Here is a 57,671-nt window from a genome sequence, read left to right on the forward strand (position 1 = left end):
CGCGAGTGGCAGGCGTGGTTCGACTCGTGGCCGCTGCCGTTCGCGACGCTGGCCGCCGCGCGCCGGGGCGTCCCCCGAGCCCGCGCCCTCAGGGCTGCGCGCCATCGCCGAGCGGCTGCTCGACGAACTGGCCGCGCTGCCCGCGCCGTTGGCCGACCGCGAGCCCACGGCCCTGGCGGACATCCGGGCCGCCTGCCCGGACTGGCCCACGCCGCCAGGCACTTCGGCGCGGGCGGCGCGACGCCCCCGGCTGGCCGAGCGGTTGGAGGCCGCGTGGCTGGGGCGGGCCGCCGGGTGCGTGCTGGGCAAGCCCGTGGAGAAGATCCCCATCGAGGGCATCCGCGCGCTGGGCCGCGCCGCGGGGAACTGGCCGCTCGCGACGTGGTTCACCGAGGCGGGCGTGGCGCCCGAGGTGCTCGCGGCCCACCCCTGGAACCGCCGCTCGCGCGCCACGTCGCTGGCCGAGACCATCGACGGGGCGCCCGAGGACGACGACCTCAACTACCCGCTGCTCGGGCTGCTGTTACTGCGCCGCCACGGCCACCACTTCACCACGGCCGACGTCGCGCGGCTGTGGCTCGACGAGCTGCCCGCGGGCCGGACGTTCACCGCCGAACGCGTCGCCTACCGCAACCTGCTGGCCGGGATCGAGCCCCCGGGCACGGCCACCTTCCGCAACCCCTTCCGCGAGTGGATCGGGGCCCAGATCCGCGCCGACATCTTCGGCTGGACCCACCCGGGCGACCCCGCGACCGCCGCCGAACTCGCCCACCGGGACGCCACGTTGACCCACACCGGGGTGGGCGTGCACGGCGCGATGTTCATCGCGGCGGCCACCGCGGCGGCCATGGCGGGTGACACCGACGCGCACGGCTGCGTGCGCGCGGGGCTCTCCGTCGTCCCCCCGGGGTCGCGTTACGCGCGGGCGGTGCGCTTCGGCGTGGACGCCGCCCGCGCCGCGCCCGCCGCCGACGGCTGGGACGGCGTCGTCGACCGCCTGCACGAGCGGTACCGCGACCATCACTGGGTCCATGTCCTGCCCAACGCCGCCGTCGTCGCCGCCGCGCTCACCCACGCGGACGGCGACTTCTCGGCGACCATCTGCCGTGCGGTGTCGGGGGGTTGGGACACCGACTCCAACGGAGCGACGGCCGGGGCCCTGGCCGGTGCGCTCGCCGGGTCGCCGGGGGCGCTGCCCACCCGCTGGACCGGCCCGCTGAAGAACCGGCTCGCGACCACCGTCGCGGGCTTCGACGGCATCGGCTTCGACGCCCTCGCCACGCTCACCCTGGAGGCAACGGAGTGACCCTTCCCGTCAGCGGCGGCCCCGCCATCGCGGTCCTGGGATCCACCAACATGGACCTGGTCGCCTACACACGCACCGCCCCGCGCCGCGGCGAGACCGTGTCGGGGCGGGAGTTCCGCACGGTCCCCGGAGGCAAGGGCACCAACCAGGCGATAGCCGCCGCCCGCGCGGGCGGCGCCGTCACCATGATCGGCGCGGTCGGCGACGACGACTTCGGGCCCCGGCTGCGCGCCGCCCTCGACGGGGCTGGCGTGGACACGGCCGCGCTGCGCACCGTTCGGGGCCCCAGCGGCATCGCGCACATCCTCGTGGACGACGACGGAGGCAACTCGATCGTCGTCGTGCCGGGCGCCAACGGCACCGTCACCTCGCTCGCCCCGGGCGACGAGGAGCGCATCGCCGCCGCGGGCGCCCTGCTGATGCAGCTCGAACTGCCCATGGAGGGCGTGCTCGCGGGCGCGCGCGCCGCCCGCGCGCGGGGCGTGCGCACCATTCTGACCCCCGCGCCCGCCCAGCCGCTCCCCGACGAACTCCTCGCCCTCACCGACCTTTTGGTGCCCAACGAGCACGAGGCCGCCGCGCTCACCGGGCACCAGGTGCCGCGCCGCGCCGCCCTGGCGTTCCTCGACGTGGTGCCCGAGGTGGTCATCACCCTGGGCGAGGCGGGCAGCCTCCACGCCGCGCGCGGCGAGGAGCCGTTCACCGTCCCCGCGCTGCCGGTGCGCGCGGTGGACACGACGGCCGCGGGGGACACGTTCGTGGGCGCGCTCGCGGTGGCCGCCGGGGAGGGCCGCCCCATGGTGGACGGCCTTCGGTGGGCCGCGGCGGCCGCGGCCCACGCCGTTCAACGCCCCGGCGCCTCCTCGTCGATGCCGACGCGCGAGGAGATCGACACCCTGCACGCCACGCACCTCCAGGAAGCCCTATGAACGACGCACCAGGACACCGGGAAGCGACCGAGAGGGCGGCCCCCGTCTCCCCGGCCCCCGTCTCCCCCCTCGACGGGCTGCGCGTCCTCGACCTCGCCACCCTGTTCGCCGGGCCGCTCGCGGCCACGATGCTCGGCGACTTCGGCGCCGAGGTGATCAAGGTCGAGCACCCCAGGCGCCCCGACCCTTCGCGAGGCCATGGCCCGAGCAAGGACGGCGTGGGCCTGTGGTGGAAGCTGCTCGGCCGCAACAAGCGCGCCATCACCCTCGACCTGTCCACTCCTGGCGGCCGTGACGTGCTGCTGCGCATGGCCGCCGAGGCCGATGTGATCATCGAGAACTTCCGGCCTGGCACCCTGGAGAAGTGGGGCCTCGGCTGGGACGAGCTGTCCGCGGCCAACCCCCGTCTCATCCTCGCGCGGGTCACCGGGTTCGGCCAGTTCGGCCCGTACGCCCGGCGCCCGGGGTTCGGCACGCTGGCCGAGGCGATGAGCGGCTTCGCGGCGATCACCGGCGAGCCGGACGGGCCGCCGACGCTGCCGCCGTTCGGCCTCGCCGACTCGATCGCCGCGCTGACCACCGCGTATGCCGTGATGACGGCCCTGGCGGGCCTGGACCGCACGGGCCGGGGCCAGGTCGTGGACATGGCGATCATCGAGCCGATGCTCACGGTCCTCGGCCCCCAGCCGCTCTGGTACGACCAGCTCGGCCATGTGCAGCGGCGCACCGGGAACCGCTCGGCCAACAACGCCCCCCGCAACACCTACCGCACCGCCGACGGGCGCTGGGTCGCCGTCTCCACGTCGGCGCAGTCGATCGCCGAGCGCGTCATGCGCCTGGTGGGGCGGCCCGAGGTGGTCGAGGAGGACTGGTTCGCGACGGGCGCGGGCCGCGCCAGCCACGCCGACGAGCTCGACGAGGCCGTCGGCGCGTGGATCGCCCGGCATGAACGGGCCCAGGTCATCGAGGCGTTCGAACGCGCCGAGGCGGCCATCGCGCCCATCAACGACATCCGCGACGTCATGGCCGACGAGCAGTACAGGGCGCTCGGCTCGATCACCGAGGTCGAGGACGACGAGCTCGGCATGGTCCGCATGCAGAACGTCCTCTTCCGCCTCTCGGGGACGCCGGGCGCCATCCGCTGGGCGGGGCGCCCGCACGGCGCCGACACGGACGAGGTGCTCGGTGACCTCGGCCTGTCGCCCGAGGAGATCGCGTCGCTGCGCGCTGGCGGCGCCCTGTGACCGCGGCCGTGGCCCAGGCGCCCTATCTGACCTGGCTCTATGTCCCCGGCGACCGCCCCGATGTGGTGGCCAAGGCGCTGGGCTCGGGCGCCGACGTGGTGATCGTGGACCTGGAGGACGCGGTCGCCCCCGAGCGCAAGCGATACGCGCTCGACGCGACGGCCGAGCTGCTGAGCGAACGCCAACGGGTGCCGGTGCACGTCCGGGTCAACGCGCTCGAAGGCCCCCTCGCCGAGGGCGAGGTGCGGCGCCTGGCCCCGCTGCCGGGGCTCGACGCGCTGCGGCTGCCCAAGGTCACGGGCCCCGACGGCATCGCGCGGGTCGCCGGGTGGGCCGCCCCCGTGCCGCCCCTGTACGCGCTGCTCGAGAGCGCGCTCGGCGTGGAGAACGCCCACGCCGTCGCCACGGCCCACCCCGCGGTGGCGGGTCTCGCGCTCGGCGAGGCGGACCTGCGCGCGGACCTGGGCGTGTCCGACGCGGCGGGCCTGGCCTGGCCCCGCTCCCGCACGGTGGTGGCGGCGCGCGCGGCGGGCCTCGCGCCCCCGGCGCAGTCGGTGTACCCGGACGTCAGGGACACCGAGGGCCTGGCGCGCTCGTGCGCGGAGGGCCGCGCCCTGGGCTTCCTGGGCCGCACGGCGATCCACCCCCGTCAACTCCCGGTCATCGAGCGGGCGTTCCTGCCGACCGCGGCGGAGGTCGAGGCGGCCCACGAGGTGGTCGGCGCCGCGACGACGGAGGCGGGCGCCCTGTCACTGGCCGACGGAAGGTTCGTGGACGCGGCGGTGGTGGCGGTGGCGCACCGCACCCTCGCCCTCGCCGGGCGGGCACAGGAACGGCGCCCCCGCGCCCCCCGGTCGCCCTGAGGTGCCCCTCCGGGGGAACCGGCCGTGTGCGGGATCGGCTCGGAGGCCCCGAGCCGGGGGGGCGGGGCACAGCCCCGGCCCCCGGCCCGTGAACGCCAAGGAGCCGGACCGCCCGGCACCCGCGACACCCCGGGACCCGCGCCTCACCACCGGTCGTGCACCGCGACGTTCACCGCGCGACAGAGCATCGCCCTGCCGGACGGCGCCCACCCTCCGCGCCCACCGGACGGCGTTCACGCCCGCCCGCGAGGCGCCGCGGGAACGCCGAAGGCCCCGGGCTTCCGGCCCACGCGCCAGCGTGGGCCGGAAGCCCGGGGCCCTCAAAGAACCACCAACCCCCGCGGGAGGCGTCAGTCCTCCAAACGTGGGAACAGCGGCGCGCCCTTGGTGACCGGGGTGCCGGGGGGGAGCTGGCCCCAGCGGGCCGCCTCCCCCACGCGCTGGGCCGCCAGGTCGCCCAGCGCCTCGCCCGCGCCCAGGGAGTCCCACAGCGCGCGCGACGTCGTCGGCATCACGGGGTGCAGCAGCACCGCGATCGCGCGCAGCGACTCCGCGGCCGTGTACAGGATCGTCGCCAGCCGTGCCCGCGCGGGCTCGGAGGTGTCCTTGGCGACCTTCCACGGCTCCTGCGCCGTCAGATAGCCGTTGACCCGCTTGATGAAGTCGAAGACCGCCGCGATGCCGCCCTGGAAGTCGAGCTCGTCGCCGACGCGCCGGTCCGCCTCGGCGACCGCGGTGGCCAGCGCCTCGTGCAGCGAGCGCTCCGCCTCGCCCGCCCCGCCAGGGTCGGGCAGCGCGCCGCCGAAGTACTTGCCGATCATGGCGGCGACGCGGGAGGCCAGGTTCCCGTAGTCGTTGGCCAGCTCGGACGTGTACCTGACCTGGAAGTCCTCCCACGAGAACGACCCGTCCTGGCCGAACGCGATCGCGCGCAGGAAGTACCAGCGGTAGGCGTCCACCCCGAAGTGCGACGTGAGGTCCTGCGGCTTGATGCCCGTCAGGTTGGACTTGGACATCTTCTCGCCGCCCACGAGCAGCCACCCGTTGGCCGCGACCTTGCCCGGCAGCGGCAGCCCGTTGGCCATCAGCATCGCGGGCCAGATGACCGCGTGGAAGCGGAGGATGTCCTTGCCCACGAGGTGCACGTCGGCGGGAAAGATGGACTCGAAGCGCTCCTGGTCGGCGCCGAAGCCCACGGCCGTCGCGTAGTTGAGCAGCGCGTCGACCCACACGTAGATGACGTGCCGCGCGTCCCACGGCACGGGGATGCCCCAGTCGAACGTGGAGCGCGAGATGGAGAGGTCCGTGAGGCCCTGGCGCACAAAGTTGATCACTTCGTTGCGCGCGGACTCGGGCTGGATGAAGCCGGGGTTGGCCTCGTAGTGCTCGAGCAGCCGGGGGCCGTAGTCGGAGAGCCTGAAGAAGTAGTTCTCCTCCTTCAGCAGCTCCACGGGCCGCTTGTGGATCGGGCACAGCTTCGCGCCGCCCTCGCCGTCGAGCAGCTCGCCCGGGACCTTGTACTCCTCGCAGCCCACGCAGTAGGGGCCCTCGTACCCGCCGGGGTAGATCTCGCCCTTGTCGTAGAGCGCCTGGAAGAACTCCCGCACCCGGTCCGTGTGCCGCTTCTCCGTGGTGCGGATGAAGTCGTCGTTCGCGATGTCGAGGTGCCGCCAGAGGGGCTTCCAGGCGTCGGCCACCAGCGTGTCCGCCCACTCCTGTGGGGACACGCCGTTGGCCTCCGCCGTGCGCATGATCTTCTGGCCGTGCTCGTCCGTGCCGGTGAGGTACCACACCTTCTCGCCGCGCTGGCGGTGCCAGCGCGTGAGCACGTCGCCCGCGACGGTCGTATAGGCGTGGCCCAGATGGGGAGCGTCGTTCACGTAATAGATCGGGGTCGAGACGTAGTACGCCTTCGCCCCGGTCCCTGAATCTGATCCGGTGGCCGCCATGCCGGGGATCCTATCCGCGCGCCGCGGACAAGCGGAAACGGATAGCGGCCCGTTGGCCTGGCCGCGCGCCGGGGCCGCTCAGCCCTCGCCCGCGTCACCCGCTCGGCCGCCGCACGGTCGGCGCACGGTCGGCGCCGCCGACGGCGTCGGCGAAGAAGCGCGGCACGATCTGCCACGACAGGCCGTATCTGTCCTTGAGCCAGCCGCACTGGCTCTCCTCGGCCCGGTCGGCGCGGTCGACATAGAGCGAGACGGCCTCGGCAAAGGGGAAGTGCGGGCCGCCGTTGAGCGCGATGTACCGCTGGCCCGACTCATCAGTGGGGCGAGCGGCCCTCAACGCGCGGGCGGCGCGGTGGCGGCGAGCGGGAGGGCGCGCAGCAGCGACACGGAACGCGCGGGAACGGTGAGAGTGTCGCCGCCGCGGTGCACGGTGCCGGGCGGGGCGTGCTGGTCCTCGCGCGAGGTGTCGACAAGGAGGGTGTAGGCGTCGGCCCACGGCTGGGCGGGCAGCGGGAACCGAAGGGGCCCGGCGCCCGCGTGCAGGATCGCCAGGAAGCTGTCGTCGGTGACGGGCCGCCCCTTGGCGTCGCGCTGCGGGATGTCGCGGCCCGAGAGGAACATCCCGAGCGTCGCGCTGGGCGCGTACCAGTCCTTCTCGTTCATCTCCCGGCCCTCGGCGGTGAACCAGCCCAGATCCCTTATGCCCTCGGGCCCTTGGCGGCGGCCGGAGAAGAACGCGCGGCGGCGCAGCACCGGGTGCTCGCCGCGCATCCTGATCAGGCGGCGGGTCAGGTCGAGCAGCGGGCGCCAGGCGGGGTCGTCGCGCAGGGACCAGTCGATCCAGCTGATCTCGTTGTCCTGGCAGTAGGCGTTGTTGTTGCCGCCCTGGGTGCGGCCCATCTCGTCGCCCGCGACCAGCATGGGGACGCCGGTGGACAGCAGCAGGGTGGTCAGCATGTTGCGCAGCTGGCGGCGGCGCAGGGCGGCCACCTCGGGGTCGTCGGTCTCGCCCTCGGCACCGCAGTTCCACGAGCGGTTGTCGTCGCTGCCGTCGCGGTTGTCCTCGCCGTTGGCCTCGTTGTGCTTGTGCTCGTAGGAGACCAGGTCGCGCAGGGTGAAGCCGTCGTGCGCGGTGATGAAGTTGACGGAGGCGTAGGGGCGCCGGCCGCCCCAGGCGTAGAGGTCGCTTGAGCCCGAGAGCCGGTAGCCGAGGTCGCGGACGTCGGGCAGCGCGGAGCGCCAGTAGTCGCGGACGGTGTCGCGGTAGCGGTCGTTCCACTCGGTCCACAGCGGCGGGAACGCGCCCACCTGGTAGCCGCCCGAGCCGACGTCCCACGGCTCGGCGATCAGCTTGGCGCGGCGCAGCACGGGGTCCTGGGCGATGACGGCGAGGAAGGGCGAGAGCATGTCGACGTCGTGGAACGAGCGGGCGAGCGCGGCGGCGAGGTCGAAGCGGAAGCCGTCGACGCCCATCTCGGTCACCCAGTAGCGCAGCGAGTCGGTGATGAGGCGCAGCGCCTGGGGCTGGACGACGTGCAGGGTGTTGCCGCACCCGGTGTAGTCGGCGTAGCGCCTTTGGTCGTCGGCGAGCCGGTAGTAGCCGGGGTTGGCGATGCCGCGCAGGGAGAGGGTGGGGCCGAGCTCGCTCGCCTCGGCGGTGTGGTTGTAGACGACGTCGAGGATGACCTCGATGCCCGCGGCGTGCAGCGCGCGGACCATCCGCTTGAACTCGCCGACCTGCTGGCCGCGGGTGCCCGAGGCGCTGTAAGCGGCGTGCGGGGCGAAGTAGCCGATGGAGTTGTAGCCCCAGTAGTCGCGCAGGCCACGGCGCAGCAGGTGGTCCTCGTGCGCGAACTGATGCACGGGCAGCAGCTCGACGGCCGTGACGCCGAGCCCCGTCAGGTGCTCGATGGCGGCGGGGTGGCCCAACCCCGCGTAGGTGCCGCGCAGTTCGGGCGGGATGCCGGGGTGGCGCGTGGTGAAGCCGCGGACGTGCAGCTCGTAGATGATGGAGTCGGCCCAGGGCGTCTTGGGCCTGATGTCATCCACCCATGTCTCGGTGTCGTGGACGACGACGCCCTTGGGGACGAACGGCGCGGAGTCGCGGTCGTCGCGGACGGTGTCGGCGATGTCCTGCCGCGGATGGTCGCGCTGGTGCCCGTAGACCTCGGCGGGCAGCGCTCCGTAGTCGCCGTCGACGGCCTTGGCATAGGGGTCGAGCAGGAGCTTGGCGGGGTTCCAGCGGGCGCCTGAGGCGGGGTCCCAGCGGCCGTGGACCCGGTAGCCGTAGCGCTGTCCTGGCCGGATGCCGGGCACAAATCCGTGGAAGATCTCATGGGTGAGCTCATCGAGGGAGCACCGGGTCTCGCGTCCTTCGTCGTCGAAGAGGCACAGCTCCACGGCGTCGGCACCGCCGGCCCACAGGGCGAAGTTGGTGCCCTCGACGCCATCGGGACCCGTGCGGAAGCGAGCGCCGAGCGGCTGCGGGCGGCCGGGCCAGACATCGGTCTTCACGCGCTCGGTCGGCTGGGACACGTGTGCCCTCCCATGGTCGCTCGCCCTGATCCTGCCCGTCGGCGGGGCCGCCCTCACGCGCGGTCGGCCACCGGACTCTGGATCCCTAAGGCATTCAACCAGCTTCGCCGCGAATGAGGCGTTTTGTCGCCTCGCCCCTGGCGCGCCCGCCCTTCGGCGCGGCGCGAGGCCGCGAGGGAACGCCGAACTGCGAGGGAACGCCAAACTGCGACGGAACGCCGAACTGCGACGGAACGGTGACAATCGGCGGGCGGCCGGGGCCCGTTGCGATGTGATGATATTGCCGCGCGGGGGCCCATGGGGGTCCGGAGGGGGAGAGGGACGATCGTGAGAACGCGACCGGTCTCGGTGCTGGTGGGCACCCTGATGCTGCTCGCGACCGCGTGCGGCGGGAGCGGCGAGGCGGAGGAGCCCGAGGGCGGATCCCCCTCGGCCACCGAGGCCCCCGCGGTCGAGATAGCCATCGCGCCGGAGGACGGCGCCACCGGCGTGGCCACCTCGGGCGAGCTGCGGGTCAGCGCCGAGCACGGCACGCTCACCGGCGTCTCGGTCACCGACGCCGAGGGCGCCGAGGTGCCGGGCGAGCTGACCGAGGACGCGACCGGCTGGGAGCCGGACGAGCACCTGGCCAACGACACGGCCTACACCGTCACCGCGGTCGGCGAGAACGCCGAGGGCCGGGAGGCCACCGCCGAGTCGGGCTTCACCACCGTGGCCGCGGACGAGACGTTCACCACCAACTGGAACATCTCCGACGGCGCCACCGTCGGCGTCGGGATGGTCCTGTCGCTGACGTTCGACACCCCCATCGAGGACACGGCCGCGGTGCGCGACGCCGTGCGGATCACCGCGGGCTCGGGCGCCGAGGTGCGCGGGCACTGGTTCGGCACCCAGCGGCTCGACTTCAGGCCCGCGGAGTACTGGGAGGCGGGCACCGAGGTCGAGGTGAGCTTCCGCATCCGCGGCGTCGAGGGCGCGCCGGGCGTCTACGGCACCCTCCGCGAGGACCTGGCGTTCACCGTGGGCCGCTCCCAGGTCACCACCGTGGACGCGGCGGCCAAGGAGATGCGCGTCGTGCGCGATGGCGAGGAGCTGCGCACCGTGCCGGTCACCACGGGCGCCGCGGCCACGCCCACCTGGAACGGCAGGATGGTCATCACCGAGAAGCACCGCGAGACCCGCATGGACGGCGCCACGGTCGGCTTCGGCGGCGAGTACGACATCCCCGACGTGCCGCACGCGATGCGGCTGAGCACGTCGGGGACGTTCATCCACGGCAACTACTGGGCCAGCTCGGACACGTTCGGCCGCGACAACGTCAGCCACGGCTGCATCGGCCTGGACGACACCAGGGGCGCGGGCGACCCCGACACCCCCGCCGCGTGGTTCTACGAGAACTCGATCATCGGCGATGTCGTCGAGGTCATCAACTCCGATGACGACGTCATCGCCCCCGACAACGGCCTCAACGGCTGGAACATGCCCTGGGACGAGTGGGGCGCGGGCCAGTAGCCGCGGACGGACCGGCGATCGGACCGGCGAACGGACCGGCGAACGACCGGGCCCGCGCCGGGAGATGCATGAGGGCGCTGGCTAGCCTGACCGTCATGACGCCTGATCGCACGACGACCGTGCACCTGGAGGTGGCGGAGGACGGGGTCGGCACCATCCGCCTCGACCGCCCGCCGATGAACGCGCTCGACATCGCCACGCAGGACCGGCTGCGCGAGCTGTCCGCCGAGATCACGGCCCGCGACGACGTGCGGGCGGTGGTCCTCAGGGGCAGCGAGAAGGCGTTCGCGGCCGGCGCCGACATCAAGGAGATGCGCGCCATGGACCACCCGGCCATGGTCGCCCGCGCCCGAGGGCTCCAGGACGCGTTCAGCGCCGTGGCCGCCATCCCCAAGCCGGTCGTGGCGGCCGTCACGGGCTACGCGCTGGGCGGCGGCTGCGAGCTGGCCCTCTGCGCCGACGTGCGCTTCGCCGCCGCCGACGCCAAGCTGGGCCAGCCCGAGATCCTGCTCGGCCTGATCCCGGGCGCGGGCGGCACCCAGCGGCTGCCCCGGCTGATCGGGCCGAGCCGCGCCAAGGACCTGATCTTCACCGGGCGCGCGGTCGGCGCCGACGAGGCCCTTGCCATCGGCCTGGTGGACCGCGTGCTCCCGGCGGGCGAGGTCTTCGCCGAGGCGCACGCCTGGGCCGCCCGCCTCGCCGCCGGCCCCGCGACCGCGCTGCGCGCGGCGAAGGAGGCGGTCGACACCGGCGCCGAGACGGACCTGGCGACCGGCCTCGCCGTCGAACGCGCCTGGTTCGCCCAGCTGTTCGCGACCGAGGACCGCGCGTACGGCATGCGCAGCTTTGTGGAGGAGGGCCCGGGAAAGGCCCGCTTCTGGCCCAGGGACTGACATGGCCGTCGGCATATGTGGGCGACCACACCAGGAACAGTCACCCCACGAGGGGCAGTTACCCCGGAACCGACCACGCGCGGGGCATATGCACGCCATGATGGGGGGCATGTCAGCAGCGGCGGATGCCCCCCTTCGGGATCTCGTGGAAAGGGCGGAGGACGCGCTCTCCCGCGATCCCTCCGCCGGTGAGATCCGCCTCCCCTCCCAGCCCAGCTCGGCGCGCATCGCCAGGAGGCTGACCAGACGGCAGCTCCAGCAGCGGTGGATGCTGCCGCCCGAGCTGGCGGATGACGCGGTGCTCCTGGTCTCCGAGCTGGTGGGGAACGCCGTGCAGCACGCCGGCGCCCCGGTCTTCGGGCTGCGGATCCGGCGCCGCAGAGGGTGGATCCGCGTCGAGGTCCGCGACCCCTCGCGCGCCCTCCCGTGCCAGCTGCCCGTCCGCGAGATGGACGTCACCAGCGGCCGTGGCCTCTTCCTCGTGGACACCCTGGCCGACCGGTGGGGCGTGGACCTGCTGCCGCACGGCAAGTGCACATGGTTCGAGATGCGGATCGCCTGCCGCGCGCCCCACGCCTGAGCGCGCCGGGCTTCTGAGCGCGCGGCAGGCTACGGTCTGCGGCCCCTGGTCGCCCGGCGACGCCGGTCGTTGCACAGCAGGCAGCGGCCCCAGCCGGGCGGCAGCGGGTCCTCGGGGTCGCCGTGCAGCGGGTCGACCGCCCCGCGCGGGTGCTCGCGGCAGCCCGTCGCGCCAGGCCCGTCGCTCAGGGACTGCGCCGAGGCCAGCGCCCTGCGCAGCGCGTCCACCAGGACCTCGGCCTGCTCACCCGTGGGCGGCTCCTGGTCGAAGGCGATGTCGGTCGCGGTCCGCAGGGCCGCCTGCACGTCCCGCAACTCTGACTGCTGAGTCATGCGCGCCAGCGTAGAACGCCCCACTGACAGCGCCCGTGCCAGCGCCCATGCCAACGCCCGTGCCAGCGCCATCCGACAGCGGCATGGGTCGCTGGTCCTACGCCCAAAAACCCGTGGGAAGTGTCAGACGCGGATCGTACGCTCGACCTGATGTCTGCCTCAGCCGATCCCTCAGCGTCCCCTGCCCGAAAACGCTCCGTCGTCCGCTCCCTCCTCCGGCTGTGGCCCTATGTTCGCCCCGTCAGGGCCCGGGTCTTCGGCGCCGCTGGCGTGGCCATCGTCGCCGCGTCCATGAGCCTGGTCATGCCCCTGGTCCTCAAGTGGATCATCGACGGCCCCGTCGCCGACGGCGACACCGCGGGGGTGTGGCTCGGGGGCGGCGTCCTCCTCCTCGTCGGCGTCGTCGAGGCCCTGCTGTTCGGGCTGCGCCGCTGGCTGGTCGCCCGCCCGCTCGCCGGGGTCGAGGCGGGCATGCGCGCCGCGCTCTACCGCCATGTGCAGCGCCTCCCCGTCACCTTCCACGACCGCTGGCCCACCGGGCAGCTGCTCTCCCGCGGCACGGGCGACCTCCAGCTGCTGCGGATGTTCCTGGCGTTCGGCCTGACGTTCCTCATCGTCAACAGCGCCACGATCCTCATCGGCTTCGGCGTGCTCGTCGCCCAGGACTGGCTGCTCGGCCTGGTGCTGATCGTCCCCGTGGTCCCGCTGATCGCGATGTGCTGGCTCTTCGAGGTCAGGTTCTCGGTCGTGGCCCGCCGCGCCCAGGACCAGATGGGCGACCTCACCACGGTGGTCGAGGAGTCCATCCTCGGCATCCGCGTCATCAAGGGCTTCGGCAGGCACCGCAGCCAGGCGCGGGCGTTCCGGGCGCTCTCCGGCGAGCTGATGGACACCGAGATCCACAAGGCCAGGCTGCTCGCCGCGATCTGGCTGGTCATCCTGGCCCTGCCCGAGCTGTTCCTCGGCGTCGCGCTGGTCCTCGGCGTCGGCCAGGTCGCCGACGGCACGCTCACCGCGGGCACGCTCGTGGCGTTCATGACGACGGCCATGGCGCTGCGCTGGCCGGTGGAGTCGATCGGCTTCCTGCTGGCCCTGTGCAACGAGGCGGCCACCGCGACCGACCGCTTCTTCGAGGTCATGGACGGCGAGATCCCGCCCGAGACCACCCGCGAGAAGGGCAGGGACGACCCGGACGCCCCCCGGGGGCTCGTCTTCGAGAACGTCGTCTTCCGCTTCCCCGACGCCCCGCCCGGCTCCCCTCCCGTGCTCGACGGCGTCGACCTCCACATCCGGCCAGGCGAGACCCTGGCCCTCGTCGGCGGCACGGGCAGCGGCAAGACCACCCTGATCGGCCTGGTCCCCCGCCTCCACGAGGTCACATCGGGCCGCATCCTGCTCGACGGCACCGACATCGCCACCCTGCCACGCCACGAGGTCCGCGCCCGCGTGGCCCTCGCGTTCGAGGAGCCCACGCTGTTCTCGGCGTCCGTCGAGGAGAACGTCCTGATGGGCGCCGACGACGCGGGCCCTGGCGACCTGGACCGCGCGCTGCGCGTCGGCCAGGCCGACGGCTTCGTGGCCGCCCTGCCCCAGGGCGCGCTGACCGAGGTCGGCGAGCAGGGGCTCAGCCTCTCGGGCGGCCAGCGCCAGCGGCTCGCCCTGGCCCGCGCGGTCGTCGGCCGCCCCGGCTTCCTCGTCCTCGACGACCCGCTCTCCGCGCTCGACGTCCACACCGAGGCCCGCGTCGAGGCGGCGCTGCGCGAGGTGCTGGCCGACACGACGGCGCTGGTCATCGCGCACCGCCCGTCCACCGTGCAGCTGGCCGACCGGGTCGCGCTGCTCTCCGGCGGGCGCATCGCGGCCATCGGCACCCACGCCGAGCTGCTGCACTCCAACGACGAGTACCGGCACCTGATGACCGGGGAGACGGCCGGAAGGACGACCGGCGAGCGGACGGAGGTTTCCGCGTCATGACGACCACCGTTCCCGAGGAGCGCGAGCAGCCCGCGCCCGAGCCCGGCGACGAGCACATCCCCGGGGCCGCGCCCGACCCGTTCGCCCAGGACACCCTGCCCGCCCCGCGCAACGCCTCGCGCGCGCTGCTGTTCTCGCTGCTGCGCCCGCACCGCGCGCGGGTGGCGCTCGGCGCCGTGCTGCTGCTGACCCAGCAGGCGGCCGTGCAGGCGGTGCCGCTGCTCGTGGCGTACGCGATCGACAGCGGCGTCCCCGCCGTCCGCGACGACGACAACGGCCCGCTGATCGCGGTGGCCGTGGCCTATCTGGTGTGCGCGCTGGGCGCCGGGCTCCTCCAGTACACGTTCATCAGGGTCGCCGCCCGGATCAACCAGAGCGTCCTGCTGGAGCTGCGCGGCCGGATCTACCGTCACGCGCAGGCCCTCAGCCTCGACTTCCACGACCGGTACACCTCGGGCCGCCTGATCTCGCGCTCCACCAGCGACGTCCAGTCGCTGCGCGAGCTGCTGAACGAAGGGCTCCAGGAGATGCTGATCATCCTGGTCTCGATCGTGTACATCGGCGGGCTGCTCTTCTACCTGGACGTGGGCCTCGGCGGCGCCGCGCTGCTGTCGTTCATCCCGCTCTACGCCCTGGTGCGCAACTACCGGCGGCGCTCCGCCCAGCGCTTCAGCGAGCGGTCGTCGGCCATCGCCGCGGTCATCGTCAAGTTCTCCGAGACGCTGGGGGGCATCCGCCCGGTCAAGGCGTTCCGCAGGGAGCGGGCCAACGACGCGGCGTTCGCCCGGCTCAACGCCCGGCACGAGCGGGTCAACGGCGACACCATCCTGGAGATGGCCCGCTTTGTGACGATCTCCCGGCTGATCGCCAGCTTCGCCACCGCGGGCATCGTGCTGTGGGGCGCGCACCGCGTGACCTCGGGCGACCTGGAGCTCGGCGCGCTCGCGGCGGGCGCGCTCTACATCAGGCGCCTGTACGACCCGCTTGACCGCTTCGCGATGATCCTGAACAACTACCAGTCGGCCGTCGCCTCGCTCGACAAGATCTCGGGCCTGCTCTCCCAGCGGCCCGACGTGCCCGAGCCCGAGCGGCCCGTCGAGCTGCCGCCGCGCGCCGACGGGCGGCCGGGGCGCGAGGTGGTCTTCGAGCGGGTGCGGTTCGCGTACCGGACGGGCGGCGAGGTGCTGCCGACGTTCGACCTGACGATCCCCGCGGGTCAGACGACCGCGCTCGTGGGCGCCACGGGCGCGGGCAAGTCCACGCTGGCCAAGCTGCTCGCGCGCTTCTACGACCCGACCGAGGGCCGGGTGCTGCTCGACGGCACCGACCTGCGGGAGCTGAGCACCGCCGAGCTGCGGCGCGGCGTGGTGATGGTGACGCAGGAGGCGTTCCTCTTCTCCGGCACCGTCGCCGAGAACATCGCGATCGGCAAGCCCGACGCCACCCCCGACGAGATCGAACGGGCGGCCAAGGCGATCGGCGCGCACGACTTCATCGCGTCGCTCCCCGACGGGTACGAGACGGACGTCCGCAAGCGCGGCGGCCGGATCTCGGCGGGGCAGCGGCAGCTGGTGGCGTTCGCCCGCGTGCTGCTGGCCGACCCGGCGGTGGTGCTGCTCGACGAGGCCACAAGCTCGCTCGACATCCCGGGCGAGAAGGCGGTGCAGGAGGCGATGGAGACGGTGCTGCGCGGCAGGACGGCCGTGGTGATCGCGCACCGGCTCTCCACGGTCGAGATCGCCGACCGGGTGCTGGTGATGGAGTCGGGGCGGCTCGTCGAGGACGGCCCGCCCGCCGAGCTCATCGCGGGGACGGGGCGCTTCTCCGACCTGCACAGGGCCTGGCGCGACAGCCTCGCGTGAGACGCGCGCCCGCGGCATGCGCGAGCCCCCGCCACCCAAGGGGAACGGTGGCGGGGGCTCGTCGCGTCGGGTCAGCGGAAGAGCACGCCCGACGACTCGGCCAGCTCGCCGTCCGGCAGGGCCATGAGCCCCAGCTCGGCCCGGTGGGCCAGCAGCGGATGGGACGGCAGGACGCGCACGGTGTAGCCGAAGGGGCCAGGCCGGTGCAGCGTCAGATCGCCCGTGAACGTCCAGCGGCCCTCGAGGTCGGGCCCCCCGTCCGGCTTGAGCTGCGTGTAGCCGGGGTCGGCGAGCGTGTCGTCGCTGTCCACGCGCCCGGTGACCGCCTGCACCTCCACCGCGCCCGGGTCGAGATCACCCAGCGCGACGCGCACCTTGAGCGACACGGTGCCGCCGAGCGTCGGCGCCTCGGCGCCCGGCTCCACGTGCTCGACGGCGACCCGCGGCCACTCCTCCCGCACGCGCCGCGCGTACGCGGCGAGCTCGACCGCGGCCTCGCCCGCGGTCGCGCGGTGCGACGCGGCGGCGGGCGCGTAGTACCCGGTGACGTACTCGCGCAGCATCCGGTCGGCCAGCACCCGGGGGCCCAGCCGGTCGAGGGTGGCCCTGACCATCTCCAGCCAGCGGGTGGGCAGCCCGCCCCTGCCCACGCCCCGGTCGTAGAAGCAGGGCCCGACCTGCTCGTCGAGCAGCGTGTAGAGCGCGGCGGCCTCGATCGCGTCGCGGCGGTCGGGCTCCTCGGCGGCGAGCCCGTCGGCCGTGGGGATCTCCCAGCCGAAGTCGGGGTCGAACCACTCGTCCCACCAGCCGTCGCACACCGAGAGGTTGAGGCAGCCGTTGAGCGCGGCCTTCATGCCCGACGTGCCGCACGCCTCCAGGGGGCGCAGGGGATTGTTGAGCCAGACGTCGCAGCCCGCGTACAGGGAGCGGGCCATGGCCATGCCGTAGTCGGGCAGGAAGACGATGCGGCGGCGGATCGCGGGGTCGTCGGCGAAGCGGACCAGCTCCTGGATGAGCCGCTTCCCGCCGTCGTCGGCCGGGTGCGCCTTGCCCGCCACCACGATCTGCACGGGGCGTTCGGGGTGCAGCAGCAGGCCGCGCAGCCGCTCGCGGTCGTGCAGCATGAGCGTGAGCCGCTTGTAGGAGGGGACGCGACGCGCGAAGCCGATGGTGAGCACGTCGGGGTCGAGGACGTCGTCCACCCAGCCGAGCTCGGCCTGGCCCGCGCCGCGCTGCCGCCACGCCGCGCGCAGCCGGGCGCGCACCTCGTGCACCAGCTGCTCGCGCAGGGTGCGCCGCAGGTCCCACAGCTCGGCGTCGGTCAGGGTGGCGGCGCGGGCGCGGAGCATGGCGTCGGCCGTCCAGGTGGGCGCGTGAACGCCGTTGGTGACGGCGCCGATGGGCGCCTCCTCGGCGTCGAACCCCGGCCAGAGCCACGCGAACATCCCGCGGCTGACTTGGCCGTGCAGCACCGAGACGCCGTTGGCGCGCTGGGCGGTGCGCAGGCCGAGGACCGCCATGTTGAACTGCGCGGGCGCGCCATCCTCGGTGGTCTCCCTGCCGAGGGCAAGCAGCGCCTCGGTGCCGAGCGCGGCGAGCTCGGCGCCCTCGCCAAAGTGGCGGGCCACCAGCTCCTCGGGGAAACGGTCGATGCCCGCGGGCACGGGCGTGTGCGTCGTGAAGACGGTCCCGGCGCGCACGGACCGCAGGGCGGCGTCGAAGTCCACGCCGCGCTCCCCCAGCTCCCTGATGCGCTCGGGCCCGAGGAACCCGGCGTGTCCCTCGTTCATGTGGCAGACCTCGGGCTCGGCGTGCCCGGTGATGCGGCAGTAGGCGCGGACGGCGCGCATGCCGCCGATGCCCAGCAGCATCTCCTGGAGCAGCCGGTGCTCGCTGCCGCCGCCGTAGAGGCGGTCGGTGACATCCCGTTCGGCGGGGCCGTTCTCGGGGTGGTCGGAGTCGAGCAGCAGCAGCGGGACGCGGCCCACCCGCACCTGCCAGATCTGCGCGGTCAGCGCGCGCCCGCCGGGCAGCGCGAGCTGCACCAGCGTGCGCGAGCCGTCGGCCTCGGCGAGCGGGGCGAGCGGCAGCTCGTGGGGGTCGAGGACGGGGTAGTGCTCCTGCTGCCAGCCGTCGGCTGACAGGCTCTGCCTGAAGTAGCCGTGGCGGTAGAGGAGGCCGACGCCGATGAGCGGCACCCCCAGGTCGCTGGCCGCCTTGAGGTGGTCACCCGCCAGGATGCCCAGGCCCCCCGAGTACTGGGGAAGGGCCGCGGTGATGCCGAACTCGGGCGAGAAGTACGCGATGCAGCGCGGCAGTTCGCCGCCCGCCCTGGAGTCGGCCTGCTGATACCAGCGGGGCTCGGTCAGGTAGTCGCGCAGGTCGCCGATCGCCACGCCGAGGCGGCGCAGAAAGCCGCGGTCGGCCGCCAGGGTGGCCAGCCGGTCGGCGGAGACGGAGCCGAGCAGCCGCACGGGGTCCTCACGCGCGGCCGCCCAGTCGTCGGGGGCCACGGAGCGCAGCAGCTCACGGGTCTCGGGGTGCCAGGACCAGCGGAGGTTGAACGCCAGCTCCTGAAGGGGACGGAGGGGGTCGGGAAGGACGGGGCGCACGGAGAAACGACGGATGGCCTTCACGTTCCCGACCGTAGCCGTGCCCCGGGGGCGGCACCGGTGGATCCCGGCCGATTCGGCTGGAATGCCACCGCGAAACCACCCCCGGGGACTATGCCCTTGCCCGGCCCTTGCCCGGCCCTTGCCGGGCTCGACCGGCCGGGCCCTGGTTGCGCTCGGCTCGGTCTCCCGGACTGCGTCCGGGTACCCCGTCCGGGCTTCGCCCGGAGCGGACGAGGCCAAGGGCCCGGGGGGGCACACCGTGTGCCGGTGCGGTCGAGCCGCTCTCCGGGACCGCCCGGTCAGGGCGCCGTGCTCTCCCGCTGGGCCGCCGCGTCGGCGGGGACGTCGGGCTGGTCGGGCTCGTCGGCGGCCGGGGCTTCGGCGCCGAGCAGCTTGGGGGCCAGCTCCCGCACCGGTTCGAGGGTGCCGTCGGCGATCTCGGCGGCGAAGTGGCAGGCCACCCGGTGGCCGCCGCCGATGTCGGTCAGCGCGGGGCGCTCGGTGTCGCAGCGCTCCGGCTGCCGCCAGGGGCAGCGGGTGTGGAAGCGGCAGCCCGTCGGCGGGCTGGCCGGGGACGGCAGGTCGCCGCGGAGCAGGATGCGCTCGCGGCTGTCCTCCAGGTCCGGGTCGGGCACGGGAACGGCCGACATCAGCGCGCGGGTGTACGGGTGGCGCGGCTCGGCGTAGAGGAGGTCGCTCGGCGCCTCCTCGACGAGCTGCCCCAGGTACATCACGCCGATGACGTCCGAGATGTGCCGGACCACGGCCAGGTCGTGGGCGATGACCACATAGGTCAGGCCGAGCGAGTCCTGGAGCTCCTCTAGGAGGTTGAGCACCTGGGCCTGGATGGAGACGTCGAGCGCGGAGACCGGCTCGTCGCAGATGATCAGGTCGGGTTCGAGAACCAGCGCGCGGGCGATGCCGATGCGCTGGCGCTGGCCGCCGGAGAACTCGTGGGGGTAACGGGACAGGGCCGTCGCGGGCAGGCCAACGCGCTCCAGGATCTGAAGGATGCGGGTGCGGCGCTCCTCGCGGTTGGCGCCGATGCCGTGCGCGGCCATGCCCTCGGCGAGGATCGACTCGATGTTCTGCCGGGGGTTGAGGCTGCCCAGCGGGTCCTGGAAGACCATCTGGAGGCGGCGGCGGGCCCGGCGCATCTCCTCGTCTGGCAGGGCGGCCAGGTCCGTGCCGTCGAAGACGACATGGCCCGCGGTGATGTCGTTGAGCCGCAGGATGGCCCGGCCGAGCGTCGTCTTGCCGCAGCCCGACTCGCCGACCAGGCCATAGGTCTGGCCCGCCGTCACGGAGAGCGAGACGCCGTCGACGGCGTAGACGTGGCCGACCGTGCGGTCGAACAGCACGCCGCGCTTGACGGGGAAGTGGACCTTGACGTCGTCCAGTTCGAGCAGGCTCACGCGGACGCCTCCTTCGTGGTGTCGGACTCCGTTTCGGACTCCGTGTCGGCCCCCGCGTCACCGGCGCCGTCGGCGTCACCGTCGTCACCGGCGCCAAGGGCCCCGTTCAGCACGGGGTTGACGCAGCGGACCAGGTGGGCGGCGGGCTCGGCGCCGGGGAGGTCGGCGAGCGCCGGGGCGCCTTCGAGGCACCGAAGGGTGTAGAAGTCGCAGCGGGGCGCGAACGCGCAGCCGTCGCCCCACGCGATCGTGTCGTTGATCGAGCCGCGGATGGGGTTGAGCGGCTCGCCCCGGGGCGCGTCGAGCCGCGGGATCGAGCCGAGCAGGCCGTGCGCGTACGGGTGGGCGGGCGCGGCGAACAACGGGCGCCGCCCCGCGGCCTCGACGACCTTGCCCGCGTAGAGCACGTTGACGTCGTCGCACAGCCCGGCGACCACGCCGAGGTCATGGGTGATCATCAGCAGGGCGGTGCCCTGGTCGTCCACCAGCTCCTTGAGCAGCTCGAGGATCTGCGCCTGGATGGTGACGTCGAGGGCCGTGGTGGGCTCGTCGGCGATCAGCAGCCTGGGGGCGCACGCGACGGCCATCGCGATCAGCGCGCGCTGGCGCATGCCGCCGGAGAGCTGGTGCGGATACTCGCGAAGGCGCCGCGCCGGGTCGGGTATGCCGACGCGCTCCAGCAGGTGCGCGGCCTGGTCGCGGGCGGCCTTGCCGCGCATCCCGCGGTGCCGGGCAAGGATCTCGGTGACCTGGACGCCGATGGGGACGACCGGGTTCAACGAGGACAGCGGGTCCTGGAAGATCATCGCGAGCTGGGGCCCGCGCAGGTCGCGCAGCGCGGAGCGGCCGAGGGTGAGCAGGTCGGTCGACTCGCCGCCCTTGGTGCGGAAGAGCGCGCGCCCGCCCACGCGCACGCCCCGCTTGGGCAGCAGGCCCATGAGCGCGAGCGACGTGACGCTCTTGCCGCAGCCCGACTCGCCGACCAGGCCGACGACCTGGCCCTCGTCCACGGAGAACGAGACCCCGGAGACGGCGTTGACATCGCGCGTGCCACGCCCGGTGAAGGTGACCGTCAATTCGTCAACGGACAGCAGGGACATGGCGCATCAGCTCCGCAGTTTCGGGTCGAGTGCTTCCCGCATGGCCTCGCCGAGCAGGGTGAAGCCGAGGGCGGTGATGATGATGCCGAGCGCCGGGTAGACGGCCATCATGGGCGCCTGGTCGAAGAAGCGCTGCGCCTGCGCGAGCATCACGCCCCACTCGGGCTGGGCGGCGTCGGGGTTGCCGAGGCCCAGGTAGGACAGGGCCGCGGCCTCGATGATGGCGGTGGCCAGGGCCAGGGTGGTCTGGACGATCACCGGGCCGAGGGAGTTGGGCAGCACATGGCCGAGCACGATGCGCCGTCGGCGCACGCCGAGCGCGCGGGCGGCCAGGACGTAGTCGGCGCTCGCCTGGGCCAGCATGGAGCCGCGCAGCAGCCGGGCGAAGATGGGGATCTGCACCACCCCCACCGCGATCATGACGGTGGTGAGGCTCTGCCCGAGAACGGCGGCGATGCTCACGGCGAGCAGCAGCGAGGGCAGCGCGAGCGCCATGTCGATGACGCGCATCAGCACGGTGTCGACGCGGCGGCCCGCCTTGCCGCCGAAGGCGAGGGCGGCGCCCGAAAGGCCGCCGATCAGGACGCCGACGACAAAGCCGAGCAGGGTGGCGACGACGCCGACGAGCAGGGTCTGCCGGGCGCCGACGAGCATGCGGGAGAGCTGGTCGCGGCCGAGGTGGTCGAGGCCGAGCCAGTTGTCGCCGCGGGGCCCGACGAAGATCGACTGATTGACGCGCACCTCGTCGCGCCAGATCTGGGCGGTGGGGTCGTGGGGCGCGATCCAGGGGCCGATGACGGCCAGCACGATGAAGACGGCCATCACGCCGCCGCCGATGAGCGCCATCTTGCTGGAGCGCAGGCGGCGCAGCGCCTCCACCCACAGGCTGCCGCCGCTCGCGGTCTCCCTGCGGGCGGTCAGCTCGGCGAGGCGGTCGATCTTGTCCGCCTTGGACGTGGTCAGGTTGGTGGTCATCAGTTCACCCGCACCCTCGGGTCGATGAGGCTGTAGGCGAGGTCGACGAGCAGGTTGATGACGACATAGATGACCGCGATGAAGAGGATGAAGCCCATCAGCACCGGGTAGTCGCGGATGTCGATGGCCGTGCGGATGAACGAGCCGATCCCGTTGAACGAGAACACCGACTCGGTGAGCACCGCGCCCGAGAGCAGGCTGCCGGTGAGGAGGCCCACGGTGGTGATGACGGGCAGCAGGGCGTTGCGCATCACGTGCCGCCCGCGTACCACCCGCTGCTTGAGGCCCTTGGACTCGGCGGTGCGGACATAGTCCTCGCCGAGCACGTCGAGGACGCTGGCCCTGGTGATGCGGACGACGACGGCCAGCGGGATGGACGCCAGGGCGACGCCGGGCAGGATCAGGTGCTCGATGGCGTCCCACGAGGCGTCGAACTCGCCGGTGAGGATGCCGTCGAGCACGAAGAAGCCGGTGACCTCGGTGGCGTCGATGCCGGTGGACTGCCTGCCGACGCTGGGCAGCCAGCCGAGGTTGACCGCGAAGACCGCGCGGAGCAGGAAGGCGAGGAAGAAGACGGGGATGCACACGCCGACGAGGGAGGCGGAGACGGCGGTGACATCGAGCCAGCCGCCTCGTCTGCGGGCGGCGAAGTAGCCCAGCGGGATGCCGACGACGACGGCGATGAGGATGCCGGTCATCGCCAGCTCGACGGTGGCGGGGAAGCGGAGGGTGAACTCCTCCCACACGGGCTGGCCGGTGCGCACGGAGTTGCCGAGGTCCAGCTGGGCCAGCCGCTCCATCCAGCGGCCGTACTGCACCCACATCGGCTGGTCGAGGCCGAGGGCCTCCTCCATCTGCCGGCGGTCGGCCTCGGTGGCGCGCTCGCCGAGCAGCGCCGAGGCGGGACCACCGGGGAGCCTGTGGATCCAGAGGAACAGAAGCACCGTCAGGCCCAGCAGCGTTGGTATCAGCTGGAGCAGCCGGCGCACGATGAGACGGAGCACCGAAGGGCTCCCCTTTCTCTCTTACCCTGGGCGTTTCCTCGCGGTGCACGACCGCCCGGCCACGGGGTGCCGTGGCCGGGCGGATCGATCCAGGGCCTGCTCTTTCGCGGTTACTTGAAGGAGACCTCGGCGAAGTTCTCCTGCGTGAGCGGGGAGACCGTCGGCGGGTTCACATCGGCGGAGAAGGCGATGGACGGCGGCGAGCTGGAGATCGGCACGCCGGGCAGGAAGTCCATGACCGCCTCGTTGGCCTGCTCGTAGAGGCCGACGCGGGTGGCCTCGTCGGGCTCCGTCTCGGCCTGCGACAGCAGGTCGAACAGCTCCTCGTTCTCGAAGCCCCACTCCTTCTGGTACCCGGCGAACCAGGTGCCCAGGAAGTTGAAGCCGTCGTTGAAGTCGCCGGTCCAGCCGAGCAGGTAGATGTTGCAGCCGCCGTCGCGGGTGGTCTCGGTGTAGTCAGGGTTCCACTTGAGCGGGACGGGGTTGACCGTGATGCCCACCTCTTCGAGGTCGGCGCGCAGCAGCTCGTAGATGTCGGCGGGGGCCGGCATGTAGGGCCGCGTGACCTCGGTCGGGTAGCAGAAGTCGAGCGTCAGGTCCTCCTGGCCCGCCTCGGCCAGCAGCTCACGGGCGCGGTCGGGGTCGTGGTCGTACGTCGTGACGTTCTCCGAGTACCCGGCCACCGTGTCCGGCATGAACTGCGTGGCCACGACGCCGCCTTCGGGCAGCTGGGCGTCCACGATGTTCTGGCGGTCGAGCGCGTGGGCGAGCGCCTGGCGGACCTCGAGGGTTTCGAGTGCGGGGTTGCTCTCCTGGGTGATGCCGAGGTAGAGGAGGTTGAAGACGCCGCGGACCGGGACCTGGAAGCCCTCGCCCTCCAGCGTGACGACGTCGGCGGGCGCGACGAGGTCGTAGCCCTGGATGTCACCTGCCTGGAGCGCCTGGCGGCGGGCGCTCTCCTCGGGGATGGTCCTGAAGACCAGCTCGTCGACGCCCGCCTTGGTGTCACCCCAGTAGTCGTCGAACGCGGTGAGGGTGACCTCGCCGTTGCCCTTGTTCCACTCGCTGACCTCGAACGGGCCCGTGCCTGCGACCGTCCCGGCCTCCTGGCTGTAGCCGGGGAAGGTGATGTTCTCGCCCTCGCCGCTGGCCTCGTCCTGCTCGTATGCCTCGATGGCCTCGGGCGAGTGGATCGCGAACGCCTGGAGCGAGAAGCCGCCGGGGTAGTTGGCGGAGGGCTCGGCCACCTCGATGACGGCGGTCAGCTCCTCGGGCGCGGAGCAGCCGACGTAGTTGGGGTCGGGCGTCTCCTCGCTCTCGTTCTGCGCGAAGCCGCCGAAGACCGTCTGCCAGTAGTAGGAGATGGTGGTGTTCTGGTAGGTGCCCGACCAGTTGTACCAGCGGTCGAAGTTCTGGCAGATGACCTCGGCGGTGAGCTCGGAGCCGTCGTGGAACGTGACGCCCTCCTCGAGCTCGAAGGTCCACTCGGTGCCCGCCTCGTTGCTGCTCCAGGTGTGGGCGAGGCCGCCGACCAGCTCGGTGCCACCGGGCTCGTGGTCAAGAAGCGTCTCGAACGCCTGCCGGGTGACGCGGAACGTCTCGCCGTCGCTGGCGAGGGAGGGGTCGAGGGACGCGGGGTCGCCGGGGGCGCCGAAGACGAACGGCTGGCCGTCGTCCCCTGACTCCTCGTCGTCGCGCTCGCTGGCGCAGCCGGTCGCGATCAGCCCGATCGCGAGGACGGCCGCGAACATCTTCGCGGCCCGGGGTCTTGCTATGCGCATCGTCCACCTCAATGGGTCGGCGGTGGTAGGCGTTTCGGTGGACGGCACATTACTGCGCAGGTACATAGCTGTGAACCGCATACCGGACGGCGATACCGAGCTGAGACGTGCCCCATAAATAGGGATAGAACGCCCACTACCGGTCGCTCTCGCAATCTTTCCCCGGCCCGCGCGCCCTCAGGGCAACCCCCGGGCTTCCGGCGGCAACCAGCAGGTGAACACCCCCCACACGACAGGAGGGTCGCCCATGCGATCCGGACATCGCAAACGAAACGGACGCCGCGGGGGAACGCTGCTGGCCGCGGCGCTCGTGGCGCTGATGGCGGCGGGCGGACCGGCCGCGCCGGGCGCCGCGTCCGCTGAGGAGACACCGCGCGCGGCGGGCGCGGCGGCGCGGGGCGCGCACCCCGGCGCGTACCAGATGGACGCGCTCGACCGCGGCCTGATCAGCGTCGGCACGGGCGAGGGCAACCTGGTGAGCTGGCGGCTGCTCGCCACCGACCCGGACGACGTGGCGTTCCATGTCTACCGCGACGGGAGGCGGCTGACGGACCGTCCGCTGACCGGGGCGACCAACCTGCTGGACGCGGACGCCCCGCCCGGCGCGTCCTACACGCTCTCCACCGTGGGCGGCGACGGCGTGGAGACGCGGGACGCGACCAGGGCGCTGGCGATGCCGAACGCCGTGACGGAGATCCCGATCGACGCGCCGAGCGGCGGCCATGTGGCCAACGACGCCTCCGTGGGCGACCTTGACGGCGACGGCGACTTGGACTTCGTGCTCAAGTGGGACCCGGGCGACGCCAAGGACAACTCCCAGGCGGGCGTGACGGGTCAGGTCTTCCTCGACGCCTACACGCTCCAGGGCGAGCGGCTGTGGCGGATCGACCTGGGCCGCAACATCCGCGCGGGCGCGCACTACACGCAGTTCCAGGTCTTCGACTACGACGGCGACGGCTCGGCCGAGGTCGCGGCCAAGACCGCGGACGGCACGGTCGACGGCGCGGGCACCGTCATCGGCGACGCGGGCGCCGACCACCGCAACGGCGACGGGTATGTCCTGCAAGGCCCCGAGTTCCTCACGGTGTTCGACGGAAGGAGCGGCGCGGCCGTGGACACCGTGGACTACGCCCCGGGCCGCGGCGACGTGTGCGCGTGGGGCGACTGCTACGGCAACCGCGTGGACCGCTTCCTTGCGGGCACCGCGTATCTGGACGGCCGGCGGCCCTCGTTGATCACCGCGCGCGGCTACTACACCCGCAGCACCGTCGCCGCGTGGGACTTCGACGGCGACTCGCTCACCCGCCGCTGGTTCTTCGACAGCGACGAGGCGGGCTCGCAGTACGAGGGGCAGGGCTCGCACAGCCTGTCGGTCGGCGACGTGGACGGCGACGGGCGCGACGAGATCGTCTACGGGGCGATGGCCCTCGACGACGACGGCGACCCGCTGTGGAACGCCCGCACCGGGCACGGCGACGCCCAGCACCTGGGCGACTTCGACCCGGCGCGCGAGGGCCTCGAGTTCTTCAAGGTCTCCGAGAGCGCGAGCCAGCCGTCCTCCCTGTACATCGACCCGGCCGACGGCGAGATCCTGTGGCAGACCCCGAGCGGCGGCGACAACGGCCGCGGCGTGGCGGGCGACATCTGGGACGGCAGCCCCGGCGCGGAGTTCTGGTCGAACGCCGACGGCTCGCTGCGCGACACGCGGGGCGAGGCGATCGGGCGCAAGCCGGGCAGCGCCAACTTCCTGACGTGGTGGGACGGTGACCTCACGCGCGAACTCCTCGACGACACCCACATCGACAAGTACGGCCCCGGAGGCGACACCCGCCTGCTGACCGGCTCGGGCGTCTCGTCCAACAACGGCACCAAGGCGACCCCCGCGCTCTCCGCCGACATCCTGGGCGACTGGCGCGAGGAGGTCGTCTGGCGCACGTCGAACAACAGCGCCCTGCGCGTCCACGCCACGGACGTGCCGACCGAGCACGCGATCCCCGCCCTGATGCAGGACCGCCAGTACCGGACGTCGGTCGCGTGGCAGAACACCGCGTACAACCAGCCGCCACACCCGGGCTTCGCCATCGGCCCCGGCATGGCCGAGGTGCGCCCCTCGGACCTGCGCGGCGTCCCAGCGCCCGGCCTCCCGGAGCGCTGATCCCCCCGCCCGCTCCTCGGCGGCACGGGCGCCCCGAACCCGCGGCGCCCCGCGTATCGGCCCCCTGTGATGCATTTGCGCGGGGGGCCGACCGGCGTGTTCGGTCAAGCTCAGGAAAGCCTTGAGATACGCGGACGTAGCAGTGAGCGCCTAGCGTGGGCGCGGCCCCCACCCGAGTGAACGCGGACTGGAGCGGCGATGCACGGAACGAGCCACTCAGCAGCGAAACCGATACAAAGGACAAAACCCCTCAGTTCGAGGGAAAACCCTCGCGCCGAGGGAGACGGCCCGTCCCCGATGTTCTCAGGTGATCCCCACATGATCGGTCGAATCCCCGTCCTTGACGTCCAGCCGCGCGTTGACTGCGGGCGCCGCCCGGTCAAGGCCGTGCCGGGCGAGACGTTCCAGGTCTCCGCGACCGTCTTCCGCGAGGGCGCGGAGGCGGTCGGCGCCAACGTCGTGCTGCGCGACCCCGGCGGCCGGAGCGGCCCCTGGACCCCGATGCGCGAACTGGCGCCGGGCACCGACCGGTGGGGCGCCGACGTGACCCCGGACAGCGAGGGGCGCTGGACGTATGCCGTGGAGGCGTGGGGCGATCCGGTGGCCTCGTGGCGGCGGGTGGCCCAGATCAAGATCCCCGCGGGCACCGACACCGAGCTGACCCTGAGCGAGGGCGCCGACCTGCTGCGCCAGGCCGCATCGGGGGTCCCCAAGTCCGGCGGCAAGGACACCGTCCTGGCCGCCGCGGCGACGCTGGCCGACACCACGCTGCCGGGCGCCGCGCGCCTCGCGGCCGCGTCGACCTCCGAGGTGCGGGAGATCCTCCAGCGCCACCCGCTGCGCGAACTCCTCAGCTGCTCACGGCCCATGCCCCTGCTCGTGGAGCGGGAACGCGCGCTGTTCGGCTCGTGGTACGAGTTCTTCCCGCGCTCCGAGGGCGCCGTGGTGCGCCCAGGGGCGCCCCCCGTCTCCGGCACGCTGCGCACCGCGGCCGAGCGCCTGCCCGCGGTGGCGGACATGGGCTTCGACGTGGTCTACCTCCCGCCGATCCACCCCATCGGCACGGCGTTCAGGAAGGGCCCAGGCGGCGGGCTCAGCGCCAGGTCCGAGGACGTCGGCTCGCCCTGGGCCATCGGCTCGCCCGACGGCGGCCACGACGCGATCCACCCCGACCTGGGAACGCTCGACGACTTCGACGCGTTCGTCGCCACCGCCGCCGAGCTCGGCCTCGAAGTCGCCCTGGACTTCGCCCTCCAGTGCAGCCCCGACCACCCGTGGGTCAAGGCCCACCCCGAGTGGTTCACCCGGCGCGCCGACGGCACGATCGCCTACGCCGAGAACCCCCCGAAGAAGTACCAGGACATCTACCCCATCTCGTTCGAGCAGGACTTCAGGGGCCTGGTCACCGAGACGCTGCGCGTCCTGCGCCACTGGATGGCGCACGGCGTGCGGATCTTCCGGGTGGACAATCCCCACACCAAGCCGGTGGTCTTCTGGGAGAAGGTCATCGCCGAGATCAACCGCACCGACCCCGATGTCATCTTTCTCGCCGAGGCGTTCACGCGCCCCGCGATGATGCGCGCGCTCGCGCAGATCGGCTTCCAGCAGTCCTACACGTATTTCACCTGGCGCAACACCAAGTGGGAGCTGACGGAGTACCTGACGGAGCTGACGGGCGAGGCCGCCGCCTACATGCGGCCCAACCTCTTCGTCAACACGCCCGACATCCTGCACGCCTACCTCCAGCACGGCGGGCGCGCGGCGTTCGAGACGCGGGCCGTGCTGGCCTCGACGCTCTCCCCGACGTGGGGCGTGTACGCGGGGTACGAGCTGTGCGAGAACGCCCCCGCCGCCCCCGGCAGCGAGGAGTACCTGGACTCCGAGAAGTACCAGCTGCGCCCGCGCGACTGGGCGGGCGCCGACGCGGCCGGGGCCTCCATCACGCCGCTGATCACCACACTGAACGCGCTGCGCCGCCGCCACCCCGCGCTGCGCCGGCTTCGCGATCTGCACTTCCACCGCACGGACAACGACCACATCCTTGCTTACTCCAAGCGCACAAGGACACCTCACGCCGACCTCGTGCTCATCGTGGTCAACCTCGATCCCCACCACACCCACGAAGCGACGGTCTCGTTGGACATGGAGCAACTCAAGGGGTACGGCCTGTCCCCCGCTCAGGAGGGCGGCGCCGAGCCCTTCCCCGTGCGCGACGAGCTCACCGGGGAGACCTACTACTGGGGCAGGGACAACTATGTACGGCTTGAGCCGGGCCGTGCGGATGCGTACGCCTCCTCGGCCCACATCTTGGCCCTGCGACCGTCCTCACAGACCGGAGGGTCACCCAACCATGAGCGTCAATGAGCCGGTCCCCGACACATTCGAGGACACGCCAGCCCGCGATCGCGACCCCGAGTGGTTCAAGCGCGCGGTCTTCTACGAGGTCCTCGTCCGCTCCTTCCAGGACAGCAACGGCGACGGGATCGGCGACCTGAAAGGACTCACCGCCAGGCTGGACTATCTCCAGTGGCTCGGCGTGGACTGCCTGTGGCTGCCGCCGTTCTTCAAGTCCCCCATGCGCGACGGGGGTTACGACGTCTCGGACTACGCCGACGTCCACCCGCAGTTCGGCGACCTCGCCGACTTCGTGGAGTTCACCGACGCCGCCCACCAGCGCGGCATGCGCGTCATCATCGACTTCGTCATGAACCACACGAGCGACCAGCACCGGTGGTTCCAGGAGTCGCGGCGCGACCCGGACGGCCCCTACGCGGACTACTACATGTGGGCCGACGACGACAAGCAGTACGCGGACGCGCGGATCATCTTCGTCGACACCGAGTCGTCCAACTGGACGTTCGACCCGGTCCGCAAGCAGTACTACTTCCACCGCTTCTTCTCCCACCAGCCGGACCTGAACTACCGCAGCCCGGCCGTCCAGGAGGAGATCCTGTCCGCCCTGAGGTTCTGGCTCGACCTGGGCATCGACGGCTTCAGGCTGGACGCGGTCCCCTACCTCTACGCGGAGGAGGGGACCGGCTGCGAAAACCTTCCTGCGACGCACGCGTTCCTCAAGCGCGTGCGCGCGGAGATCGACGCGCACTACCCCGACACGGTGCTGCTGGCCGAGGCCAACCAGTGGCCCGAGGACGTCGTCGACTACTTCGGCGACTACGAGAAGGGGGGCGACGAGTGCCACATGGCGTTCCACTTCCCCGTGATGCCGCGCATCTTCATGGCGGTGCGCCGGGAGTCCCGCTACCCCGTCTCGGAAATCCTCGCCAAGACCCCGCAGATCCCCTCGGGCTGCCAGTGGGGGATCTTCCTGCGCAACCACGACGAGCTGACCCTGGAGATGGTCACCGACGAGGAGCGCGACTACATGTACGCGGAGTACGCCAAGGACCCGCGGATGCGCGCCAACATCGGCATCCGCAGGCGGCTGGCCCCGCTGCTCGACAACGACCGCAACCAGATCGAGCTGTTCACGGCGCTGCTCCTGTCGCTGCCGGGCTCGCCGATCCTCTACTACGGGGACGAGATCGGCATGGGCGACAACATCTGGCTCGGCGACCGCGACGCGGTGCGCACCCCGATGCAGTGGACGCCCGACCGCAACGCCGGCTTCTCGTCGTGCGACCCGGGGCGGCTGTTTCTGCCGACCATCATGGACCCGGTCTACGGGTACCAGGTGACCAACGTCGAGGCGGCGATGAGCTCGCCCGCCGCGCTGCTGCACTGGACGCGGCGCATGGTCGAGATCCGCAAGCAGAACCGCGCCTTCGGGCTCGGCACCTACGCGGAGCTGCCCTCGTCCAACCCCGCGGTGCTGGCGTTCCTGCGCGAGCACGGCGACGACCTCGTGATGTGCGTCAACAACTTCTCCCGCTTCTCCCAGCCGACCGAGCTCGATCTGCGTCCCTGGGCCGGGTCGGTGCCCGTGGAGCTGATCGGCGGCGTGCGCTTCCCGCCCATCGGCGAACTCCCGTATCTGCTGACGCTCGCGGGCCATGGCTTCTACTGGTTCCGGCTGCGTAAAGGCTCCGAGTCATAAGCCGTCTCGGGGCAGGAAAGGGGCTTACCCCCAGCCCGCTGGGGGAAGCCTCTCCCTACCCCCCAAGCACTCCCCAAAGCCCTCCATATGCGTTACGGGCCTCACCCGCACGGTCGTTAATGGACGACACGTCCCGTACCGCCGGGGTAACCCACGTCTCCATCCGGGACACTTCGTCACATAATTCGTGCCCGGGGAAAGGACGCCATGTCGGACAGCTCCTCGCCCCGCACGGCCCAGGCCCGTCTCCCCCTCGCCGGAGCGCCCCATGGCGGCGCCCTGCTCCGCTCCCTCACCGGGCTGCTCGCCCGCTGGCTGCCCCGGCAGCGGTGGTTCGCCGGGAAGGGGCGGCCGCTGAGCGGCCTGACCCTGATCGCCGCCACCGAGTTGCTGCCGTGCGCCACGGGCGACGGCGCCCCCGGGCTGCTGCACCTGCTGATCAGGACCCGGCAGAGCCCGGCGCCCGGCTCGCACGCCCCGCCCGCCGGCGACTGCTACCAGCTGCTGCTCGGCGTGCGGGAGGCGCTGCCGCCCTCGCTCGGCCCCGCACTGGTCGGCCGCCCAAGCGAGGGCCCGCTGCGCGGCGCCTCCGTCTACGAGGCGCTGCACGACCCGCGCCTGGCCGGGATCCTGCTGGAGCGGCTGCGCACCCCGGGGCGCCTGGGCACGCTGAGCTTTAGGCGCGCGCCGGGGGCGCACATCCCCGAGGGGCTGCCCGCCAGGCTGATGACCAGCGAGCAGTCCAACTCCTCGGTGGTCTACGGCGAGAGCCACATCCTCAAGCTGTTCCGGCGCGTCAGCCCCGGCGTCAACCCCGACCTCGAACTCCCCCTGGCCCTGGCCGCGGCGGGGTGCCCGCGGGTGCCCGCGCCCTCGGCGTGGTTCGAGGCGGCCTGGCCAGGCACGGTCTCCGAGCCGCTGACGCTCGGCGTGCTCGCGCCGTTCCTGCCCGGCTCGGTGGACGGCTGGCAGCTGGCGCTGCAATACCTGGGCCGCCGCGCCGACTTCACCTCGGCGGCGCACTCGCTCGGCCGGGCGACCGCCGAGGTGCACACGACGCTGGCCGAGGCGCTGCCCACGTCGGTCATGGGCCGCGCGCAGCTGGAGCAGGCGGCCACGGGCATGTCCGAGCGGCTTGCCGAGGCGGCGGCGGCCGTTCCGGCGCTGCGGCCCTACCGGGCCGGGCTGCGGCGGGCGTTCGAGGCGCTGGCCGACTTCGCGCGGCGCGGCGGCACCTGCCCGGTGCAGCGGCTGCACGGCGATCTGCACCTGGGCCAGGTGCTGCTGACGCCGGACGCGCGGGGGCGCGGCATGCACTGGTCGGTCATCGACTTCGAGGGCGAGCCCGCCAGGCCCCTGGCGGAGCGCCGCAGGCCAGGGCCCGTGGCCCGGGACATCGCGGGCATGCTGCGGTCGTTCGACTACGCCGCCGCGCAGGCCAGGGCCGCGGGGTCGTGGGTGGAGGGCTGGTCGCGCGCGAGCCGCGCCGCCTACTGCCGCGGCTACGCCGAGGCGGCGGGCAGCGATCCGCTGGAGCGGCCCGAGCTGCTGCGCGCGCACGAGACGGACAAGGCCGTCTACGAGGTGCTGTACGAGGCGCGGCACAGGCCCGCGTGGCTGCATGTGCCGATGGCCGCGATCCGCAGGCTGGCCGCGGCCCCGGACTGACCTCGCACACCCCACCCCCATGGCCTGAGGGACCTGCCGGTCCTTCCGGATCGAAAGGAACGTTCCTCCGTGCTTCCGCCCCTCACTCCTGCAGACCGCGCCCAGTTGCTCGCCGGGGCGCACCACGATCCGCACGCGCTGCTTGGGGCGCACAAGGTGTCGGGCGGCGCGCTCGTCCGCGTTCTGCGCCCGTTCGCACGCCGGGTGCTGGCCTCGGACCACGAGCTGGAGTCCGAGGGCGACGGCTTCTTCGCGGCCGTGCTGCCCGCCGACGCCGTCGCCGACCGGCGGCTGACCGTGAGCTACCAGGACGGCAGCGTCCTTGAGACGCACGACCCGTACCGCTTCCTGCCCGCGCTCGGCGAGCTGGACGCCCATCTGCTGGGCGAGGGGCGCCACGAGCGGCTGTGGGAGGTGCTCGGCGCGCGGCCGCTGGTGCACGAAGGGGTGCCGGGGACACGTTTCACCGTGTGGGCGCCGGGCGCGCGCGGGGTGCGGGTGGCCGGGGACTTCAACCACTGGGACGGCACCGCGCACCCGATGCGCTCGCTCGGCTCGTGCGGGGTGTGGGAGCTGTTCGTGCCGGGGGTGGGTCCCGGCGAGCGCTACAAGTTCGACATCTGCCGCCCCGACGGCGGCCACACGCTGCGCGCCGACCCGATGGCCCGGCAGACCGAGTGCCCGCCCGCGACGGCCTCGATCGTCCACCGCAGCGCGTACACGTGGGGCGACCAGGCGTGGATGGCGGCGCGCGCGGAACGGCCCGCGCACGAGGCGCCCATGTCGGTCTACGAGGTGCATCTGCCGTCCTGGCGCCCCGGCCTCGACTACCGTGGCCTCGCCGAGCAGCTGCCCGCCTATGTCAAGGAACTGGGCTTCACCCACGTCGAGATGATGCCCCCGGCCGAGCACCCCTACGGCGGCTCGTGGGGGTACCAGGTCACCGGCTACTACGCGCCGACCGCGCGCCTCGGCACGCCCGACGACTTCAAGCACCTGGTGGACGCGCTGCACCGGGCGGGCATCGGCGTGCTGATGGACTGGGTGCCCGCGCACTTCCCCAAGGACGAGTGGGCGCTGGCGAAGTTCGACGGGACGGCGTGCTACGAGCACCCCGACCCGCGCCGGGCCGAGCACCCCGACTGGGGAACGCTGGAGTTCGACTACGGGCGCCGCGAGGTGCGCAACTTCCTGGTGGCCAACGCGGTGTTCTGGTGCGAGGAGTACCACGTCGACGGGATCAGGGTGGACGCCGTCGCGTCGATGCTCTACCTGGACTACTCGCGCCCCGAGGGGCAGTGGACGCCCAACGCGGACGGCGGCAGGGAGAACTGGGACGCGGTGGCGTTCCTCCAGGAGATGAACGCCACGGTCTACCGGCGCTGCCCCGGCGCGGTGACCATCGCCGAGGAGTCGACGGCGTGGGACGGCGTCACGCGCGCCACGGACCACGGCGGGCTGGGCTTCGGCTTCAAGTGGAACATGGGCTGGATGCACGACACCCTCGACTACGCTGCCAAGGACCCGGTCCACCGGGCGTGGCACCACGGCGAGATGACGTTCTCCATGGTGTACGCCTACTCGGAGAACTATGTACTGCCCATCTCGCACGACGAGGTGGTGCACGGCAAGCGGGCGCTGGTGTCCAAGATGCCGGGCGACTGGTGGCAGCAGCGGGCCAACCACCGCGCCTACCTCGGCTGGATGTGGTCCCACCCGGGCAAGCAACTGCTCTTCATGGGGCAGGAGTTCGCCCAGGGCGCCGAGTGGTCGGAGGAGACGGGCCCGCAGTGGTGGGTGCTCGACCCCGGCTACTCGGCGTCGGGCGACCACCGGGGCGTGCGCGACCTGGTGCGCGACCTCAACGCGCGCTACCGCGCGACCCCGGCGCTGTGGGAGCGCGACACCGACCCCTCGGGCTTCGCGTGGGTGGACGCGGACGCGGCGGCGGACAACGTGCTGGCGTTCCTGCGGTTCTCGGCGAACGGCGCCCCGCTGCTCGCCGTCTCCAACTTCTCGCCCGTCGTGCGGCACGACTACCGCCTCGGCGTGCCGGGCGACTCCCCCGACTGGGTCGAGGTCCTCAACACCGACGCGTCGGTCTACGGCGGCAGCGGGGTGGTCAACCGCGAGCCGCTGAAGTCCGATCCGACGCCGAGCCACGGCCGTGACATGAGCATCTGCCCCACGCTGCCGCCGCTCGCGACGATCTGGCTGCGCCCGGCGTGAGGCGCGGCTGACGGCCGCCGCCGATGGGGTGGCGGCGGCCGTCCGTCGTTGCCCGTGTCACGTTCCCGTTCTAGGCCACGGGCTCGCGGTACCAGGCGTCCACGACCTCGCCCACGCCGCGCTCGGTGTCATACGTGTAGACCTCGCGGCCCTCGATGAAGACGCGCAGCGCGCGGCTCATGACGTCGAGCGGGTCGCCCGACCAGATGACCACGTCGCCGTCGAGGCCGGGGCGTAGCGAGCCCACGCGGTCGTCGAGGCCCAGGATCTCGGCGGGGTTGACGGTGATGGTGCGCAGCGCCTCCGCCCGGTCAAGGCCCTCCTTGACGCACAGGGTGACCTGGTGGACCAGGAAGTTGATGGGGATGACGGGGTGGTCGGTGGTGATGGCGACCTTGACGCCCGCGCGCGTGAGGATGCCGGGGTTGGCGAGGGTCCTGTGGCGCAGCTCGACCTTGCTGCGGGTGGTGAAGAGCGGGCCGCTGATGACCGGCACCCCGCGGCGGGCGATCTCGTCGGCCAGCAGGTGCGCCTCGGTGCCGTGGTTGATGACGACGCGGTAGCCGAACTCGTCGGCCAGGCGCAGCGCGGTGGCGATGTCGTCGGCGCGGTGGGTGTGCTGGCACCAGGGCAGCTCGCCCGCCAGGACCTCGGCGATCACCTCGAGGCTCGGGTCGCGGTCGAACGGCTTGCCCTCGGCGGCCGCGTGCTCCCGCTTGACCACGTAGTCCTGGGCCTTGGTGAACAGGTCGCGGATCACGGCGGCCACGCCCTGGCGGGTGGAGGGCAGCTGCTTCTTCTCGCCGTAGACGCGCTTGGGGTTCTCGCCCAGGGCGCTCTTGACGCTCACGGGCTCGCGGATCAGCATGTCGTCGACCGTGCGGCCCCAGCACTTGACGGCGACGGTCTGGCCGCCGACGGGGTTGCCCGAGCCCGGCTTGATGACGGCGCTGGTGACGCCGCCCGCGAGCGCGTCGGCGAAGCCGGTGTCGGCGGGGTTGATCGCGTCGAGGGCGCGCATCCTGGCGCCGTTGGGGTCGGTCATCTCGTTGGTGTCCTGACCGGCCCAGCCCTCGGCCTCCTCGTGGACCCCGAGGTGCCCATGGGCCTCGACGAACCCGGGCAGCACCCAGCCGCCCGCCGCGTCCACGACCCGGACCCCTTCGGGCACGGCCACCTCGGCGTCGGGGCCCACGGCGGCCACCTTGCCGTCGATGACGAGCACCGTGCCGTTGTCGGTGGGCTCACCGTGCAGGGGAACGACATGACCGGATCTGATCGCAATGTTCATGGACGATGAACCTATCCCACGCGGGGTCCGGATGTGACCGGCGTACGCTGCGGAAATGATCGGTAGTGGCGATGTGCGCAAGGCCGTTGAACGGGTCGGTGACCAGGTGCGTTCGGTCGCGCTGGCGCCCGCGGGCGAACGGGTCTGGTTCGCGCTCGAGTTCCTTCAGCACACCGGGTCGTTCAAGGCCAGGGGCGCGCTCAACTTCACGATGGCCGCGGCCGATTCGGGTGCGATGCCGAGGGCCGGGATCGCGATCGCCTCGGGCGGGAACGCCGGTCTCGCGTGCGCGTGGGCGGCGGGCCAGCGGGGGATCCCGGCGACGGTGTTCGTGCCCGAGACCGCGCCCCGGGTCAAGGTGGCGCGGCTGCGGGCGCTCGGCGCCGAGGTCAGGCAGGTGGGCCTCGAGTACGCGGAGGCGGCCGACGCGTGCGCGGCGTTCGTCGCCGAGCGCGGGGCGCTCGCCTCGCACGCCTACGACCACCCGCTGATCGCGGCGGGCGCGGGAACGCTGCTCGATGAGATCGTCGCGGCGCGGCCCTCGATCACCACGGTGGTGGTGGCTGCGGGCGGCGGCGGCCTGTTCGCGGGGGTGGCCGCGGCGGCGGAAGGACGCGGGGTGCGGGTGGTCGCGGTGGAGCCCGAGCACTGCCGCGCCCTGAACGCGGGCCTCGCGGCGGGCGGCCCCGTGGATGTCCCGGTCGACTCGGTCGCCGCCGACTCCCTCGGCGCCCGCCGCGCCTCGGCCGACGCGGTCGCGTGGGCCGCGCGCCCCCACACGCGGTCGGTGCTGGTCCCCGACAAGGCGATCACCGCGGCCAGGCGCGAGCTGTGGGAGGGCCACCGGATCGCCGTGGAGGCGGGCGCCGCGGCGGCGCGGGCGGCGCTGGCCTCGGGCTCTTACGTCCCCGCGCCCGACGAGGAGGTCTGCGTCGTGCTGTGCGGCGCCAACACGGACCCGTCCGACCTGGCGGCGGGAGCGGACGCGGCCGCCGGGGACCACCTTCGGGCGCGCGTGCCGTGACGTTATCCTGACCCCGCGTCACATCGAAGCCCGGGGGTGGGGATGAGCATGAGCGACGAGCCTGATCTGGCGGTCAGCGCCGAGGGGTTGCGCCCGGTGGAGTCGGCGGCGCGGGACCTGCGCGACCGGCTCCTCGGCGACGGCCTCGCGGCGGAGCCCGAGGGCTACGCGGCGGCAGCGGCGTTACGCGGCGCCGACCTGGCGAGCGGCGCGGCGATCGTCAGGCTCACCGAGCGGTGGCGGACCCAGGTCCTCCACCTGTGCGAGGACTGCGGCCGCATCTCGGGCCACCTGTCCGAGACGGCCACGGCGCACGCCGAGTGGGAGACCCGCATCGGCGAGGACGTACGCCGCGCGACGACGGCGGGCTTGGAGAACGTCACCCCCAACCGCGCCCTCCTCGCCCTCGGCGGCGTCGACACCTCGGACGTCGACACCTCCGACGGCGGCGGCGCGCCCGACGGCGGTGACGCCTGATGGACTGGCTGCCCGACCCTGGCGACTACTTCGGCTTCGGACGTTCCTCCTCCGCCGAGCCCACGTTCGCCGGGCTCACCCAGCTCGACCTCGGGGCGCTCGGCGCGCTGGTCGAGCGGTGGGAGACGGTCAGGACGGACATGGAGGAGATGTCCGTGACCGCCGAGCACGACATGGTGGGCGGGGCCGCCCACGCGGGCTGGCGCGGCGAGAACGCCACGGTGACCCGGGACTTCCTCGGGGTGACGGCCGACAGGTTCCGCTTCGCCCACGAGCGGGCGCACACCGTGCACGGCCTCCTCCAGACGTTGCACGACGACCTGACCGGGGTGCGCCGCGAGCTGCTCCAGCTGAAGGCCACGGCCCTCGAACGCGGCGTCTACATCGACCCCGAGGGCGCGGTCCACCCGGCCGAGCACCGGGAGCTGACCCTGGAGGGCGTCCGGCTGCGGCAGTTCATGCCGACGGTGCCGTTCGCCGAGGAGCTGCCCCCTGGCACATACGAGGCGATGGTGGCGACCGACGAGGACATCCGCCGCGTCGTCGACCGCGCCGCCGAGGCGGACCGGCTGGCCGCCCGCGCGCTTCAGCGGCTGGCCGACGAGGACGCGGGAGAGCAGTTCGCCCGCAGCCCCTACCCCAGCGCCGACGCCGCCCACGCCGCGCTGATCAGGGAGGACGCGACGGCGTTCGTGGAGCTCGCCCAGGACGACGAGCTGTCGGCGACGGACCTGCGCCGCATGAGCCGCTACCTCGAAGACCACGCGGACGACCCGCGGTTCGCCGCGTTCGTCGTGGACGAGATCGGCATGGCCGAGTACCTGCTGCTCGCCGACCGGACGGACCGCGCGGCGACGGAGCTCAACAGCGCGGGCGGCCTGGCGGGCGACCTGCGCGCGGGCCTCGGCACGGCGCTGTCCACGTCCCTGGGCGTCCCTGGCGACATGTCGACCGCTCCCCCTGGCTCCCCCGCGTACGCGCAGTGGCTCCAGACGGGCGAGGGCAGGGACTACACCCGGCGCTACGAGGCGTTCATCGACGCGGGCGGGAGCCGCCTCCACGGCGAGGCATGGCTCGCCGACGACGACCGGCGCATCGGCTTCGACGTGGCGCTCGACCTGCTCGAGGCGTCGGACGTCCCGGTGGACGACCAGTTCTTCTTCGAGGCCACGAGGGACCTGATCGCGCTGGAGCGCGACAACCCCGACATCTGGTCCCACGACCGCTTCCCGGCCCAGCCGGGCGACGAGGGCTACCCGATGGTGGACCCGTGGGACGCGCGGAACGACGTGGTGGACCGCATGCTGGGCGTGGGGGCCCACAGCAACCCCGAAGCGGTGACGGCGTTCTTCGACCCCGCAGGCCCGGGCGCGGGCCACCTGGAGTACTTCCTGGGGGACGAGAACGGCGCGGGCCGCCGCCTCGACAGCGGCGACGGCCTGCGCGACATCATCTCCGTCCCTTCCCCCGGCCCGGGCCTGGCGGCGGCCCTGGAAGCGGCGGCCACGGGCCTCCCCCCTGGCGGCGTCCCCCTCCCTGGAGAGACACACCAGCACACCGAGGCGAACGTGCGGGTGGCCGAGGGGATCTGGAACAACCTGTCGAGGGATTACGAGCCTTCCACGGAGCTCCGCGAGAACGGCCCCGCGCGCATCGGCGATGGGCAGGTCATGGAATCCCTTCGCCCGGCTCTCGGAGCGATCGCCGCCGACTACATTCCCGATATTCAGCAGAAACTCTCGGGCCAGCACATCTTCCCATATCAGGAGCCCAGAGCGGATTTCGACGACGAGCACATGGCATCGATGCTGCATGACATCGGCCGGGACCCCGATGCCTACTCGGCGATCACCGCCGCCAACAACACCTTCACCTATATCGCAACGGATCTGGCCATCAACGGGGAGATGGAGCATTCCTCCCCGGAGCAACGTCTGCGAGCCGCTGCCACGGCGAGCGGAAATGTCGCCGGGCTCATGACTGATGCCCGGGTAGAGTCGATAAGCGACAGCCACCTGGCTGCCGACGCCGCCCATAACGCGACGGTCGACCAGGTGGAGGGGTGGACCAACCGCGTTCTCGCCTCCACCCTCGATGCCGGACTTGAGGGGATTCGCTACGGAGGCCCCGCGCTTGTACAACTGCGCGAAGTCGCCACCGAATCCATCTTCGGCACCTTCCGGGAGGACAATCAGGTCGCCGCAGAACACCAGGCGACGCGCGAATACGAGAGTTCGCTGATCCATCACCGGGAAAACGTAGTCCGTGATGCGGTGAAGCAAGCGACGGAGAACGCCCGACCCGCGCTGAGCGATGAACAGATCGTGATTTTCGAGAACATCACCACCGGTCAGGTCGAAGAGAGCTTCAACGACGGCTCCAACCGGGTCCACCCCAATTGAGAAGGCGACATCGATGAGGTATGCGTGGGCCGCGGCGGGCCTGGTCATGGCAATTGCGTGCTCTTCGTGCACCGGGGATTCGGAGGAGGCGACACGCGAGTACAGCATTCCCGATCCCCTGTGCCATCTCCCCGTCGACGAGGCGCTGATCAGCCCGTTGCTTCCCCCGGGCGAGGAGCTGACCATCGACCCCGAGTTCCCTGAGCCGGTGAGCGGCATCATGGGAAGCATCGCTGACTGCGGCCTCGTAGTGGACGGGACTCAGGCTGTCCACCTGAGGGCTACGCCCACGGACAGCGGCGATGGCCCCCCTGGCGTACAGGCGTTCCTCGACCGCGAGGGCGAGAACCGAACCCTTGCGGATGGGCAGACCTCCGCCGCGGGCGCTGGGGAAGTGGTGGCGTGGAACGACTACGCGGCCATGCACGTGCCCTGCGCGGCATCCTCGCTCGACTACACCGGCCTCAACTTCTCCATCGAGCTGCGCTGGGCCGAAGGCCAGGACCACCGAGACGCGCTGGCCCAGGCCATCGGACCACTCATGGACGCCTTCCTCGCCCGCCAAGGCCCCGGAACGTGCGACACCGCGTAGCGCCCCGGATCAGAAGACCGCTTCCGTCTCGTCCATCCTGTTCTGCGGCACCCGCTTCAGCTCCATCGTCGCCGTCGCCAGCGGCGTCATCACGATCTCCGTGCCGCGCAGCGCCGTCATCATGCCGAAGTCGCCGTTGTGCGCGGCCTCCACCGCGTGCCAGCCGAAGCGGGTGGCCAGGACGCGGTCGTACGCCGTGGGGGTGCCGCCGCGCTGGATGTGGCCGAGGATCATCGCGCGGGCCTCCTTGCCCAGGCGGTTCTCCAGCTCGCTCGCGAGCCGCTGCCCGATGCCCGCGAAGCGCTCGTGGCCGTAGGGGTCGATCTCGCCGCGCTCGTACGGCATGGAGCCCTCGGCCGGGCGGGCGCCCTCCGCGACGCAGACCACCGCGAACTTCTTGCCGCGCGCGAAGCGCTCCTCGACCATCTTGCACAGGTCGTCCACCTGGAACGGCCGCTCGGGGATGCAGATGCCGTGCGCGCCGCCCGCCATGCCCGCCTCAAGGGCGATCCAGCCCGCGTGGCGGCCCATGACCTCGACGACCATCACCCGCTGGTGCGACTCCGCCGTGGTCTTGAGGCGGTCGATCGCCTCGGTCGCCACACCGACCGCCGTGTCGAAGCCGAAGGTGCGGTCGGTGGCCGAGATGTCGTTGTCGATCGTCTTCGGCACGCCCACCACAGGGAGGCCCGCATCCGACAGCATCCGGGCCGCGGTCAGCGTGCCCTCGCCGCCGATCGGGATGAGCGCGTCCAGGCTGAGCTTGCGGCGGAACGCCTCGGCGTTGTCGCACGCCTCACGCAGCCGCGACCGCTCAAGGCGGCTCGAGCCGAGGATGGTGCCGCCGCGGGCCAGGATGCCGCTGACCTCGTTGATGTCGAGCTCGCGGTACCGCCCTTCGAGCAGGCCCTTGAAGCCGTCCTCGAAGCCGATGACACTGTCGCCGCGGTCGACCACGGCCCGGTGTACGACGGAGCGGATCACTGCGTTGAGTCCGGGGCAGTCACCGCCCGCGGTAAGGACTCCGATGCGCATGGCTGCTGATCTCCTGCTCACTCGTCGGTGCTCGCTCGGGGCCCTAGGAATTCTTCCACGCCCGAGGGGCGCGCTCGAACGGCGCTCGCGAACCCGGCGCGCGCCCCGCCCCCCACCGTGGGTACGGTCGGTGGGAGGGATGTGGAAGGGATGGTGCCCGCGCAGGCCCACGCCAAGCTTGCGCCGGGACGACGGGGACGGGACGGGACTGTGACGCGCAGCGTGTATGTGTCCGGCATCGGCCGGGGTGACGGCAGGCAAGTCGTCGAGCTGGGGCTGATGGAGCTGCTGACGCGGCAGGTGGACCGGGTCGGGGTGTTCAGACCGCTGGCCCACCATGGGCCCGACCCCGTGTTCGAGCTGCTGCGGGGCCGCTATCGGCTCGGCCAGTCCCCCGAGGGCGCGCGGGGGCTCGGTTACGCGGAGGCGGCCGAGCTCCAGGCCGCCTCGGGGATGGACGAGTTGGTCACCCGGCTGGTGGACCGTTTCCACGAGGTCGCCGCGGCCTACGAGGTGGTGCTCGTGCTCGGCACCGACTACGCGGACACGCAGCTGCCCGCGGAGCTGACGCTCAACGCCAGGCTGGCGAACGAGTTCGGCGCGGCCGTGCTCCCCGTGGTCGCGGGGACGGGCCAGGACGGCGACTCGGTGGTCGCCGAGGTGCGCAACGCCCACCACGCGTTCGCCTCCCTCGGCTGCGAGGTGATCGCCATGGTCGCCAACCGGGTCTCCGCCGCCGAGGCGCCCGGCACGGTCGAGGCGCTGCGCGGCCACCTGCCGGTACCGGTGTGGGTGCTGCCCGAGGAGCCCGCGCTGTCCGCGCCCACGGTGGCGCAGGTGGTGTCGGCGCTCGGCGCCGATGTGCTGCTCGGCGACGCGACGGGACTCGGCAGGGATATACGCGACTTCGTGTTCGGCGGGGCGATGCTGCCGACGTTTCTGACGGCGCTCACCGAGGGCTGCCTGGTGATCACGCCGGGCGACCGGGCCGACCTCGTGGTGGGCGCGCTCGCGGCGCACTCGGCGGGCGCGCCGCCGATCGCCGGGGTGCTGCTGACGCTGGGCGAGCGGCCGGGCGAGGAGACGATGGCCCTCGCCGCCAGGCTCGCCCCCGGCACGCCGGTGCTGTCGACGGCGGGCGGCTCGTTCCGCACGGCGACCGAGCTGTCGGGGATCGAGGGGAAGCTGACGGCCGCGGCGCCGCGCAAGGCGGAGATCGCGCTCGGCCTCTTCGAGTCGCACGTGGACACCGCCGCGCTCACCGAGCGGGTCTCGCTGGCGCGCGGGGACCGGGTGACGCCGATGATGTTCGAGCACCGGCTGATCGAGCGCGCCCGCGCCGACCGGCGCCATGTGGTGCTGCCCGAGGGCGCCGAGGAGCGGGTGCTGCGCGCCGCCGAGGTGCTGCTGCGGCGCAACGTGTGCGACCTGACGCTGCTGGGCGACGAGACGACCGTGCGGCGCCGCGCGGCCGAACTCGGCCTCGACCTCCCGGCGTTCGACGAGGGCGGGGCGCTGCGCGTGGTGGACCCCGTGACGTCGCCGCTGCGGGAGCGCTTCGCGGATGTGTACGCGCGGCTGCGCGCGCACCGGGGCGTGAGCCACGAGCTGGCGTACGACGTGGTGGCCGACGTGTCGTACTTCGGAACGCTCATGGTGCGCGAGGGCCTGGCCGACGGGATGGTGTCGGGCGCCGCGCACTCGACGGCGGCGACGATCCGCCCGGCTTTCGAGGTGATCAGGACGAGCCCGGGGGCGTCGATCGTGTCGTCGGTGTTCTTCATGTGCCTGGCCGACCAGGTGCTGGTCTACGGCGACTGCGCGGTCAACCCCGACCCGGACGCGGCGCAGCTCGCGGACATCGCGATCCAGTCGGCCGCCACCGCGGCGCACTTCGGCGTCGACCCGAGGATCGCGCTGCTCTCGTACTCCACGGGCACCTCGGGCACGGGCGCTGACGTGGACAAGGTGCGGGAGGCGACCGAGCTGGTGCGGCGGCTGCGGCCCGATCTGCGGGTGGAGGGGCCGATCCAGTACGACGCGGCGGTCGAGCCCTCGGTCGCGGCGACCAAGCTGCCGGACTCCGACGTGGCGGGCCGGGCCACGATCCTGATCTTCCCCGACCTCAACACCGGCAACAACACCTACAAGGCCGTCCAGCGCTCCGCGGGCGCGGTGGCGGTCGGCCCGGTGCTCCAGGGGCTGCGCAAGCCGGTCAACGACCTGTCGCGCGGGGCGCTGGTGCAGGACATCGTCAACACGGTGGCGATCACCGCCGTGCAGGCCCAGCGGCAGGAGGACCGGGCGTGAGCGCGGCAGGAGCGAACGGGCCGAGCCGGGTGCTGGTGCTCAACTCGGGGTCGTCGTCGCTGAAGTACCAGCTGCTCGACATGGCCGACCGCGCCCGCCTCGCCACGGGCCTGGTCGAGCGGATCGGCGAGCGCTCGGCCCGGCACGTCCACACCCCCGCCGACGGCGAGCCGCGCGAGCGGGAGCGCCCGGTGGCCGACCACACCGAGGCGCTGAAGGCCGCGGCCGACGAGCTGGCGGCCGACGGGCTCGGCCTCGACTCCCCCGAGCTGGTCGCGGTGGGCCACCGCGTGGTGCACGGCGGGCGGCGGTTCCGCGAGCCGACGGTCGTGGACGACTCGGTGCTCGCCGCGATCGAGCGCCTGTCGCCGCTCGCGCCGCTGCACAACCCCGCCAACCTCCAGGGCATCCGCACGGCCAGGGCCCTCAACCCCCGGCTGCCTCAGGTGGCGGTCTTCGACACGGCGTTCCACACGACGATGCCGGAGCACGCGGCCCGTTACGCCATCGACGTCGCGACCGCGGACGCGCACCGGGTGCGGCGTTACGGCTTCCACGGCACGTCGCACGCGTATGTGTCGCGGCGCGCGGCCGCGCTGCTGGGGCGGGCGCCCGAGGACGTCAACGTCATCGTGCTGCACCTGGGCAACGGCGCCTCGGCCGCCGCGGTCGAGGGCGGCCGCTGCGTGGACACCTCCATGGGCATGACCCCCCTGGAGGGCCTGGTGATGGGCACCCGCTCGGGGGACGTCGACCCCGCGGTGATCTTCCATCTGGCGCGCAACGGCGGGATGGCGCTCGACGACATCGACCGGCTGCTCAACCAGCGCTCGGGCCTGGCCGGGCTGTGCGGCGACAACGACATGCGGGAGATCCTGGCGCGGCGCGACGCGGGCGACGAGCGGGCGCGGCTGGCGTTCGACATCTATATCCACCGGCTGCGCCGCTACATCGGCGCCTACTACGCGGTGCTCGGCCGGGTGGACGCGCTGGTGTTCACGGCGGGCGTCGGGGAGAACGCCGCCCCCGTGCGCGCCGCCGCCGTGGAGGGCCTGGGCTCCCTGGGGCTGGCGATCGACGAGGAGCGCAACGGCGCGCGAACGAAGGGGCCGCGGCTCATCTCGCCGGAGTACGCTCGGGTCGCGGTCGCCGTGGTGCCGACCGACGAGGAGCTCGAGATCGCCACCCAGACGTTCGCGCTGGTCGGCTCATGACGCTCGGATAGCCTGATCCCGTTGAAAATTCAGCCACGGAACAAATCGATAGGATCCGCCACCATGCGCCGTTCCAAGATCGTCTGCACCCTGGGCCCCGCCGTCGATTCCTTCGAGCAGCTGAAGGCCATGATCGACGCCGGCATGAACGTGGCCCGCTTCAACTTCAGCCACGGGTCCCACGAGGAGCACGCGGAGCGGTACCACCGCCTGCGGAAGGCGACCGAGGACACCGGGCGCGCGGTGGGCGTGCTGGCCGACCTCCAGGGGCCCAAGATCCGCCTGGAGACGTTCGCCGACGGGCCCGTCGAGCTCAAGCGCGGCGACGAGTTCACGATCACCACCGAGGACGTGGAGGGCGACCGATCGATCTGCGGCACCACTTACAAGGGCCTGCCCGGCGACGTCACCAAGGGTGAGACGATCCTGATCAACGACGGGAACGTCACGCTCCAGGTCATCGAGGTGGACGGGCCCAGGGTGCGGACCATCGTGGTCGAGGGCGGCGTGGTCTCCGACCACAAGGGGATCAACCTCCCGGGCGTCGCGGTGAACGTTCCCGCGCTGTCCGAGAAGGACGTCGAGGACCTGGAGTTCGCGCTGCGCCTCGGCGCCGACATGGTGGCGCTGTCGTTCGTGCGGAACGCCGACGACGTGCGCGACGTGCACCGCGTGATGGACCGGGTGGGCCGCAGGGTGCCGGTGATCGCCAAGGTGGAGAAGCCGCAGGCCGTGGAGAACATGACGGAGGTCGTCATGGCCTTCGACGGCGTGATGGTGGCGCGCGGCGACCTGGCGGTGGAGTACCCGCTGGAGAAGGTCCCGATGGTGCAGAAGCGGCTGATCGAGCTGTGCCGCAGGAACGCCAAGCCGGTGATCGTGGCGACCCAGATGATGGAGTCGATGATCACCAACTCCCGCCCCACGCGCGCCGAGGCGTCCGACGTGGCCAACGCCATCCTGGACGGCGCGGACGCGGTGATGCTCTCGGCCGAGTCGTCGGTCGGGCGCTATCCGATCGAGACGGTCAAGACGATGTCGAAGATCGTGGTGGCCGCGGAGACGGAGCTGCTCTCCCGTGGCCTCCAGCCGCTGGTCCCCGGCAAGAAGCCGCGCACGCAGGGGGGTTCGGTGGCCAGGGCGGCGGCGGAGATGGCGGACTTCCTGGACGGCAAGGCGCTGGTGGCGTTCACCAAGTCGGGCGACACCGCACGCCGCCTGTCCCGCTACCGCGCGGTGCAGCCGATCCTGGCGTTCACGTCGGAGCCCGCCACGCGGAACCAACTGACGCTGAGCTGGGGCGTGGAGACATTTGTGGTGCCCCATGTGAACCACACGGACGAGATGGTCGAGCTGTGCGACGCCGAGCTGTCCAAGCTCAACCGCTTCTCCCCGGGCGACACCATGATCATCACGGCCGGTTCGCCCCCCGGCGTCCCCGGCACCACCAACATGGTGCGCGTGCACCACATCGGCGGCCACCGGGGCGTGTGAGCGACGCCCCGCCGCGGGCCGACCGAAGGGATCCCGGGGGGATCAGGGGGCGGTCGGCCCGTCGTTCGTCGTGTACAGGCGCATGCCCCGCATGGTCAGGGTCCCGCCGAACTGCCCCGCCTGGATGACGGACACGTCCGTGAAGAACACCTCGGGCAGGTCGAGCGGCGGCGGGGACTCGGGCGAGAAGACGATCGGGATGACCCCGAACAGCTTGCCCTCAAGGCGCTCGGTGTACATCGTCACGGTGCCGCCGCGGAAGGTCGAGACGGACCCCGGGTCGGTGGCGACGTGGTGGCGAACGGCGCTCTCGCCGTCCACGATCTGGTGCAGGTCGCCGATGTCCACCATCTCGGCCGTGAACTTGAGCGCCTGCTTCACCGTGCCGTTGGCCGTGGGGATGTTGACGACACCGTGGTAGTCGAGGCCGCTGAGGTCGAGCAGCGTCGCCTCCAGGTACCAGGGGGCGTCGGGCAGCGGCAGGGGCGGCACCTCGTCGACGCCGTCGGCCAACTCCCGCACGGGGCAGGGGAACGGCACCAGGCCGTTCTCGTCGGGCGCGAACGGGTCGGCGGGCTCCTCGGGCACGGGCTCGGGCTCGGGCACGGGCACGGGCTCCGGCTCGGGCTCCGGCTCGGGTGACTCCTCGGCCAGCTCCTCCGCCTGCCGCGACGCCTCCCCGGGGTCGGCGGGCCGCTCGGATTCCCCTGGGGTCTCCGGTGGGCCGGACCCCTCGCCGCCGCCCCCGCCGCTCCGCTCCCCGTCGTCACCCTCCTCGCCCTCGTCGCCCTCGTCGGGGCGGCCGGGGTTGAAGATGTGATCGAGGCCCTGGCCGATGTCGCCGAGACCGTCCCCCAGGCCGTTGCCGAGCCCGTTGCCGAGCCCGTTGCCGAGCCCATGGCCTAGGCCGTTGCCTAGGCCGTTGCCTAGGCCGTTGCCGAGGCCCCCGACCAGGCCCAACGGGTCGCGCGGGTCGGGCTCTTCCTCCGCGGCACCCGGCTGCGCCTCGGGCTCGTCCTCGGGGCGGCCCTCCTCGGGCTCGGCCGACTCCCGGCGCGGGGCGGCGGGTTCGCCCTCCGGCGCGTCCCCCGCGGGCTCCTGCGGCTCCTGGGCGGCCTCGGGCTCCTCCGGCGGGGGTGCGGAGCCCTCGTCCGGCGCGGGCTCCTCCTCGGGCGCCTCCCGCTCCTCCTCGGGCTCTTCCTCCGCGGCACCCGGCTCCCCCTCGGGCTCCTCCTCGGGCTCCTCCTCGGGCTCGGCGTCGGGGAGTTCGACGCAGGAGTCGCCGCGGAAGGGGTTCTCCGGCTGCGGGTCCGCCTTCGCCAGGGGCGAGGTGAAGCCCATGCCCAGGAGCGCGGCCGACGGCATCGCCGCCAGGGCTATCGCCTTGCCCACCGGCATGTGGAGCCGCCGCAGCAGCGATCTACGCGCGGAGCCGTGCCGGGGCCCCTCCTCCGCCATGGCCACCGGAGCTATGTCGTCACTCGGCACGTCGCATCCCCTTCCCCGCATCCCTCACGCCCTCGGGTGCGGTCCCTTCGAAGCCCGCCAGCGCGCTGCCCGTCCCGGGCGGCGTCTCTCTCGCCTCGGAGCGGACCGGCTCCGCCTGCGCGCCCCGCGCCCCGTCCGCCTTGGCCGTGGTCCTCTCCCCCGGCACCCACGCCACGCTCATGCCGCCACCGATGAGACCAAACAGGTAACCCACCACAAAACCACCGAAATTGGACACGATCAGCGAGACCAGGGCCAGCAGGATCGCCGCAACGCCCGCGAATATTCGGACGTGCGGCTGGAACCACATGGTCAGCCCGAGCACGACCAGCAGGACGCCGATGACCAGGGACCCGGCGCCCGCCGTGGTGGCCATGCGGATCGTCAGATCGCCGAAGGTGACGTACCGGTAAGGGAAGTAGCTGATGGGCAGCCCGGCGATCATGGTGAAGAGCCCGGCCCAGAACGGCCGACCCCACCGGAAGTGACGGAAGCCGACACGGACCCGGGTGAGGATCGAAGCGATGGACAGTCCCTCGGTGTTGGTGCTCACAGCACGTACTCCCCTGGTGGCACGGTTCAGTAGCGGGATGCACGATACGGTGGCCGGCCGCGCGGCCCGCGCGGCGATCGGCCCCCGGGGCGAAGACGGCACTCCGGCTCCGCCCCAGGCGACGACTACGCCGTCAGAAGCATTCGTTCTCGCCTCTGTGCAGACTCAGGCTGAGATCGCTGAGCTTGAACGTGCCGGCCGAAGTGGCCCAGGCGGTCTGCTGGATACCCGTGAGCACCGCACGGTCGGCCTGCTGCGCGAACGAACCGGGCACGGTGTCGCCCGTCGGGGTCGGTCCCTTGGTGGTGTCGTCGACGCTCACACCGATGTCGATGTTGGTGAACTCGGCATCGGCGTTGAGCTGTTCGAGGTCGATGAACAGGTTCTCGGCCTCCACCGGATTGCCGGGGTCGGTCCCGGCGCGGATCCTGACGGTGACCTCCCCGAGGAACGGAATCCCCGGAATCACCACCGACTGGCAGAGGTCGGTGATGTCGGCGCTGTCGAACGCCGACACCGCGACGGCCCGAGGCTCGCCCCCGGCAGGCCGGACGACCGTGCCGTACTGGACGAAACCCTCGCCGATCAACTCATCGGCGCTGACCTTGAACTCCTGACCCGACACGGCGAACGAAGCGGCGAGCGCGCCCTGGGAGAGCGCGACGCCGATGACTGCTGTCGCGGCCACGCTCGGCACCATGACCAGCCCGAAACGCCGCCATCTGGTGCCGCCGCGAGCCTGTGACTCCATGACTTTCCTCCTTCTCGGACGAACATCTCCGTACGGCGGGCCGATCTGCGGTCAGCAGGCGTCCTGCGTGGCGGAGAGGAGAAGCACGTTGTCACCGGACTGCACCCCGGAGACAGCCACTGGCCGCCATGGGGGTAGCGCGGCTCGCAGGGACCAGGTCCCGCCGGCTGACGGGAACCCCCCTGATCCGAGGCCGACGCGTGGCTCCATCGGCTTGGCCGATCGTGGTGCATCTCACGGATTCACACAAGGGGTTCATTACCAGCCGGTAATAGCGGTGTGGCCATCCGGTGGAGAACGCCCCCCGTTCCGCACGCAGGGCACCCATCCGCGAATGACCCACGGGAGAACCAATCGGACGTAACCCCTGGGAAACATCCGCCGGGCATCACACAATGTGATGGCGGCCACGTTTGCCAAGCTTTGGTAAAGCGTGGCCGCCGTACTGTTGATGAGGGACAGTCGGCTCAGAAGAGCACGCGCGCCAGGGCGCCGCGCGCGGCGACCACCCTGGGGTCATCGGCGCCCACGACCTCGAACAGCTCAAGGAGCCGCAGCCGCGCCGTGTCGCGGTCGTCGCCCACCGAGCGCTGCACCGCGCCGACGAGCCTGCCGAACGCGTCCTCGACATGGCCGCCGAGCAGGTCGATGTCGGCGACGGCCAACTGGGCCGCGATGTCGTCGGGGCGCTCGGCGGCGTCCTTGCGCACCCGCTCCGCGTCCACGTCCCGCACCCGGCTCAGCAGCTGCGCCTGGGCGAGGCCGAGCTTGGCCTCCTCGTTCGCGGGCTCGTCGGACAGGACGTTCTGGTAGGCGGTGATGGCGCCGCCGAGGTCGCCCGAGTCGAGCGCGGCGTGGGCGGCGGCCAGCGCGGGGTTGTCGGGAACGGCGGGCGCGGCCTGCTGCGCCTCGGCCGCGGCCCGCGCCCGCTCAGGGTCGACCGGGGCGCCGACGATGCCGAACCGCTGCTCGGCGGCGGCGATCAGCTGGTCGAGCACCTGGCGGACCTGCGGCTCGGGCGCGGCGCCCTGGAAGAGGGGCAGCGCCTGCCCGGCGATCACCGCGAAGACGGCGGGGATGCCCTGCACGCCGAACTGCTGGAAGAGCGTCTGGTTGGTGTCGACATCGATCTTGGCGAGCACGAACCGCCCCGCGTACTCGGCGGCCAGCCGCTCCAGGATCGGGCTCAGCTGCCTGCACGGCTGGCACCAGTTCGCCCAGAAGTCGATGACGACCGGCACCTCGGCGCTCCGCTGGATCACGTCGCGCTCGAAGCCCGCCTCGTCGACGTCGATCACCAGCGACACCTCGGCCGCCTGCTGCCCGCCGTCGGACTGGGCCGCCGCCCGCTGAGCGCGGGCCTGCTCGGCCTTCTGCTTGGCCTCTGCGGCCGCCTTCACCGCGGAGAGGTCAACGGCTCCGCTCATGGACACATTGCGTGGCTGCATGGGACCAGTCTCCCCCCTCCGCGAGCCGTTCGGGTACGGCCCCCGGCCCGAGCGTCACCGGCGCCCGCGCCGGGGCCCGCACCGGGGCCCGCACCGAAGGGCATCAGAAGCCCACCGGCTCGGTCCAGGTGCCCCACTCCTCCCGCAGGACGCCGCAGATCTCGCCGAGCGTCGCCTCGGCGCGGACGGCGGCGAGCATGGGCTCGATCATGTTCGCGCCCGAACGGGCCGCGCCGAGCAGCCCGTCGAGACCGGCGCGCACCGCGGCCTCGTCGCGCCCGGCGCGCCGGTCGGCCAGGGCGCGCGCCTGCTCGCGCTCCACCTCGTGGCTGACGCGGAGGATCTCCAGGTCCCCGGTGACGGACCCGGTGTGGGCGTTGACGCCGACGACGCGCTTGTCGCCCTTCTCGAGGGCCTGTTGGTAGCGGAACGCGGACTCCGCGATCTGCCCGGTGAACCAGCCGTCCTCGATGCCGCTGAGCAGCCCCGAGGTGATGGGCCCCACGGGGAAGCGCCCGTCGGGGACGGCGCGATGGCCGCGCTCGGCGATCTCGGCGAAGATCTTCTCGGCGTCCGCCTCGATCCGGTCGGTCAGCTGCTCGACGTACCACGAGCCGCCCAGCGGGTCGGCGACGTTGGTGACGCCGGTTTCCTCCATGAGCACCTGCTGCGTGCGCAGCGCGATCTCGGCGGCGCGCTCGCTTGGCAGGGCCAGGGTCTCGTCCAGGGCGTTGGTGTGCAGGGAGTTGGTGCCCCCGAGGACGGCGGACAGCGCCTCGACGGCGGTGCGCACGACGTTGTTGTACGGCTGCTGGGCGGTCAGCGAGACGCCGGCGGTCTGGGTGTGGAAGCGCAGCCACTGCGCCCGCTCCGAGGTCGCGCCGTAGACGTCGCGCATCCAGCGGGCCCAGATCCGGCGCGCCGCGCGGAACTTGGCGATCTCCTCGAAGAAGTCGAGGTGCGCGTCGAAGAAGAAGGAGAGCCCCGGCGCGAAACGGTTGACGTCCAGGCCCCTGCTGAGCCCCAGCTCCACATAGCCGAAGCCGTCGGCCAGCGTGTAGGCCAGCTCCTGCGCGGCCGTGGCCCCGGCCTCCCTGATGTGGTACCCGGAGACCGAGAGCGGCTTGTACGCGGGGACGCGCTCCGCGCAGAACTCCATCAGGTCGCCGATCAGCCGCAGATGCGGCTCGGGCGCGAACAGCCACTCCTTCTGCGCGATGTACTCCTTGAAGATGTCGGTCTGGAGCGTGCCGTCGAGCGTGGCGACGTCCACGCCCTGCCGCTCGGCCGCGACCAGGTACATGCAAAAGAGCGGGACGGCGGGGCCGCTGATCGTCATCGACGTGGTGACCTCGCCCAGCGGGATGCCGCGGAAGAGGATGTCCATGTCGGCGGCCGAGTCGATGGCCACCCCGCAGTGGCCCACCTCGCCGAGCGAGCGCGGGTCGTCGGAGTCGCGGCCCATCAGGGTCGGCATGTCGAACGCCACGGAGAGCCCGCCGCCGCCCGCGGCGAGGATCATGCGGTACCGCTCGTTGGTCTGCTCGGCGTTCCCGAAGCCGGCGAACTGGCGGATCGTCCACGTCCTGCCGCGGTACCCGGTGGGGTAGAGGCCGCGGGTGAACGGGAACTCCCCGGGCCAGCCGATGCGCTCGAAGCCCTCGTAGCGGTCGGTCGGGCGCGGTCCGTACACGGGCTCCACGGGGTCGCCGGAGAGCGTGGTGAAGTCGGCGTCCCGGGTGCGGGCCGCGTCAAAGCGGGCCTGCCAGCGTCGGCGGCCCGCCGCGATGTCGTGTCCTTCCATGCCGCCAAGTTACTTGGACGTCCTAGTAAATGTCGAGCCGAACGCCCCCGGAGAACCGGGGGCGGCGCCCTGGCTACGCGCCGACCGGCTGGGCTGGCTGGTCGTCGGCGTCGATCAGCGGCGCGACCTCGGCCCTGATCCGCCGCTCGACGAGGAACGCCGCGAACGGGATCGTCCCCGAGAGCAGCACCCAGAGCAGCTTGCCGAACGGCCAGCGGGCCTTCTGCCCGAGGTCGAACGCGAACACCAGGTAGACCATGAACAGCAGGCCGTGCGCCTGGGAGACCATGAGGGTGAGGTCCTCGCCCCGGTCGAAGCCGTACTTGAAGACCATGCACGTGCACAGGACCAGCAGCATCACCGCGGTGACATAGGCCATGACGCGGTACCGCGTGAGCACACTCCGTTTCATGCGGGCGAGCCTATCGGGTCAATCGGGGCGATCCTCCCCTGCCCCCGCGCTCGCGGGGGCCCCATCGAAGTCCTTGGCGGCCACCCGCAGCGGGCGCAGCAGCGCGAAGATCTCCCGGCACTCGTCGGCGTCGTAGGCGCCGAGGCCGAAGTCCATCCCCATCAGGTCCCGGGTCGCCGCCTCGCACACCCGACGCCCCTCCTCGGTGATGGAGGCGAGCGTGCCGCGGCCGTCGTTGGGGTTGGGGCGCTTGGTCACCAGGCCCGAACGCACCAGGCGGTCGATCGTGTTGGTGACGGACGTGGGGTGGACCATGAGACGCTCGCCGATCTTGGACATGGGCAGCTCACCCGCCCTGCTGAAGGTCAGCAGGACCAGCGCCTCGTACCGGGCGAACGTGAGCCCGTACGGCTTGACCACCGCGTCGACCTCGGCGAGCAGGATCTGGTGGGCCCGCATGATCGAGGTGATCGCGGCCATGGACGGCACAGAACCCCAGCGCCGTTCCCACAGGTCGTCGGCGCGGGCGATCGGATCGAAGGGCAGACTGAGCGGCTTGGGCACGTCGGTGACCCTACCGGCTTAGTCATACCGGCCGCGGTGCCGCTGCCCGCAGGCCACGTTCCGTCATGGCACGATGACGCCATGTACGGCCCCCTCCGCCGTCTCGCGCGGCTCGGCTCCCCGTCCGTCGTCCTGCTCGGCGTCCTGGCCATCGGCTGCTCCCTCGGGGGCGGGGGGTCTCCGCGCGGCCCCGCCGAGGGGGCGAGCGGCGCCGCGGGCGCGGAGTCGGGGACGTTCTGGGTGGACCCGGAGAGCCCCGCCGCCCGGCAGGCGCGGGAGTGGGAGGGCGAGGGGCGCGCCGATGACGCCGCGCTCGTGCGCCGCATCGCGGAGCAGCCGCTGGCGACCTGGCCCCCCGGCGAGCGGGACCCGGCCCCCCGGGTGCGGGCGGTCACGGAGGCGGCCTCCGATGCGGGCAGGACGGCCGTGCTGGTGGCGTACAACATCCCGCACCGCGACTGCGGCCGGTACTCGCGGGGCGGGGCGGCGGACGGGGCGGCGTACGAGCGGTGGATCGGGGCGTTCGCCGGGGCGATCGGGGACGCGGAGGCGGTCGTGGTGCTCGAGCCCGACGCGGTGCCGCACACGGCCGATGGCTGCACGGACCCCCGGTATGTCGAGGAGCGCTTCGCGCTGCTCGCCGCCGCGGTGGACGCCCTCAAGGCCGGGGAGAACACCCGCGTCTACCTGGACGCGGGCAACCCCGGCTGGGGCACGGAACCCGACCGGCTCGCGGAGGCGCTTGGGCGCGCGGGGGTGGCGCGCGCGGACGGCTTCGCGCTGAACGTGGCCAACTTCCAGACGCTCGACGCCAGCACCGCCTATGGCCGCGAGCTCTCGGGGCTGCTCGGCGGCGCCCACTTCGTCGTCGACACCAGCCGCAACGGCAACGGCCCCTTCGATGGCGACGCCGAGCCCTGGTGCAACCCGCCTGGCCGCGCCCTTGGCACCCCGCCCACCACCGAGACGGGGGACCCGCTCGTCGACGCGTATCTGTGGGTCAAGCGGCCGGGCGAGTCCGACGGCGAGTGCCGCGGCGGGCCGCCCGCGGGGCGCTGGTGGCCCGAGTACGCGCTCGGCCTGGCGCGCGAGGCGGCCCGCGGCCCGCGTTGAGCCTCACGCGCCGCCGATCTGGAGCCACTTCGCCTCGGACGGCGTTCCCTCGGCGTCGGTCGCGAAGAGCATGTACCAGCCGGGCGGCGCGAGTGAGGGGTCGTCGGGGAGGGTGAACGTGGCCTCGCCCGCGCCGCGTTCGCCGTCGAGCCGGACGTCGAGCCGGATCGAGCGCTGCTCGACGTCGGTGGTGTGGGTGACGGCGCTCGGCCGCATCAGCCGGGCCCCTGCGATCCGCTCGGGGTGGTCGGTGGCGAACGTCACGGCGGTGCCGAGCGCCGCGCGCTCGGGCCCCGCGCCCAGCGTGGGCCTGGTCTCCTCGCGTCCGCCCTTGAGATAGGGCGGGGTGTAGACCTCGATGCGCTTCTCGAACTCGCCCGTGCGCGTGCCGTTCCTGTCGCCGAACAGCGGGTCGGAGCCGAACGTCGCCACCCGCCCGTCGGGCAGCAGCAGCGCCTCGGAGTGGTAGTTGCGGCCGACGGTGGGGGCGGCGGCGGGGCGGAAGGCGTTGGCCTTCGGGTCGTAGAACTGGGCCTTGAGGATGTCGCTTTCGCCGCGGCCCCGGTAGCCCTCGGAGCCACCCGAGGTGAAGACGGTGTCATCGGGCAGGATCACGCTGCTGAGGTAGCGGGTGCCCTGGGGCAGCGGGGGCCCGTCGCGGTAGGCGGGGCTCTCCTCGTCCAGGTCGATGAGCGCGGTGCGCCCGGTGGACTTCTCGGACTCGCCGACCCCGCCGCCGCCCAGCACCATGAACCGCTGGTCCTGGGCGGGGGGCAGCAGGAGCGAGGCCGACGTCTCCAGCTGGTCGGGGTCGCTGAGGCCGCCGACCTCGGTGAACGTGTTGGTGTCCAGGTCCCACAGGCCAGGCTCGCGGCCCTTGTCTGCGGGCCCGTAGCCCGCGTTGGAGCCGGTGTAGAAGATCTCGCCGCCCCGGGTGAGGAAGAGCGCGGGGTAGGTGGGGAAGTAGCGCTCGGGCCCCGGCGACCAGGTCTTGGTCGCGGGGTCGTAGATCTCGTTGACGCCGGGGACGACCTCGCCGATCTCGTCGAGGCCCGAGACGGTCAGCACCCGGCCGTCGGGCAGCGTCGTCAGCGTGGGGTACCAGCGGGCCTCGGCCATCCGGTTGACCGGGACGTACCGCTCGGCCTCGGGGTCGAACTCGTAGGCGGCGTCGATGCCCTGGAAGTCCTGGTCGTCCAGGGTGAGGGGGCCCGCGAGGCCGTAGAGGTTGTCGGCGTCGGCGCCGGTGAGGCCGACGACGCCATACTGGGCCGCGTCCTTTGTCACGCCCTTCTCGCCCTCGTCGGCGGCCACCACGAAGACCCTGGCCTCGCTCGCGGTGACCTCCGCCCCGCCGCCCGCGGCGCGCTTGGTGGCGGGGGGCACGGTGACGGGCGCCTCGGTCACATACTCCCGGCCCGAAGGCGAGCGCAGCCTGGTGCCCTTGGGGAGGTCGTGCCCGCGGTCGGGGTCCTCGTTCTTCAGCAGCATCGCCCCGCCCGCGCGGGTGACGGCGTCGCCGAGCACCTCGTAGCGTGCCGTGCCCCCGGCGACCAGCAGCCTGCCGTCGGGCAGCGCGGCGTGCCCGGCGCAGAAGAGGTCTTCGGGGGTGGGCACCTCGCTGAACGTGTTCTTGTCGGGGTCCCACAGGACCGAGCGGAAGGAGCCCGCGTCGAACTCCTCCTGCTTGTTGCCCGAGCCCGCGATGAGCAGCACCTTCCCGGTGCGCAGCAGGGCGGCGTGGATGGCGTTGGTCCTGAACTCCTCGGGCACGTCCACGACGTCCCACGCGCCGTACTCGGCCTGGTAGCCGGGGCGCGATACGCGGTACTCGTGGATCCGCTCCTGCGCGAAGCTCAGCGCGGCCGGGGCGTTGAGCGCGGCGAGCAGCAGCGCGATGCCGGTGCCCGCGGCGGTCTTCCTGGTGCGGCTGCTCGGGCGGTACCTCATGCGTCAGCTCCCACGGGTCGGCGCGGCGTTTCCGGTGCGGGGGTCGGGGCGGGGGCGTCGGGGGTCCTGGACCGGCCGAACCACCACAGCGCGGCGGGCGCGACGGCGACCGCGAGGGCGATCAGCGCCCAGGTGCGCAGGGCGGCGTGGGTGTGCCCCAGGGCGAACGACGCGATCAGCGCACCGGCGAGCAGCCCCGCCCAGAAGAGGTGAAGGCGGAACGTCGCGGGGCTGTCCTGGCTCACGGCGCCGCCCTTGGGGGTGACCACGAACCCGCCGCGGCGGCGCAGCACGGCGTCGAGCAGCGAGCGGGCGTAGACGGGCGCGGAGAGCGCGGACATGAGCATGCCCGCGGCGCCCGATGACCCCGCGGGCTCGTGCGGGGAGACGTTGTGGCGGCGGTTCCAGACGTAGAGGCCGATCTGGAGGGCGGCCACGTCGCTGTAGAGCATCATCCACACCGACGAGGTGACCTGGGTGCCCGAGGCGCCGAGCAGGAGGTAGAGCGTGCAGCCGAGGGCGCCGAGCGTCCAGGTGAGGGCGGCCATGGGGTAGAAGGCGAGCATGAGGGAGTAGTGGAACGCCGACCCCGCGCGGTGGCGGCGCTGCCCGCGGGCGCACTGGCGCAGGATCGTCTCGCAGGTGCCGCGGGACCAGCGATGCTGCTGGGAGAAGAAGTCGGTCCACGAGGACGGGCCCTCGCCGACCGCGAGCACGTCGGGGGTGTAGACGGAGCGCCAGCGCTCGCCTGTGGCGGGGTTGGTGGCGCGGTGC

42 protein-coding genes and 1 pseudogene (1 of these 43 running past the window's edge) are annotated in these 57,671 nt (G+C 72.6%); 22 read left to right on the forward strand and 21 right to left on the reverse strand.

The features are described 5' to 3' along the window. The 4 genes from DEH69_RS07870 to DEH69_RS07885 all read left to right on the forward strand — a co-directional run. Positions 1-1,306, forward strand: a 1,306-nt coding sequence (locus DEH69_RS07870) for an ADP-ribosylglycohydrolase family protein (RefSeq protein ID WP_147255470.1), incomplete at its 5' end; no start/stop codon positions are given. Beyond that, positions 1,303-2,235, forward strand: a complete 933-nt coding sequence (locus tag DEH69_RS07875) for a ribokinase (protein ID WP_309302769.1) — start codon at positions 1,303-1,305, stop codon at positions 2,233-2,235. The genes DEH69_RS07870 and DEH69_RS07875, both read left to right, overlap by 4 nt. Continuing rightward, a complete protein-coding gene (locus tag DEH69_RS07880) occupies positions 2,232-3,479 on the forward strand; it encodes a CaiB/BaiF CoA-transferase family protein (RefSeq protein ID WP_113686174.1) in 1,248 nt (415 codons plus the stop codon). The genes DEH69_RS07875 and DEH69_RS07880 overlap by 4 nt, the downstream gene beginning before the upstream one ends. Then, positions 3,476-4,342 (forward strand): CoA ester lyase, encoded by an 867-nt coding sequence (locus tag DEH69_RS07885; RefSeq protein WP_258534524.1) that lies wholly within the window; start codon positions 3,476-3,478, stop codon positions 4,340-4,342. The genes DEH69_RS07880 and DEH69_RS07885 overlap by 4 nt, the downstream gene beginning before the upstream one ends. A gap of 350 nt (positions 4,343-4,692) precedes the next feature. Here DEH69_RS07885 and metG read toward each other — a convergent pair whose 3' ends face one another. From metG to glgX, 3 genes and pseudogenes are all read right to left on the reverse strand, one after another. Then, positions 4,693-6,291, reverse strand: a complete 1,599-nt coding sequence (metG, locus tag DEH69_RS07890) for a methionine--tRNA ligase (RefSeq protein ID WP_113686175.1) — start codon at positions 6,289-6,291, stop codon at positions 4,693-4,695. Positions 6,292-6,448: 157 nt separating this feature from the next. Next, positions 6,449-6,601: pseudogene (locus DEH69_RS32480) on the reverse strand (VOC family protein); the annotation flags it as partial. Positions 6,602-6,624: 23 nt separating this feature from the next. Next, positions 6,625-8,826 carry a glycogen debranching protein GlgX gene (gene glgX / locus DEH69_RS07900; RefSeq protein WP_258534525.1) on the reverse strand — a complete coding sequence of 734 codons (2,202 nt, stop codon included), beginning with the start codon at positions 8,824-8,826 and terminating at the stop codon, positions 6,625-6,627. Positions 8,827-9,153: 327 nt separating this feature from the next. Between glgX and DEH69_RS07905 the strand changes: the two genes are divergently transcribed. From DEH69_RS07905 to DEH69_RS07915, 3 genes are all read left to right on the forward strand, one after another. Beyond that, positions 9,154-10,338, forward strand: a complete 1,185-nt coding sequence (locus DEH69_RS07905) for an Ig-like domain-containing protein (protein ID WP_309302770.1) — start codon at positions 9,154-9,156, stop codon at positions 10,336-10,338. Between the two features lie 95 nt (positions 10,339-10,433). Beyond that, complete coding sequence (locus DEH69_RS07910; protein ID WP_113686178.1) at positions 10,434-11,231, forward strand: enoyl-CoA hydratase/isomerase family protein; 798 nt, start codon at positions 10,434-10,436, stop codon at positions 11,229-11,231. Between the two features lie 109 nt (positions 11,232-11,340). Then, a complete protein-coding gene (locus DEH69_RS07915) occupies positions 11,341-11,811 on the forward strand; it encodes an ATP-binding protein (protein WP_113686317.1) in 471 nt (156 codons plus the stop codon). 29 nt (positions 11,812-11,840) lie between these two features. On the opposite strand, the gene DEH69_RS07920 is transcribed toward DEH69_RS07915, so the two are convergent. Then, positions 11,841-12,143 carry a hypothetical protein gene (locus tag DEH69_RS07920; RefSeq protein WP_181727315.1) on the reverse strand — a complete coding sequence of 101 codons (303 nt, stop codon included), beginning with the start codon at positions 12,141-12,143 and terminating at the stop codon, positions 11,841-11,843. Between the two features lie 150 nt (positions 12,144-12,293). Between DEH69_RS07920 and DEH69_RS07925 the strand changes: the two genes are divergently transcribed. Then, on the forward strand, positions 12,294-14,117 hold the full coding sequence (locus DEH69_RS07925; RefSeq protein WP_113686180.1) for an ABC transporter ATP-binding protein: 1,824 nt from the start codon (positions 12,294-12,296) through the stop codon (positions 14,115-14,117). Next, a complete protein-coding gene (locus DEH69_RS07930; RefSeq protein ID WP_113686181.1) occupies positions 14,114-15,979 on the forward strand; it encodes an ABC transporter ATP-binding protein in 1,866 nt (621 codons plus the stop codon). Before DEH69_RS07925 ends, DEH69_RS07930 begins: the two co-directional genes overlap by 4 nt. 71 nt (positions 15,980-16,050) lie before the next feature. Here the strand turns inward: DEH69_RS07930 and glgP are convergent, their stop codons facing one another. From glgP to DEH69_RS07960, 6 genes are all read right to left on the reverse strand, one after another. Beyond that, the gene (glgP, locus tag DEH69_RS07935) at positions 16,051-18,615 is read right to left on the reverse strand and encodes an alpha-glucan family phosphorylase (RefSeq protein WP_113686182.1); all 2,565 of its coding nucleotides are present in this window, start codon (positions 18,613-18,615) and stop codon (positions 16,051-16,053) included. Positions 18,616-18,893: 278 nt separating this feature from the next. Beyond that, a complete protein-coding gene (locus DEH69_RS07940; protein ID WP_113686183.1) occupies positions 18,894-20,009 on the reverse strand; it encodes an ABC transporter ATP-binding protein in 1,116 nt (371 codons plus the stop codon). After that, complete coding sequence (locus DEH69_RS07945) at positions 20,006-21,109, reverse strand: ABC transporter ATP-binding protein (RefSeq protein WP_113686184.1); 1,104 nt, start codon at positions 21,107-21,109, stop codon at positions 20,006-20,008. Before DEH69_RS07945 ends, DEH69_RS07940 begins: the two co-directional genes overlap by 4 nt. 6 nt (positions 21,110-21,115) lie before the next feature. Next, on the reverse strand, positions 21,116-22,084 hold the full coding sequence (locus DEH69_RS07950) for an ABC transporter permease (protein ID WP_113686185.1): 969 nt from the start codon (positions 22,082-22,084) through the stop codon (positions 21,116-21,118). Continuing rightward, the gene (locus DEH69_RS07955) at positions 22,084-23,088 is read right to left on the reverse strand and encodes an ABC transporter permease (protein WP_113686186.1); all 1,005 of its coding nucleotides are present in this window, start codon (positions 23,086-23,088) and stop codon (positions 22,084-22,086) included. The genes DEH69_RS07950 and DEH69_RS07955 overlap by 1 nt, the downstream gene beginning before the upstream one ends. A gap of 110 nt (positions 23,089-23,198) precedes the next feature. Beyond that, positions 23,199-24,869 (reverse strand): ABC transporter substrate-binding protein, encoded by a 1,671-nt coding sequence (locus DEH69_RS07960; protein ID WP_113686187.1) that lies wholly within the window; start codon positions 24,867-24,869, stop codon positions 23,199-23,201. A 247-nt stretch (positions 24,870-25,116) separates the two neighbouring features. Here DEH69_RS07960 and DEH69_RS07965 point away from each other — a divergent pair, with 247 nt between their 5' ends. The 5 genes from DEH69_RS07965 (at position 25,117) to glgB (ending at position 34,975) form a co-directional block, all read left to right on the forward strand. Continuing rightward, a complete protein-coding gene (locus tag DEH69_RS07965) occupies positions 25,117-27,024 on the forward strand; it encodes a rhamnogalacturonan lyase (protein WP_113686188.1) in 1,908 nt (635 codons plus the stop codon). Between the two features lie 318 nt (positions 27,025-27,342). After that, positions 27,343-29,388, forward strand: a complete 2,046-nt coding sequence (locus tag DEH69_RS07970; RefSeq protein ID WP_113686189.1) for an alpha-1,4-glucan--maltose-1-phosphate maltosyltransferase — start codon at positions 27,343-27,345, stop codon at positions 29,386-29,388. Beyond that, the gene (treS, locus tag DEH69_RS07975; protein WP_113686190.1) at positions 29,375-31,078 is read left to right on the forward strand and encodes a maltose alpha-D-glucosyltransferase; all 1,704 of its coding nucleotides are present in this window, start codon (positions 29,375-29,377) and stop codon (positions 31,076-31,078) included. Before DEH69_RS07970 ends, treS begins: the two co-directional genes overlap by 14 nt. 207 nt (positions 31,079-31,285) lie before the next feature. Further along, the gene (locus DEH69_RS07980; protein WP_113686191.1) at positions 31,286-32,746 is read left to right on the forward strand and encodes a phosphotransferase; all 1,461 of its coding nucleotides are present in this window, start codon (positions 31,286-31,288) and stop codon (positions 32,744-32,746) included. 69 nt (positions 32,747-32,815) lie between these two features. Continuing rightward, the gene (glgB, locus tag DEH69_RS07985) at positions 32,816-34,975 is read left to right on the forward strand and encodes a 1,4-alpha-glucan branching enzyme (protein ID WP_258534526.1); all 2,160 of its coding nucleotides are present in this window, start codon (positions 32,816-32,818) and stop codon (positions 34,973-34,975) included. Between the two features lie 70 nt (positions 34,976-35,045). Here the strand turns inward: glgB and DEH69_RS07990 are convergent, their stop codons facing one another. Then, entirely contained in the window at positions 35,046-36,266 is a 1,221-nt protein-coding gene (locus DEH69_RS07990) for an amidohydrolase (protein ID WP_113686193.1), read from the reverse strand. A gap of 55 nt (positions 36,267-36,321) precedes the next feature. On the opposite strand from DEH69_RS07990, the gene DEH69_RS07995 reads away from it, so the two are divergent. Genes DEH69_RS07995 through DEH69_RS08010 form a run of 4 tightly spaced genes read left to right on the forward strand, consistent with a single transcriptional unit; the run spans position 36,322 to position 40,761 of the window. After that, on the forward strand, positions 36,322-37,290 hold the full coding sequence (locus DEH69_RS07995) for a serine/threonine dehydratase (protein WP_113686194.1): 969 nt from the start codon (positions 36,322-36,324) through the stop codon (positions 37,288-37,290). A gap of 48 nt (positions 37,291-37,338) precedes the next feature. Continuing rightward, a complete protein-coding gene (locus tag DEH69_RS08000) occupies positions 37,339-37,767 on the forward strand; it encodes a hypothetical protein (protein WP_113686195.1) in 429 nt (142 codons plus the stop codon). After that, positions 37,767-40,169 (forward strand): hypothetical protein, encoded by a 2,403-nt coding sequence (locus DEH69_RS08005; protein ID WP_113686196.1) that lies wholly within the window; start codon positions 37,767-37,769, stop codon positions 40,167-40,169. The genes DEH69_RS08000 and DEH69_RS08005 overlap by 1 nt, the downstream gene beginning before the upstream one ends. 13 nt (positions 40,170-40,182) lie before the next feature. Continuing rightward, complete coding sequence (locus tag DEH69_RS08010; protein WP_113686197.1) at positions 40,183-40,761, forward strand: hypothetical protein; 579 nt, start codon at positions 40,183-40,185, stop codon at positions 40,759-40,761. Between the two features lie 9 nt (positions 40,762-40,770). Here the strand turns inward: DEH69_RS08010 and DEH69_RS08015 are convergent, their stop codons facing one another. Further along, entirely contained in the window at positions 40,771-41,796 is a 1,026-nt protein-coding gene (locus DEH69_RS08015; RefSeq protein ID WP_113686198.1) for an ATP-dependent 6-phosphofructokinase, read from the reverse strand. A gap of 210 nt (positions 41,797-42,006) precedes the next feature. Between DEH69_RS08015 and pta the strand changes: the two genes are divergently transcribed. The 3 genes from pta (at position 42,007) to pyk (ending at position 46,814) form a co-directional block, all read left to right on the forward strand. After that, the gene (gene pta, locus DEH69_RS08020) at positions 42,007-44,106 is read left to right on the forward strand and encodes a phosphate acetyltransferase (protein ID WP_113686199.1); all 2,100 of its coding nucleotides are present in this window, start codon (positions 42,007-42,009) and stop codon (positions 44,104-44,106) included. Then, positions 44,103-45,320, forward strand: a complete 1,218-nt coding sequence (locus DEH69_RS08025) for an acetate kinase (RefSeq protein WP_113686200.1) — start codon at positions 44,103-44,105, stop codon at positions 45,318-45,320. Before pta ends, DEH69_RS08025 begins: the two co-directional genes overlap by 4 nt. Before the next feature lie 63 nt (positions 45,321-45,383). Beyond that, positions 45,384-46,814 (forward strand): pyruvate kinase, encoded by a 1,431-nt coding sequence (gene pyk / locus DEH69_RS08030; protein WP_113686201.1) that lies wholly within the window; start codon positions 45,384-45,386, stop codon positions 46,812-46,814. A 42-nt stretch (positions 46,815-46,856) separates the two neighbouring features. On the opposite strand, the gene DEH69_RS08035 is transcribed toward pyk, so the two are convergent. From DEH69_RS08035 to DEH69_RS08065, 7 genes are all read right to left on the reverse strand, one after another. Beyond that, the gene (locus DEH69_RS08035; protein ID WP_147255472.1) at positions 46,857-48,302 is read right to left on the reverse strand and encodes a hypothetical protein; all 1,446 of its coding nucleotides are present in this window, start codon (positions 48,300-48,302) and stop codon (positions 46,857-46,859) included. Beyond that, entirely contained in the window at positions 48,292-48,855 is a 564-nt protein-coding gene (locus DEH69_RS08040; RefSeq protein ID WP_181727316.1) for a DUF6114 domain-containing protein, read from the reverse strand. The genes DEH69_RS08035 and DEH69_RS08040 overlap by 11 nt, the downstream gene beginning before the upstream one ends. Before the next feature lie 133 nt (positions 48,856-48,988). Then, the gene (locus DEH69_RS08045) at positions 48,989-49,606 is read right to left on the reverse strand and encodes a DUF6230 family protein (RefSeq protein ID WP_113686203.1); all 618 of its coding nucleotides are present in this window, start codon (positions 49,604-49,606) and stop codon (positions 48,989-48,991) included. Between the two features lie 467 nt (positions 49,607-50,073). Continuing rightward, complete coding sequence (locus DEH69_RS08050) at positions 50,074-51,054, reverse strand: tetratricopeptide repeat protein (protein ID WP_113686204.1); 981 nt, start codon at positions 51,052-51,054, stop codon at positions 50,074-50,076. A 103-nt stretch (positions 51,055-51,157) separates the two neighbouring features. Then, positions 51,158-52,858 (reverse strand): methylmalonyl-CoA mutase, encoded by a 1,701-nt coding sequence (locus DEH69_RS08055; RefSeq protein WP_113686205.1) that lies wholly within the window; start codon positions 52,856-52,858, stop codon positions 51,158-51,160. Positions 52,859-52,931: 73 nt separating this feature from the next. Then, positions 52,932-53,270, reverse strand: coding sequence for a DUF3817 domain-containing protein (locus DEH69_RS08060; RefSeq protein WP_113686206.1), 339 nt, complete (start codon positions 53,268-53,270; stop codon positions 52,932-52,934). An 18-nt stretch (positions 53,271-53,288) separates the two neighbouring features. Beyond that, positions 53,289-53,834, reverse strand: a complete 546-nt coding sequence (locus DEH69_RS08065) for a MarR family winged helix-turn-helix transcriptional regulator (protein ID WP_113686207.1) — start codon at positions 53,832-53,834, stop codon at positions 53,289-53,291. 81 nt (positions 53,835-53,915) lie between these two features. Here DEH69_RS08065 and DEH69_RS08070 point away from each other — a divergent pair, with 81 nt between their 5' ends. After that, a complete protein-coding gene (locus DEH69_RS08070) occupies positions 53,916-54,947 on the forward strand; it encodes a glycoside hydrolase family 6 protein (RefSeq protein WP_113686208.1) in 1,032 nt (343 codons plus the stop codon). Positions 54,948-54,950: 3 nt separating this feature from the next. Here the strand turns inward: DEH69_RS08070 and DEH69_RS08075 are convergent, their stop codons facing one another. Together DEH69_RS08075 and DEH69_RS08080 are read right to left on the reverse strand one after the other, a co-directional pair. Beyond that, positions 54,951-56,897, reverse strand: a complete 1,947-nt coding sequence (locus tag DEH69_RS08075) for a kelch motif-containing protein (RefSeq protein WP_181727317.1) — start codon at positions 56,895-56,897, stop codon at positions 54,951-54,953. Continuing rightward, on the reverse strand, positions 56,894-57,671 hold the final stretch of the coding sequence (locus DEH69_RS08080; protein WP_181727318.1) for a glycosyltransferase family 2 protein. Its footprint extends 953 nt past the window's final position; the window shows 778 of its 1,731 coding nt (coding positions 954-1,731); its start codon lies off the right edge, out of view; the stop codon is at positions 56,894-56,896. Before DEH69_RS08080 ends, DEH69_RS08075 begins: the two co-directional genes overlap by 4 nt.

This window comes from Streptomyces sp. PT12, from assembly GCF_003311645.1.
GTDB lineage: Bacteria > Actinomycetota > Actinomycetes > Streptomycetales > Streptomycetaceae > Streptomyces.

What these genes read in the sequence shown, in the direction of transcription:
- DEH69_RS07880 (WP_113686174.1), top strand. Translation starts at nt 2,232, where the DNA reads ATGAACGACGCACCAGGACACCGGGAAGCGACCGAGAGGGCGGCCCCC.
- metG (WP_113686175.1), bottom strand. Translation starts at nt 6,291, where the DNA reads ATGGCGGCCACCGGATCAGATTCAGGGACCGGGGCGAAGGCGTACTAC.
- DEH69_RS07910 (WP_113686178.1), top strand. Translation starts at nt 10,434, where the DNA reads ATGACGCCTGATCGCACGACGACCGTGCACCTGGAGGTGGCGGAGGAC.
- DEH69_RS07915 (WP_113686317.1), top strand. Translation starts at nt 11,341, where the DNA reads ATGTCAGCAGCGGCGGATGCCCCCCTTCGGGATCTCGTGGAAAGGGCG.
- DEH69_RS07920 (WP_181727315.1), bottom strand. Translation starts at nt 12,143, where the DNA reads ATGACTCAGCAGTCAGAGTTGCGGGACGTGCAGGCGGCCCTGCGGACC.
- DEH69_RS07925 (WP_113686180.1), top strand. Translation starts at nt 12,294, where the DNA reads ATGTCTGCCTCAGCCGATCCCTCAGCGTCCCCTGCCCGAAAACGCTCC.
- DEH69_RS07930 (WP_113686181.1), top strand. Translation starts at nt 14,114, where the DNA reads ATGACGACCACCGTTCCCGAGGAGCGCGAGCAGCCCGCGCCCGAGCCC.
- DEH69_RS07945 (WP_113686184.1), bottom strand. Translation starts at nt 21,109, where the DNA reads ATGTCCCTGCTGTCCGTTGACGAATTGACGGTCACCTTCACCGGGCGT.
- DEH69_RS07950 (WP_113686185.1), bottom strand. Translation starts at nt 22,084, where the DNA reads ATGACCACCAACCTGACCACGTCCAAGGCGGACAAGATCGACCGCCTC.
- DEH69_RS07960 (WP_113686187.1), bottom strand. Translation starts at nt 24,869, where the DNA reads ATGCGCATAGCAAGACCCCGGGCCGCGAAGATGTTCGCGGCCGTCCTC.
- DEH69_RS07965 (WP_113686188.1), top strand. Translation starts at nt 25,117, where the DNA reads ATGCGATCCGGACATCGCAAACGAAACGGACGCCGCGGGGGAACGCTG.
- DEH69_RS07970 (WP_113686189.1), top strand. Translation starts at nt 27,343, where the DNA reads ATGATCGGTCGAATCCCCGTCCTTGACGTCCAGCCGCGCGTTGACTGC.
- treS (WP_113686190.1), top strand. Translation starts at nt 29,375, where the DNA reads ATGAGCGTCAATGAGCCGGTCCCCGACACATTCGAGGACACGCCAGCC.
- DEH69_RS07980 (WP_113686191.1), top strand. Translation starts at nt 31,286, where the DNA reads ATGTCGGACAGCTCCTCGCCCCGCACGGCCCAGGCCCGTCTCCCCCTC.
- DEH69_RS07990 (WP_113686193.1), bottom strand. Translation starts at nt 36,266, where the DNA reads ATGAACATTGCGATCAGATCCGGTCATGTCGTTCCCCTGCACGGTGAG.
- DEH69_RS07995 (WP_113686194.1), top strand. Translation starts at nt 36,322, where the DNA reads ATGATCGGTAGTGGCGATGTGCGCAAGGCCGTTGAACGGGTCGGTGAC.
- DEH69_RS08000 (WP_113686195.1), top strand. Translation starts at nt 37,339, where the DNA reads ATGAGCGACGAGCCTGATCTGGCGGTCAGCGCCGAGGGGTTGCGCCCG.
- DEH69_RS08005 (WP_113686196.1), top strand. Translation starts at nt 37,767, where the DNA reads ATGGACTGGCTGCCCGACCCTGGCGACTACTTCGGCTTCGGACGTTCC.
- DEH69_RS08010 (WP_113686197.1), top strand. Translation starts at nt 40,183, where the DNA reads ATGAGGTATGCGTGGGCCGCGGCGGGCCTGGTCATGGCAATTGCGTGC.
- DEH69_RS08015 (WP_113686198.1), bottom strand. Translation starts at nt 41,796, where the DNA reads ATGCGCATCGGAGTCCTTACCGCGGGCGGTGACTGCCCCGGACTCAAC.
- pyk (WP_113686201.1), top strand. Translation starts at nt 45,384, where the DNA reads ATGCGCCGTTCCAAGATCGTCTGCACCCTGGGCCCCGCCGTCGATTCC.
- DEH69_RS08045 (WP_113686203.1), bottom strand. Translation starts at nt 49,606, where the DNA reads ATGGAGTCACAGGCTCGCGGCGGCACCAGATGGCGGCGTTTCGGGCTG.
- DEH69_RS08050 (WP_113686204.1), bottom strand. Translation starts at nt 51,054, where the DNA reads ATGCAGCCACGCAATGTGTCCATGAGCGGAGCCGTTGACCTCTCCGCG.
- DEH69_RS08055 (WP_113686205.1), bottom strand. Translation starts at nt 52,858, where the DNA reads ATGGAAGGACACGACATCGCGGCGGGCCGCCGACGCTGGCAGGCCCGC.
- DEH69_RS08060 (WP_113686206.1), bottom strand. Translation starts at nt 53,270, where the DNA reads ATGAAACGGAGTGTGCTCACGCGGTACCGCGTCATGGCCTATGTCACC.
- DEH69_RS08070 (WP_113686208.1), top strand. Translation starts at nt 53,916, where the DNA reads ATGTACGGCCCCCTCCGCCGTCTCGCGCGGCTCGGCTCCCCGTCCGTC.
- DEH69_RS08075 (WP_181727317.1), bottom strand. Translation starts at nt 56,897, where the DNA reads ATGAGGTACCGCCCGAGCAGCCGCACCAGGAAGACCGCCGCGGGCACC.